The following is a 57,671-nucleotide window of genomic DNA, read 5'->3' as shown; positions in this document are numbered from 1 at the left end:
TTTCAGCCCGGACCGCCACACTGGTGTCACCCCACGGAGTAGTCACTATCTGCAACTTAATTATTACACAGAGTCATGTGACGATGAGGTGTCGGTAACTCCTCACCAAAGGAGCATCATGAACACCACGCGCACCATGCCGCACCTGTCCGCCCCGGTCGAGCGCACCATCACCGGAACCGCCGCAAGCGACACCGTCAGTGTTGTCCTGTCGGAGAAGCTCTATGGCTCAAACCCCCTCGGCCTCCCTTTCGCGGGTGACGACGACAACTGATCGTCTGCCGTGAAGTGGCCCCGTCGTTCTTCGGAGCGGTGGGGCCGTCGCATGCCATACATGAGGGCGGCGGCGCGTACCCCGGTGCGGCGGGCGGCGACGTGTGGACGACCGGGCGATCCTGGCCGTCGAACCGCTGGTGCGTGGCATCCCGCCGATCCGTTCCCGGTGCGGGCGGCGACGGCGCCGCCCGGCCAAGTCGCACAGTGACAAGGGCTATGACTCCCTCACGTGCGGTGTTTCCCGCGGTGGCGCGGCGTGGACTCCAGCCAGCGCCTGGGCCGTCATCGCCGGGTCATCGAACGAACGATCGCCTGGCTGAGCGGACGCCGTCGGCCGCGTCGCCGCTACGAGCGCCGTGCCGATCACTTCGCGGCCTTTGTCGCCCTGGTCACCGCCCTCATCTGCTACCGCCGACTGGCCACGTGAAAGCGGTCTTGGGCCCGCGGTCCACGGAAGGCTATGTGGGTTGCCTGGCACCGGCCAGGAAATGTCAGTTCATGATCGTAGGCTTGCCGCTCATGACGGATTCCCGCAGTGTGTCATTCGATCTGCACGTTTCCTACCGACAGGCGTACCTCGTCGATGAGACCGATGACGCCATGGGCCCGGGCGACCTACTTCGTGACCATCCCACGCATCCCGTCGGGATCATACGGGTGGCGGACGGCTGCGCCTTTCTGATCACAGGTCTGCACACGGGCACGGTCGGCTTCTCGGTGACCGTGGCCGACCACGACCCGGGAGCCGACACCGAGGGCTACGAGGACATCGTGGAGATCAGCTTCGAATCCGAGGCCGGGCAGGTCTCTCTGCACGAGTGCGGCGGCGAAAAATTCCATGAGCTGCCCGAGTTGCCCGCAGGACCAGGGTGGTACCGGTTGCGTTACCACGCCCAGGACATGGACAAGGCCGCGGAGATCGACACCTCCAGAGAGATCATCGACCGCTATCTGCTGCAGATCTGGCCTCAGAGCGAGTCCGTCCCACGCGTGGTCAAGAGCGCGAGCGGATCGCTCGCCTACTGGCGCCAGCCGCGCTGACACCCGAGAGGTCTCCACCGCCCGATGGCGACGGTCTCCGTCCGGATCAGCCGTAGAGATGATCTCTGCTGCCAAATGAGATGATCTCTTAGGGCGGGGAAGGTTGACGATCAGGCTCCATGAGCGCACGTCGTAGAAGTCACGCTCTCTCGTCAGGACGAAGAACCGCAGCCCTCCCAGGTAGCCGTACTCGACTTCCGTGGAGTTCGGAGACTTCCGCCATTCGACGGCCTGTGGGCCGAGCCTCTGGAAACCCGTAATCACGACGTCCCCTCGGGAGACCGGGACGGCTGGTTACGGAGGCGGGCGTAGTGAAGGGCGGTGCGCTCGATCTCGCTGACCTGCTGCGAGGCGTGCACCGCCCGTCGCCGCTGCGCGTCCCGGCTCGCGTATCACCGGAACCGCTCTCCGTCGGCGTCCTGTTCACGGGCCAGGCGGTCCATCCGCATCCAGCTGGCCGGCGTGCCCGCGTTCATCCCCGGGTCCTTGGCGACCGAGGCGATCGATGGAACGTCGCTACGCCGCTCTCCTAGCCGGATAGACGAGGATGAGATCCACGCCTGGACGCGTGTACAGGCGCAGCCGGTAGGTGCCGGGACCGCTGCGCGCGAGATTGGGGAAGCGCACCTTGCTCGCCGACAGCTTCTGCATCACCAGGTGTCCCGACTCGCTGACGACATCCGCCTCGACCACCTCGTCCCAGCCTTTGCGTCGCAGAGGTGGCGGGGCCGAGCGCAGCGCCTTCGCGGTGACGCAGGTCGCCCAGTCCTGGCTGGGGGTGAAGATCAGGGCCAGCTGACCGCTGGCTGCCAGGACGCCGGTCGACTCCGCATTCCAGATCGCCTCGGAGTCTTCCTCGGTGTCCGCTTCCGCGTCGTAGATGCCGTAGGGCAGGGTGTCCCAGTCGTAATAGGACGCGGTCGCCTGGAACCGGGTACGCAGCGCGGGCCACGGGTCGCGACACATGGCGTCCTCCTTGCGCGCCTCGCGCTCCCGCTGTTTGCGCTCGACGCTCTCCTTCTCCGCCTGCCGCCGGCCGATCTGCGCGGACGACAGCAACAGATCCGGATATCTCTGTCCGATCACCTCCGGGCAGAGCAGCGCGAGCAGCGCAGGCCGAGCCCTGACCGGCTCCCCGGCTGCGAACCTGGTGCACGCGGCCCGGCCCCTGCCGAGCAGTTCCTGGTCCGAGACACGCAGATCAGAGGGCTTGCTCACGCTGCACATGTAGGCCCGATCGCGCTCGTGGGCCGGGATGTCCGCGACACGTGGCGGTTCCGACGCCGCCCAGCATTCCATGAGCTCATCGCTCTGCCAGGTGTAGGTGAGATAGGGGCGGCCCTCGGGGCCGACGACCATCAACAGGAGGACCGCGGGCACGGCCGCGAGCGCTGCGGGCACTCGCAGAGGCGCCTTCTGCCTCGGCTCACGGTTCAGCTCATGCGCCGTGCGCGCCAGCCAGACGACGTAGAGCACATCCATCGCCTCAGCGATCGACTCGATCGTGCTGCCGCGCGTCAGGGTGTCTACGAGCTCCACCAGGAACGCGCTCGCGAACGTGCCCAGACCGATGAGGAGCGTCACTCGGCTCCAGCGTCCGTCGCGCCGCTGAGCGAGCAGGAGCATCACCATCATGACGAACGTGGCCACCGCCGCGGCCATGACAGTCGCTCGGTAGGCCGGACTCATGAAGAGCTGGGGCCTTGAGGCGTCCATCAGGCCGATCGCGAGCGATCCGGCCGGCTCCACCAGTCCGATCAGGAGCAGAGCGAGTCGGAAGGGCCGGCCTGACCCGGTGAGCACCACCGTGAGCAGCACGAGCGCAGGCACCCAGAGCGCCAGCCCGATGACCGTCTCGACCAGGTCGGGAAGCAATGAGGGGATCAGCAGCCACATCACGTCGGCGTACAGCAGCAGCCGTAGCCATGTGGCCGCCCCACGCGTCGGCACGGCCATAGGCGCGGGTCCCCGCAGAACCTGCCACAGCATCCACGAGTTCACCAGCCCGAGCAGCAGCAGTCCGCCCAGCACCGGCAGCAGAGGGGACTTCCCGACGATCTCGCCGGGCGGGTACCACATGGTGGCCAGCCATGCGGGTGTCGCCGTGCCGATCACCAGGCTGAGGACGATCGAACCGAGGGTGATGACTAAATAGGCAGAAGCCGCCAAACGGTATATGCGCACAGTGAGGCATGATCGTAGTACGACCGAGCAGTGCTCTCGTGGAGGACCAGGTGGGGTTCCCCGGAGCTGGTCGACCAACACGGTCCACGGCCGTTACACGCAGAACCTATGGAATGCACGTTCTGCCGGGTGAGCCGGTCACGCTGCGGAAGCCGTTGCCAGGATCAACACGATCGCGCGTGCCCGATGACACGACTCTTGACGACACCCCGATCAGCCTCGAAGTAGCTGATCGGAGTCGTCTCCCCAGGCGGGAGGAGATCGCCTGCTGGGCGGCGAAGCAATAAAAAAAGGCAAGGGGGATATCCGCTCCCTGCCACTACCAACGTATAGCGCATGGGGGGCCTTGCCACAAGGCCCCGGTCGTACCGCACAATCACCCTTCGACATCGGAACGTACGGAGATCGGGGGCCGCGGAATGCGCGTTGTGTTGGTGACCTACGGGTCGCGCGGGGACGTCGAGCCGATGACGGGGCTGGCGGTGCGGCTACGGGCGCTCGGCGCCGAGGTGCGGGTGTGCGCGCCGCCGGACTTCGCGGAGCTGCTGAACGATGTCGACGTGCCGCTGAGTCCCGTCGGCTGGCCGATCCGCGCGCTGGCGACGGGGGCGATCCCCGGCAAGGCGAAGGCGGGCCTTTCCGACATCGCCGCCGAGCTGACCGCCATGGCCTACGAGGCGGTCGCCGGGGTGGCCGAGGGCTGCGCCGCGGTGGTGGCCACCGGCTCGTTCCCGGCCCTGGCCGGTACGCGGACGGCGGCCGAGAAACTGGGCGTGCCCTATGTGTTCACCTCATTCTCCCCGTGTTACCTGCCGTCGCCGCACCACCCGCCTCTTCGCCGGCCGGGCCAGGTGATCCCCCCTGAGGTGACCGGCAACCGGGGGCTGTGGGACCTGCACGCCGAGCACATGGAAGCCCTGTTCGGCGACACGATCAACACCCACCGGGCCTCGATCGGCCTGCCGCCGGTGAGCGGCGTCCGCGACCACGTCTTCACCGGTCACCCGTTCCTGGCGGCCGACCCGGTCCTGGGCCCGTGGCAGGAGACGCCGGAGCTCGACGTGACGCAGACCGGCGCGTGGATCCGGCCGGACGAGCGCCCGCTCCCGGCCGGCCTGGAGGCGTTCCTGGCCGCCGGTGCGAAGCCGGTGTACGTGGGCTTCGGCAGCATGCCGATGCGGGGCGCGAACGCGCAGGAGGTCTCCCGGGCCGTCATCGAAGCGGTCCGGACGCAGAATCGCCGCGTCCTGCTCGGGAGCGGCTGGGCCGACCTGGCCCTGATCGACGACCGGGACGACTGCTTCGTCGTCGGTGAGGTCAACCAGCAGGCGCTGTTCCGCCGGGTGGCCGCGGTCGTGCACCACGGCGGCGCGGGCACCACGACGACGGCGGCCCGTGCCGGGGCGCCGCAGGTGATCGTGCCCCAGGTCGCGGACCAGCCGTACTGGGCGGGCCGGGTGACCGAGCTGGGCATCGGCGCGGGACACGACGGTCCGACGCCGACCGCCGAGTCCCTGCCGGCCGTCCTCGAGATCGCCCTGGCCCCCGAGACCGGTGCCCGCGCGGCCGTCGTGGCCGAGACGGTCCGCACCGACGGGGCGGAGCAGGCCGCGAAGCTTCTGCTCGACATGATCGGCCGGAGTGGGTCCGCGCTGTCGGCGGGCTGATCCCCCGGAGGTCACCCAGGCAGGCGGCCCGCCGGTCCGTGCGTGCCCGCGGTCCGGCCGTCGTTTCAGCCGTCGTTCCAGCGGTGGTTCCCCGCCATGTGCCTCGGCCCTTGGCCTGGGCGGATCGTCCCTCTGGGAGAGCCTGCGGAATCGGGACTCCGTATTTCACCACGAAAGGTCATCACAACCGCTACATCAGCAAGAAGTATGAATTGGAAATATTTTCATCAGAAATCATGATCGCTACGCTGATCGTCCATGACTCCCACACACCCCGCGCGATGGCTGGCTGCGATGACACTCGCCGTCGGGCTGTCCGTGGCCGCCCCGGCGCACGCCCACGAGGCGGCCACGCCACCTGCCGGCACCACCCTGCGCGGACTGGACCTCGACCGCGCGACCGTCCTCGACATGCAACGCGCCATGAACCGGGGACGCTTCGACTCGGCGACGCTCACCCGGTTCTATCTCGACCGCATCCGTACGGTGGACCCGTTGCTGCACGCGGTCATCGCGACCAACCCGGCGGCGCTGCGCGAGGCGGAACAGAGCGACCGGCGGCGGCGTCGCGGTGCGCGCGGCCCCCTGGAGGGCATCCCGGTCCTGCTCAAGGACAACATCGGCACCGCCGGGCAGCTCCGCACGACCGCCGGCTCCCTGGCGTTGCTCGGCTCCCGCCCGGCCCGTGACGCCTTCCTGGTCCAGCGGCTGCGCGCGGCGGGCGCGGTGATCCTCGGCAAGGCCAACCTGTCGGAATGGGCCAACTTCCGCTCCAGCCCCTCCTCCAGCGGTTGGAGCGCGGTCGGTGGCCAGGCCAACAACCCCTATGTCCTGGACCGCAACCCCTGCGGATCGAGCAGCGGCTCGGCGATCGCCGCCGCCGCGAGCCTGGCCGCGGTCACCATCGGCACCGAGACCGACGGCTCGATCGTCTGCCCGGCGGGGGTCAACGGCGTCGTCGGCGTCAAGCCCACCCTCGGCCTGGTCAGCCGCGCAGGAGTGGTCCCGATCTCCCTGGCGCAGGACACCGCGGGCCCCATCACCAGGAACGTCACCGACGCGGCCGCCGTGCTCTCGGTCATTCAGGGCGTGGACCCGCGTGACCCGGCCACCGTGCCGGGGGGTGATCGTGACTATCTCAAGGCGCTGAAGCCGGACGCGCTGGCCGGCGCACGCGTCGGCGTCTGGCGGTCGGCCGCGGGAGGCAACCGGGAGGTGCTCGCCACCCTGGACGCCGCCGTCGCCACGCTCAGGGCGAAGGGCGCGACCGTGGTCGACAATCTCGAGCTGGCGGGAATGGACCAGGTCGGCGAGGTGGAGTTCCCGGCCCTGATGACCGAGTTCAAGCACGACATGAACGCCTATCTGGCCGAGACTCCCGGGCGGCACCCGGCCGATCTGGCCGGCCTGATCGAGTTCAACAAGCGGCACGCCTCGAGCGAGCTCCGGCACTTCGGGCAGGAGCTGTTCGAACAGTCGCAGGCGACCACCGGCGACCTGAACGATCCCGAATACCGTGCGTTCAGGGAGAAGGCGACCTCGCTCGCCCGCAAGGCGATCGACTCCGTGGTGGCCGAGAACCGGCTCGACGCGGTGCTCGCGCCGACCAACAACGGAGCCTGGCTGACCAGCCTGACCAAGGGCGACGACTTCACCGACTTCGTCGCCTCCTCCACGCCCTCGGCCGTCTCCGGCTACCCCGCGATCACGGTCCCCGGCGGATACGCCAGGAACGTCCTGCCTCTGGGCGTCACCTTCTTCGGCGGACGCCTGTCCGAGCCGACCCTGATCGCCCTGGGGTACGCGTTCGAGCAGGCCGGCCAGGTGCGCAAGCCGCCGACCTACCTGCGGACGCTGCCCTGACAGGCCTCCTCACCGAGCGGCCGCACCGCCCCGCCCACGTCGGCGGGGCGGTGCTCAGGAAGCGCCGGACGCGGGCGTAGATCAGGTCATGACCTGATCTACGAGGCCGCGGGGATGCTGAAATTTTCGATTCACCTGGTGCGGCTCATCGGTACGGCACCCGGTTCCCGGGGTAAGGGCTGTGAGGCCGACGATGAGAGTTTCCCAGGCGAAGAACGAACTGGGCGCGCGCCACGGAGGACGTCGCTCCGGGAAAGCGCGCCCTGCCCGCATCGGCCGGCTCGCGTCCTGCGTCGCGCTCCTGATCGCGAGTTGCTCGCTCACTTCCGGGCCGACGACCACGGCACTGTCGGACACGTCGATCGGGCCGACCCGTTCACCGCAGCCCGGCGCGCCGACCGCGACCCGTCCGGCACCGAGGCGGCCGGCGCTGAAGCCCGTCGATCCGGCCGCGTTCCAGGCCGTCGTGGACGCCGCCGCCAAGAAGCTGCTGATCCCCGGGGCGGTGGTCCTGCTACGCACCCCGCGGGGGACCTTCGAAGCGAAGGTCGGCACCACAGAGCTGGGCACGCGAACGCCGCCGGACGCGGACACCCGGGTCCGGGTCGCCTCGAACACCAAGACCATGACGGCGGCGTTGATCGTGCTGCTCGCCCAGGACGGCAGGCTCCGGTTCGACGACCCGGTGTCCAAGTACGTCCTGGATGTGCCCAACGGCAAGAACATCACCGTCACAGAGCTGCTGAAGATGCGGAGCGGGCTTTACGACTACACGGACGCGCCCGAGGTAGCGGCGGCTCTGGACGCCGACCCGACGAGGATCTGGACCCCGCAGGAGGTGCTGGCCATCGCGTTCCGGCACCCGCCGCGGTTCCGGCCCGGCACGTCCTACGACTACAGCAACACCAACTACGCGTTGCTGGGCCTGATCGCCGAGAAGGCCGGGGGGCGCCCATTGGCCGGGCAACTCCAGGACCGACTGTTCGGCCCGCTCGGGCTGCGGCGGACCTCGCTTCCCGCCGCCGACGACAACTCCATCCCGGGTCGCCACTCGCACGGCTACATGTACGGCGGATCCTCCTACGCGCTGGTCGACAAGCCGTACCCCGCCGACATGCGGACCGCCGCCCGGAACGGAACGCTTCAGCCCGTCGACTACACCGACCAGAACCCCTCCTACGCCACGGCCGCCGGCGGCGCCATCTCCACGGCGGACGACCTGGCCACGTGGATCCGAGCGCTGGTCTCCGGCAAGGTCCTGAACGCCGAGTACCAGCGACAGTGGCTTCACAGCCTGCAACCCGAGGCCCCGAACAGGCCCGGCGGGCAGCGATACGGTTACGGCATCGCCTATCAACGTTTCGGGCCGAACGCCTCGATGTACTACCACGGCGGTGAACTTCCGGGCTTCAACTCGTTCATCGGCTACGACGCGGACAACGACGTGACGCTCGTGATATGGACGAACCTGACCCTGTCACCTGAGGGCAGGACCACGGCGAACGCCCTGCTGCCGACGGTTCTCGACGAGATCTACGCCGGGCTGTCGCTGTCGCCCGCACCGTCCCCCGCTGCCACCGGGTAACGCGGTCCGACATCTCGTCATCATCGCCGTGGTGCGCGGCAGCGGGATCAGGTCGGTCGCTCCCCACATGTCGAGGGCGGCCGGTGGTTCTGACGTCCGCCACGGCGTGGCCCGGTTGTGCCGGCAGTACGCCGGACGGTGAGAAGGGGGCCTACCGGGTGGTTATCCGGCTGTGCGGATTGACCACGAACGCCGTCCCGTCGGCCACGCATTCATTCGGCATGGTCAGGCCGGAGGGAGGCGGGACGTTCCAGTCGGCGTATCCACCGCCTGTCTTCAGCGTTTCGCCCTCCAGGACGAGGCCGGAGCCGGGAACGTCCACACCGCGTCTGTTCTCGTGAACGACGGGGCGGCTTCCCGCCGGCCAGACGGGGGCTGCTCCGGGTGCGCTTTCCGGCTGGTCCGCCTCGTGAAGACGAAGACATCTGTTCGAACGTGCTGCCTCCACCTTGACGTCGCTGTCCGTCGGCCGGCGCGGGAGAAGGGGAGACGGCCGCGGCGGGGGGTCTGCCGCGGCCGTCATGAAAGCGCTCGACGTCATGGAGCGTTGAGACGCTCGACGTCGTGAGCGCGCTTTGAGGGGGAAGGTCAGGGAGTCGGGGGCGTCGGAGCGGGGGGCGCCGTGTCCGTCGCCGTGGGAGTCGGTTCGGGGGCGGGCGTCGTCGGAGTGTCAGTGGGGGTGGTCGGAGTCGTCGTCGGGGTCTCGGGAGGAGTCGTCGGAAGGTCCGTGGGCGTCGGGGCGGGCGGGCTGGCGGGAGGAAGCGTGGGGGTCGCCGAGGGGGTGGGGCAGGGGGTGGGCGTGCGCCACTTGCCGCCGGTCCGCCACTGCTTGGGGAACCACCGGCCCTGGTTGCGCCAGAAGCTCCTGCTGGGGCGCGACAGGTCGAAGACGTAGGCGGCCGTCGCCGTCTCCTCCGCGGCCGCGGAGGTCACCGACACCCAGTCGCCCTGCCTGACCTCGTTGCCCCGCCGGCCCGAGAGGATCCGGGTGGAGTCGTCGACCGTGTACGTCCTCTCGAAGCCGTCCTGGCTTCTCACGGTGATCGAGTCCTCTGCCACAGCCGTCGCCTCACCGGTCTGGGTGAACACCGTGAAGCCGCAGCCGTCCTTCGCCGGTAGGACGAACTCGCCGTGCAGCGTGCCGGGGAACGCCACCGGGGGCACGCGAGGCGCCGTGGTGGCGGTGGGAGTCGGCGTGGGGGAGAGGGTCGGAGTGGGGGTGGGGGTCGGGACAGGGGTCTCCGTGGGGGTGCCGCTCACCGTCGCCGTGGGTGTCGGTGTCGGTGTCCCCGATTCTGTCGGCACGGGCGCCGGCGACGCCGCCGACGCCGCGGACACCCCCACTCCGCCCGACGCCACCAGCACTGCGGCGGCGGCGAGGGCCAGGGAGCGGGGGACGCGCCGACGCGGTCTGCCCAGACCGGTCGACGAGATCTCACCCTGCTTGTCAGAGTTCGTTGGCGTCATCATGTCCTCCATCGGGCTTTGTCCGGATTGACGGCAGCACTGAAGGAGTGCCTCTGCCTGCCCCGCCGGGAGCGAGGATCACCGGTCGAGCGTGATCCCCCGGCGGGGCGCGGGGAAGACTGCCCGCTTCCAAAAGACCCATGCGGGCAAAATTAGTGATCAACGTCTCGCATCACACCTTCCGCCAGCTCACCGCCATGTTTTGCGGATTTCGATTCGGCGAAAAACAGAGATCTCCGCCGGCCGGGCCCGCCCTCCCCCTTCGCCTCCAGCCTCGGGGGCGCTTTCAATCTCGGGGAGGACAGATCCATCGCACTCATAGCAAATGGGTTGATACCGGAAATTTCGCCATCGGATGTGATGTGAGGGTTTGTCGTCGGACGTTGGCGAGGAATCGCAGGAAAAGGCAGGGAACTGCAGGAGAGGCGTGCCGGTGGTCCTGCCGACCGCTCGCGTGACTCAGCGCCCGCACGGCTGGTCGGGGACGCGCGCCAGGTCCAGTACGGTGTACCGCTTCTCGTCCTGTTGCATCCAGAACAGGATCGGCTCACCGGGGACGGACGCTCCCTGAGTGATCTCATGGGAGCGATCCTTCTTCCCCTGCGCCCCCACGAGCGCCGACGTGCCGGCACACCGGTCGTACAGCACGGCGGCCGACTCCGGGCCGTCGGAGAAGATCTCGACCGGACCGGGTCCGTACACGTACGGCAGGCCGAAAAGGCCGAATCTGTCCCCGATCAGCGGGCCTCCCGACGAGGCGGGAACGGTGACCCGGCCTGAGCCGTCCCTGCGCCGCACGACCATCGTGGTCAGCTCGTAGGCGCGGGGAGGAACCCTTCCCACGCACCACTCGACTCCGCACACCTGGTCGTCCAGATCCGGATCAGGCTGAGGCGCGGGCGGCATGCCGGTGGTGAACGGAACCTCCATCGCCTTTCCTCCTGAGAGGGGGATCCGGTAAGCGCGGGCTTCGTCGCGCCAGAGGGCCTGGTCCTCGTCGACCGTCAGTTCGTCGTGGAAGGGGAGGTCGCCGTGGCCCGTCAGCCAGGTCACCAGGCGCATCCGTCCGCCGGAGCGAGGCATGGTCCACAGCTCGACGTGCCGCTTGCCCGCGTTCCAGGGCTCGGAACGGTAGATCCCGGCGGTCCAGGTGATCCGCGTCTCGCTCACAGCCACGCTTCTGATCTCGAAACACAGGTCGCAGTCGCTCCACTCGGGAGCCGTGGCCAGCACGCGGTGCCGTCCCGTCCTGAGGTCGTACGTCACGAACCGGGGGCGCGTGCTGAGCGGGGCGACCATGAGGACCTGATTCGCGCCAAGTATGGCGACCGGCTGAACGGTCGGCTCTCCTCCGAGGCTCGAGGGCACTGTGAACGTCGCCTCGGGCCACACCTCGGACGCGGCGTCCAGCTCGGGCGGCCGCGGCGGCCCGCCGGGCGGGGGAGAGGGGCGGTGGCCGGTGACGCCGACGGTGCAGGCGGAAGCCGTGCAAACCATGGCCGTGAACGCCACCACGGCCGCGAGAAGCCGGAAGAGCCACGCGCGGTTCGTCAGTCGCCGAAGGTCATGTCTCATTTCCCGGCTCCCGCCCCCGCTTTCGGCCATCCCGTCACGATCACCAGCTGCGGTCAGGCCACACCTTCGACCGGCCGTCCAGCCCCATGATTCTTGTGGGGGCAGATGCGGTGGGTCGGGTCTCCACACTGATCGCCTCCGGTGTGGAGAGCAGGACCCTCGCGAACGCGATCCTATGGGGTCCCGGGCATTCCGGGGCGGGGCCGAGACGGTCCGCCGGTTCCAGAGGGCGACCAGCAGGAAAGGAGGCCGGGACGTCTCCCGAGAGAGCGTGTTCCCACTCCGCCCCGGCCCGGCCGTTCGCATCGGGCGGGGAGGCGTCACTCGGACCGTTCGGAGCGTCCCATGCGCCAGTAGCCCATGAACGCCACCGCCCGCCGGTCCAGGCCGCGCTCGGCGACCAGGTGGCGGCGGAGCGTCTTGATGACGGCCGCCTCACCGGCCAGCCACGCGTAGAGCGGGTGAGTCGCCTGCCCTTCCTCAGGCACCTCCCACAGCAGCTCGACGTCGACGTCGACGTCCGCGAGCCGCTGGGGAGAGGACAGGGAGGGCAGCAGCCGGTCGGCGGCGGCCCGTACGGCGGGCACAAGCCTGCCGCCGTGCTCGGCGCCGTCGCGCGGCAGCCAGGTGACGACCAGGCCGTCGGGCGCGTCGAGCTCCAGGACGTCCGCTCCGTACGGCACCTCCAGCAGCGCCTCCCCCGAGCGGTCACGGGGCATGCGCTCCAGGATCGAGGCGATCGCGGGCACCGCGGTCTCGTCACCGGCCAGCAGCACGGGGCCGTCGCCCTCCGGCAGGTGGAACTCGATTCCCTGGGGTTCGCCGTCGTGGCGGGCGTCGGGGCCCAGCAGCGCGGCCTCGTCGCCGGGGCGAGCCGCGCGGGCCCAGCGCGCGACAGGACCGTGGTCGCCGTGTCCCTCGTGCATGACGATGTCGACGTCCACCTCGTGCAACTCGGCTCTGACCGCTCTGGCGGTGTAGGTGCGGAAGGGGTTGCGCAGCTCGCCGGGGAGCTCGCGCCAGCGGGTGTACCAGTCGGAGCCGGTCGGCAGGTGGGTCAGCCCGTGCTCCGGCAGCGGCAGGACGAGTTTGATGCGCTGGTCCAGGCCGTTGTCCGCGAACAGGTGGAGGTCGTCGCCGGTGAAGGTGACGCGCAGGAACGAAGGGCTGAGCCGCTTCAGGTCGCTCACCCGCACATGGAACATACGGAAGGGGTCAATCATGGTCTCGGCTTCCCTCTCTCTGCGCGCATCCCACCGATGGCAAAGATAAGGTAAGGCTAACCTAGGGTGCGTTTTGAGGGAAACGTCCGGGTTCTCCGTGTGCGCTTACGAGGTTCCGTCTGACGCCTCAGGTCGCCGTCGGCGTGCCGGTGCGACGGGGTGTCGGCCGGGCGCCGCGTTGATCGCCTCGCCCGGGCGCGGCACGGCGAACGAAACGTTCTTCTGGTCGGGTGCGGGATTAGAAGACGCCCTTTCGGACACGGGCTCTGGTGTAGACGGTGAGAAAGGTGAGCCCGATGAGTGAGCATGAGCGTTCCCGCAGGATCCCGGCGGCCCCTGAGCTGGTCTTCGACCAGGCGAGCGACCTGGACCGGATCGATCGCTGGCTTCCCCAGGACCTGCACGTGCGGCCGGACGATCCACCCGCGGTGACCGTGCACGAGGACGACACGGGGCGGGACGCCCGCGCCCTGTTCAGAGCGGAACGGGACCAGCTCCGGATGGAGTGGGGCACGCGTGACGACGACCGGTACGCGGGCTGGCTGCAGGTGGCGAGCATCTCCCCGCAGGAGAGCGAGGTGACCGTGCACCTGTCGTTCTTCGAGGAGGAGCACCCGCCCTCCGGCGACGACATCGCCCGCGCGCTCGACGAGAGCCTGGAACGGCTGGCCGAGCAGGTGCGGCAGGCCGCCTGAGCCGCCGCCGAGCTCTCCCGGGCCCCCGCCGGGTCCTTGGAGGGAGACGCGCGGTCCGTCCTCAGAGCGGCGACGGCCGCGTGGGGAGAAGCCGGAGCGGCCTGGTCGCGGTGTACCAGGCCACCCCGGCGAGGACGAGGAAGAGCAGGCCGAAAGGGGTGACGGTGAGGCTGGCCGGAATACCGTCCGCCCCGGTCATGGCCTGTCCTACGGCCGCCGCGAGGAAGACGGGGGCTCCCGCCGAGAGAACGTGCAGGGAACGCGAGCGCATGGCGAGCTCGGCGGCGACCGTCTCTGAGAACCTCTCGGAGACGGTCACGGTGGCGATCCTCCGCTGGAGCAGCCCGCTGAGCAGGGTCACGGCGGCGGCGAGCAGCATGCCGATCCGTGCGAGGCCGAACGTGCCGTCCGTACCGCCGCCGGAAGGCGCGACGGCGTAGAGCGGAACGAGCACCCCGAACGCCATGGCCGTGACGGACAGGAACCTCGCCAGGGGGGAGAGGGGCACGGAGAGCCGCCCGGCCGTGCGCGAAGACCTCGTCGCCGCGGTGAGCGGCCCGGCCGTGCGCGGAGGCCTGGGCGGCGCGGAGAGCGGTCCGGCGGGCCGAGGGGCGTCCTCGTTCCGGTGGGCAGGGCAGGAAATCCGTGTCTCGGCGACCATCGCGCCGACGTACCAGCCGATGAACGGACAGGCGAAACCGATTCCGACCCCCATTCCGCCCCGGAGAACATTCAGCGCCAGATATGCGATGAGGCCTGCGAGGAAACCGGCCGCTCGCCATCGTCGTGTGGTCCGCAGGTAACCGATGACCGGCGGCCCGTTCTCCACCGTGACGGTGAGATGCTGCAGGGCCGCGAATCTCTCCAGTCGAACGCGGCTCACCGGGCCGCACATCCTGACCGCGACGGCGGTTGCGACGGCACTTTCCAGGGCGGCGGCGAGTGCCGGCATCAACATGAATTCCCCGGGCCCATTCTTTGATGATTAGCATGGCTCGAATACGCGATGATAGGGGATGAATGTACGTCAGTGACGCAGTGTGGGCCGCGCTCGATCCAGCCGCCGGTGAAATCTCCGCACGCACGTCACGGCGAATACTCGCCGCGCTGGCCGTCGCCGCGGCGCTGGTGCTCGGCGCCGCGCAGGCCTGGGACGCGGGCCTGGTCCTCCCGCGGCTCGCTGATCCCGAAGACGGCCTGGTCGAGCCCGGCGGATGGGCGACGAAGCATGGCAAGCCACCTGAATTCGCCTATGAACTGAGGTTCACCAACCACGGTGTCCGCGAGGTCGTGCTGCTCGGGGCGGGCCGAAGCGGTCCAGGACTGGCTCTCAGGGCCGTGCAGGCGGGAAAGTCCATGATGTGGCCGGACGCCGACACCCTTGAGCGGTCGCACTCCACGGATTTTCCGTATGTCGTCGCCCCGGGCGCCTCCGCCGAACTGCGGCTTCTTTACGTGGTCACCGACTGCGCCGCCGTCCCCTTCGACTCGTGGCCGATTCCGGTGCGGGCCATGCAGTGGTGGGGCGAGACCGCCGTCGACCTGCGGCCGGCCCCGCAGGCTTTCGGCCCTTATCGTTCCCGGGAAGGTGAGAGCCCCCGTTCTCCTGAATGGCAGAAGTACATGGCGGACTACGTCTGCTCCCCGCCTGAGGGAAATCCGTGACCGGCCGGGTTCCTGGGCGCGCTGTTCCGCCGAGGCGCGCCGTCAGAGTCTCAGCGGCAGCCTGGCGAGCCGCCAGGAACCCGGCATCGGTTCGCGCTCCAGCTCGTCCGGCGCGACGGCGAGGCTGAGGGCGGGGAAACGGCGGAACAGCGCGCCCAGGGCCACCTCGCCCTCCTGCCGGGCCAGCGCGGCGCCCAGGCAGTAGTGCAGGCCGTACCCGAACCCGACATGGTTCTCCTTGCGCCCGTCCGGCTGGCGGGTGACGTCGAGACGCTCGGGCGCGTCGAACTCGCGGGGGTCGTAGTTGGCTCCGAAGCCGGATGTGGTCGGCGCCGTCGGCGTCGAGAACGCTGTCCGTCACGTACGGCGCGTACTCGGGGGGAACGCCGCGGGCCTCGAGGAGCTTCTCGCGGGCGTTGCGCAGGTCGAGCCCCCGCACGTTCGCCGGGTCGTTGACGAAGCGGGGGTCGCTCAGCACCTGTTTGACGTCTTCGTACCGGGTGACCAGCCAGATCGTCGTCGTGGCGTCGAACTCGCGTGTCCGCTCCAGCGTGCGCCCGCGATCGCCACTTGCCTATCACCCCCGGCCCGCCCTCGGCCTTCGTGTCGAATGCGCCGGGCCGGCCCTGACGGACCCTGCCCGGAGGAGCGCGGCGCCGCGCCGGTGACCGTTCTTCGCCCGTGTCCCGAGCGCCGTCCGATGACGGGGCCCCGCGTCGCCGGGCGGATGCCGGCGGCCTTCCACGCCTCTGCGGAGGCCGAGAACGTGAAACAAATTACGTGTGACAGAAATTTATTTTTATTTGCTAACTCGCGATAAATAGTTACTTTGGATGTCGGGGAGTTGCTGGAGGCGGAATCAGGGGAATGGGAAACATGGGTGAGTTCGGTGGCTGGAGAGATCCGGTTGACCTCGGCGTTCGGAACCCCGGGGGTTCCGTTCAGGCCGGAGACCAGGCCCGTCCGCTCGAACGCCCGTGCGACCGATGTCGCCCCGCGCGCCCTCCGGGGTGAACCGAGCCCACCCGGCGTCGACGACGGGCCGTCCCCCCGCCCGTTCAGTGACCTGCTGTGACGGCGCCGCCGTTCCGGGACGGGGCGGGCCGCGTCCGCCGTCTCGCGTCTCCGTGTGCCGGTAGCGCCGGATCCTGTGACTGCACGCCGGGCGCACCGGCCACCGGGGAAATCGCAGGGGAGAGGGGATCGCGGACGCTTTTCCCATGTGGGAGGGCAGCCCGGTCGAGGCCCGGGGTGAAGGCCCGAGGAGGTGCGGCCGGGGCGGGGCGGTCCCGGCCGCGGGGGCGAGTACCCGATTGTCGGTGCGGGGCGTTAGCGTTCCGCGCATCACCGTCACAGGCGCTGAAACACCTGCGGGCGTTGACGATCCGTGTGTGTCGAGAGGTGGGGACCGTTGGGTTGGCTGGCGGCGGGCGACGGGTACGAGGTCGCCCTTGTGGAGGGCCGGGTGGCGGCGAGGGCCACCGCGGGCCGGGCGGCTGGACGGCAGCTGAAGTCGCTGCCGAAACAGGTGCGGGAACATCCGGAGACGGAACGGCTGCGCCGCTTCGCCGAGTGGCTCGACCGGCACGCCGCCGCCTGCGTGGCACAGGTGGACACCTGGATGGTGTCGTCCCTGCCCGTCCCCACAGCCCTGGTGGCCGAGGTCTGGCCGGACGAGGCGTGGCAGTCGGTGCTGCGCGACCTCGTGGTGGTCGGCGACGACCCGGAGGAGGCGGGCTTCCTGCGCGACGTCACCGGCTCGGGCGAGCTGCGGGTGGTGAACCTGGACGGTGAGACCGTCAGGCTGTCCCCGGTGACGGTCACCCTGCCGCATCCGGTGCTGTTGCCCGACCTGGAGGACCTGCGGGAGTTCGCCGCGGAGCTGGGGGTCGTCCAGCGTGTCGAGCAGATCCACCGGGCCACCTGGACCAGGCCTGCCGGGCTCGCGGACAGGAGCGTCGAGGTGACGGAGTTCGCCCGGGGGAGGTTCGCCTCCAGGTTCGGCCTCGCAGCCAGGGCGACCTCGCTGGGCTACCGGGTCTCCGGAGGTTATGTCACCTGCGCGGTTCGCGACGCGGGACGGGCCGTGGGGGCGTCGGTGTGGATCGGGGAGCCCTACTGGGACGGGGAGACCGAGACGGGCGCCCTGACCTGGAACGACCGGGAGGGCAGACGGCTGCCGCTGCGGGAGGTCGGTCCCGTGGCCTGGTCGGAGGGGATGCGGATGGCCGCGGCACTGTACGCCGGGCGGGCGGTCGAGGAAGGAGAGGACGCATGAGCGGCGCCACGCCGTCAGCGGAGACGGGGGCTGAACGCCCGCTCGAGGCCGGAGCGGAGGCCCAGGTGCGGGAGCTGCTCGAGGCGGGCGCGGTGTTCCCTCCGGGGACGGAGGGCGGAGGCGAGCGGGCGGTGCCGCTCACCGCGCGCTCCTACCGGCACCCGGGCCTGGAAGGGCGGGTGGTGGTTCGCCTGGTCGCCGAGGAACTGGGGGCGGCGGAGGACGCGGCGGCGGGCTTCCTCGGCCTCGAACCCGCGGGTGACCCGGTCGTGGTCGGGCTGGGCCTGAGGCGCTCGCTGGGATTTCCCGAATGGGTCCTGGTGCACCACCCGCGCGACGGCCACCACGCGCTCTCCGTCGTGCCGGAGCTGGAACGCGCGGCACGGCAGGCGAAGTCGAAGCCGAAGGCCGCCCTGGACGCCTACCTGCGCCTGGCGGCGCAGCTGGCGGGGGCCGTCCCGCACTTCCTTCCGACGTTCTTCGAACAGGCGGGCCGCGCGTTCCTCGCGGTCGACAATCCCACCTACGCGGCGCAGATGTTCACCCAGGCGCGCAAGGCCGAGGCCGAGCACGGCCTGAAGGTCGACGAGGAGCGGCTCGACGCGGTGTTCCTCGAGTTCGCCCTCGCCGGGGCGCTGCCGGTGAAGGCACTGTCCGGATACGCCAGGGAACTGGCCGCCCGGGTGCCCGCCGACGAGGCTCTGCGCAGGTTCCGGGGGCTGTGCGCGCGCCGTACCGCGGGCGGCCTGTCACCGTCGGCGCAGACGGCGGGAGACCTCCGGCGGCTGGCCAGGGCGGCGGGCCGGGACGCCGACGTGGAGGAGCAGGACTACCTGGCCGAGCTGCTCGGCCTGCCCGCGACCGTCGGGGCGCCGCTCGGCTGGTGGAAGGCGCACCGCCCCGCCCTGGTGGCACTGGGCCTGCGGGATCCGGCGGTCCGGGGGACCCTGCTGAACCTGACGCCCCGCAACGGCGACAACGGGATGCCCGCCTTCTGGCTGGAGGTTCTCGAGGAGTCGGGGGCCGCCGCGGGGCTGGGCGAAGGCGAGGCGTCCGGCCTGGAGCGTCCGCAGGACGGCACGGCGGGCTGGCTCGGACGATTCCTGGAGATCTGGCGGCCCAGCTGGCAGGGGGAGCCGCGGCTTCCCGGCCTGTACTCCCTGGTGGAGCGGGTCGCCGGGCGGCTGCGCGCCGAGCTGGCGGAGACAGGGCGAAGCGTGGAGCCCAAGGCGGACGCCGACCTGATCGACCTGCTGCTGGCGCTGCGGGTGCCGGTCGCCGACCCCGACGACGGCATGCGGCTGCTCCTGGAGCCGTGGGCGCGCGGGGAGGGACAGCGCGACCTGCTCGCCCTGGCCGCCGACCCCCGGTTCGCGGCGGCCTTCGACCGCGCCGCCGACCGGTTCGACGACGACGAGGACGGCCGCAGGGCCGTACGCCGCCTCGCGGCCTCTCCAGGCGGCAGGCTGATGCTGGCCAGGTGGATGAAGGCGGTCGCGGGACGCTCGTTCACCGAGGGCCTGCCGCAGCTGCCCGACGCCCTCAGAAGGCTCACCTGGCTGCCCGCGGAGGCACTGGTCCTCGCCGAGGAGGAGGTCACCGCGGTCGCGCGAGGCGACCTCGCCTCCGAGCTCGCCAGGACACTGCGCGGCGGGATCGTCGACGAGCTGGGCTGGCCCGCCTGGGACGAGGCGGTCGCCTCGCTCGTCAGGCCGAAGGACCTCGACGAGATCGAGGTCGCCGACGCGTGGCCGCACCTGATCGTCTCCGGCCCCTCCCAGGCCAGGGTCATCGGTCTTGAGGGCACCGTGCTCGTCCACGACCTGCGCACGCCCCCGGGCGACGCCTACGGAGACCCCGGCTTCCACTACGTGGACGGCGAGCTGCTCGTCTACTGGAACACCTACGGCGCCGGCGACCAGCTCCGCGGTTACTGGCACTCCTCCGCGGGATCGTTCCGGCCGCTGCAGGCGCTGGCCAACGTGTGGGCGCTGCGCAGCGACACGGTGACCCTGCCGCTGCCCAGCGGCGGGCGCACCACCGGGGCGGGCGTTCTCCACCAGGGGGACACGACCGTGCCCGCCAGGGCCCAGCTGATCGGCGACGGAACCTCGTTCTGGGTGTGGGACCAGCAGGGCGACGGCTGGCGTGAGTACGACCCGGTCGGCATGGAGCACGGCAGGCCGAGCATGCCGGGCTTCCTCGCCGACGCGCTGCGCTCGGCGCCGGTCGGCGCGACCTTCCGCGGCGGCTGGCTGCTGCCCGTCTCCTCCGAGGAGGCCACCCCCGTGGCCGTCCCGGTGAACGGCCTGCTCGGCTGGCGCGTGATCCGGCTGCCCGACGGATCATGGCGCGGTGAGGACCTCGCAGGACGGGCCGTCACCCTGCGGGACGGCTCGGACGGGCCAGGCCTGCCCGCCGGAGTCGTGACCTTCCCCGGAGACGACCGTCCTCGCGCCCTCGCCGAGGACTACCCCCGGGTCAAGGTGATCGACCCCGAAGGCGTCGTCGTCGCGACGGTCGCGACGGGCAGGACACCGGGAGCGTTCGCCGCGGGAACCGCGATGCTGCCTCCGCTGCGTTACTGGAGGTGCCTGCGGCCCCGTGACCCTGAAGGCTCCCTAGCGTTGCGCCGGATCGACGACGAGACGGCGATCGCCCTGCTGAAGGCCGCTGTCTGCGCCGAGTCGGAACGGCGCGGACACTCGGCCGACTCCGGCCGGTTCAGCCGGCTGCGGCACTCGCCGCAGCCGGCGCACCAGGCGCAGGGCGCGCACCCTCCGCGGTCCGCGCAGGACGAGTTCGACTCGCTGATCCGCACGCTGCTGCCACAGGTGACGCACGAGGCGTTGATCGCCGGGATCGCCGGGATCGCCAGATTCGCCGCGACCCAGCAGATCGCCCTCGACGCCGTGGCGGCCAGGCTCGCCCGCGCCCTCGAGGGCGGCCAGGAGGAGCAACCCCTCTCCGGCCCCACCGACCAGCTGCTCGCCCGCGCGCTCAACGGTCTCCACGTCTCCGGCCCGTGGTGGTACGGCCAGGCCTGCCGCGACGCCTTCCAGCAGATACGGACGATCGGCCAGGCGCTGCGGGCCGCCTCCGAACCCACGACCCAGGAGTCCGAGATCCTGGACTCCTCCCTGTCGGTGACGACCGCCATGGGGGTCGCCCCCTCGGACACGACGATCCGCCTCCACTTCGACGGGCCGCAACTGCCGTACACCTCCCTGGACTGGGAGCCGCTGCTCGACCACGGCGCGGCGGTCGCCTACCGCGCCGCGTCGGTGGCGTTCGAGCCGGAGCACACGGAGGCGCTGCGGGAGCTGCTCCACGAGATCGACGAGCTCGGGCTGGCCTCGGCGGCCGAGTCCGGCCCGTGGCGGCGCTTCTCGCTGTGGCTCGACGACAGCTGGCTCGTCGAGCCGGGAGGAAACCGCCGAGAGGGGACCTGGCGCGGGTTGCTTCCCCTGCCCGACGGCGCCTTCATCGTCTTCCAGGACAGTTCCCCCGAAGACGGCGGCTGCGGGTTCACGGCGCTCTTCCACGACCCGGCGGGCCGCTTCGAGGTCCCGGCCCCCTACACCGTGCGGGCCCGTGGCCTGGTGGGTGAGGAGCGGCCGGCGGGCTGGCTCAAGGAGTTCCTCGCGCGGTGGTCCGAGAACGGTCCCGCGCCATGGAGGCCGGAGGCGGCGGAGGAGTTCGTACGGCTCACGGGGGTGACCCTGACGACGGCCAGGCTGGTCGTGGCCGGCCTGCCGTACGTGGACGGCCACGAACGCAGCTTCCTGCCCGCCGCCTCGCGGGCCGCGCTCGGCCTGAAGGCGATGGACGCCGCCGTCGCCAGAGACGAGCTGCGCGAGATGGACGCCGAGACCCGCAGGCGGGTCGTCGGGGCGCTGCTGCCCGCGAACCCGGCCGCGCTGTGGACGGACGGCCCCGACGTCGCCGCGGCGGCGGCGGTGTGGAACGCCAGGGTGGGCAGGCGGGCCGCCGTTCCCGAGTGGATCGTCGCCGAGGCGGCCAGGGCGGTGCGGACCGCGTGGGAGCCGGGCAGGGCGCTTCCCGCGCTCCTCGATCCCGCCTCCGCGCCTGAGCTGAGCGGGGACCTGCGCTGGAGGGTGCACCGCGACCGCGTCTCCCCGGTCGAGGAGGACGCCACGGGGTTCACCGAGTCCACACTGGTCAGCGCCGTCTCCCTGACCGCCTGGCTCGCCCACCGGCTTCCCGCGGGAGACCCGGTGCGGGCCGCCCTGCCCGCGGCGCTGGCGGCGGTCCGGGAGCGGCTCGCCAACCCCGACCTGATGCTCAGCCTGGGCCGCTACGTCAACCTCCCCGGGTTCCGCAAGGTCGCGGGAACGCCCAGTGAGGTCGCCGAGGGCTGGGAGCGCTACGGCGCCGTGATCATGGCCACTCACGACAACCAGCCCGCCCCGGGCATCCGCATGGCCCTCCTGGACGCCTCGGGAGAAGACCCCTACCTGCCCGCCCTGCGAGCCCTGGCGGGGGACGCGGGAGAGCCCTTTCCCGTGGAGCTCGCGCTGCGTGTCGCCCGTGATCCGCGTTTCGAGACGCTCCTGGCCGACCCCGGCGACCCGGTGGACGGGAAGCGGGCGGCCGACGGCACCTGGTGGCCGCAGGACCCGGGCCGTTCGGCGCCCGCGCTGGTCTCCCAGGCGGCGTCGGAGTACGGCCTCGGCCAGGACGCCGCCACGCTCTATCTGACCTTGCTGGCGATGCCGGACCCCACCGACAAGAACGTCACCCGGTGGACCGGATGGAAGCCCGCCCGGTTCAAGGCGGCCCGCGCCGAACTGGCCGCCACCGACCTGGTGGTCGAGGCCAGCCGCGCCAGGGCCGGACGGTCGCTGTTCCTGCCGGGCGCGTGGATCGACCCCAAGGCACCGCGCCTTCCGCTCGAACAGTGGAAGATCCCCCTCTACGACCTGATCAGCGGGGAGACCGCCCAGCTGGGAGTGATCGTGCCCGTCGAACCCGCCGTCGCCCTCTACGCCAGGGCGTGGCAGCGGGTCCGCGGCGGTGACGTCCCTCGCTTCGAGGAACTCCGGGTACGGCGCGGCAGGCGTCGCTGAGGGCCTGGGACGGGTGCGGTGTCACACATGCCGTCACCGCGCCCGTCCGCCTTCCCCGAGGCGACTCCTCTCCAGGTCTGTGCGACTTTCCGCTTTTCGTCGAGATTTATCTGGATCGATCCTTTTGTCTGTTTCATTGGGAAGTTTGGCTTTTGGAATCGCTTTCGCTGTTCCGCGGGCCTGCTCTCGATCCTCGGGGTCGCCCAGGTCCTTTCCGGCTCCGCCGTCCCCCAGCGCCTGGCTCCGCCTCCGGCGCCTTTCGGCCTCACTCCGGCTTCTTCGGCTTCACTCCCGCTTTCCGTGGGATCGTTTCCGTTCTTCCAGGCTTTTCCCGTTCCCCGCCTCACGGGCGGTCCCCGGCCATCCGCAGGCACGACCCGACCGGCACGCCCGCACCCGTCCCACGACGGGGCGGGGGCCCGAGACACGAAGGATTCCCCTCCATGCCCACGACGCGACAGGCGGAGCCCTCCGCCGTTCCCGCCAACCGGCAGGCGCTGCCCGCCGAGGAACGGCACGCCGGCGAGCTCGCCTTCCTCGCCGCCCACGACGACGGCCCTCGTCCTCCAGGGTGGGCGCTGACTCCGCGAGCGGTGGTCACGTTCATCTGCGGCAGCGGTGACGAGCCCCTGGAACTGCCCAAGGGCGGCCGGCCGACCGGCGCCGACGGTCTCGAGCCGCCGGCCAGGCTCGTGGTGGCTCCCAAGTTCGTCGGCGAGCGCGCCCTGGTGGAGCGCTGCGTGGTCACCCTCGCCGGTGAGCGCGGCCTGCTTCTGGTCGGAGAGCCCGGCACCGCCAAGTCGATGCTCTCCGAGCTGCTCGCCGCCGCCGTATGCGGCACGAGCGCGCTCACCGTACAGGGCACCGCGGGCACCACGGAGGACGCCTTCCGCTACGGCTGGAACTACGCCCTCCTGCTCGCGCAGGGACCGAGCCTTCAGGCGCTGGTCGACTCCCCGGTGCTGACCGCCATGCGCACGGGGCGCGTCGCCCGGGTCGAGGAGATCACCCGCTGCCTGCCCGAGGTGCAGGACGCCCTGGTGTCGATCCTGTCCGACCGGCGGGTCAGCGTGCCCGAGCTGGCGGGCAGCGCGGACGCCCTGGTGGCCGCCGTCCCCGGCTTCACGGTGATCGCCACGGCCAACCTGCGGGACAGGGGCGTCTCGGAGATGTCGGCCGCGCTCAAGCGCCGGTTCAACTTCGAGACCGTCAACCCCATCGCCGATCCCGCGGCCGAGACCGCTTTGGTGCGCGGCCAGGCCGCGGCCGTGGTGCAGCGGGCCGGCGCCGCCTTCGGCGTGGACGACGCCGTGCTGGACGCGCTGGTCACCGTCTTCCGGGATCTGCGCTCCGGACGCTCGGCCGAGGGCTGGGACGTCGAACGCCCGGGAACGGTGATGTCAACCGCGGAAGCGGTGCAGGTGGCCGCCTCCCTCGGCGTGGCGGCGGCCTACCTGCCGGGCGGGGACGTCCTCGATCTGATGCCCGGGCACCTGCTCGGTGTGGTCCGCAAGGACGACCCGGCCGACCACTCGCGGCTGCTCGGCTACTGGGACGGTCCCGTGCGCCGTCGCGCCGAGGACGGCTCAGCGATGTGGCGCAGGCTCTGGGACCTGCGGGAGAACCTGCGTTGAGCGGCGGCGGGGAGACGAGTGCCTCGTACGGGGGGACCCGGGACGCGGATCCCCCTGACGCCGGTTCTCAGCGGGCGGACAGACGAAGCGTGAACGCTCAGGACATGAGCCTTCGAAGTGCGGATATGCGAAATACGATTTTTCATGACATGGATACCCGGGGCGTGAATGCTCAGGAGATGAGCGTATGGGAGGCGGGTCATCCCGCCGATGCTGCTCGGAGCATGAGGAGCGACGCGGTCGCTCGGGAGACGGTCCTCGAGGGCGGCGTCGCCCGGGGCGTGGGCGCGGAGGGGACGGACGTCCGGGATGTGACCGCGTGGCGCGCCGCCGGCGGGCAGACGGGCGCAGGGGGGACGGCCGTCGGCGATCCGCAGCAGGCGGTGGACGCGCTCGCCGCTTCCGCCCGGCCGTACCTGCTGGGGGTGCGCCACCACAGCCCCGCGCTGGCGGCGGCCGTTCCCGCGTTGCTGGACGCCGCGGGGGCGGAGGTGGTCTGTGTGGAGCTGCCCGTCGACTTCCAACCCTGGCTCGTGCACCTGGCGGACCCCGCCACCGTCGCGCCGGTGGCCCTCGCCGGGACCGGAGCGGACGGCAGGCTCGGCTTCTATCCCTTCGCCGACTTCTCCCCGGAACTGGCGGCCATTCGCTGGGCGCGGGAACGCGGGGCCGAGGTGCTCTGCTGTGACCTGCCGCTGTCGGCCCCGGCCAGGTCCGAGGGCGGATCGGCGCGGACCTCCCCGCGGGCGCAGGAGGACCGGGAACCCGCTGAGAAGGCCGGGAAGGAGGCAGCGCGGAAAGGCGCGATTCAAGAAGACAGCGGGCTTCGACAAGACACGGCGCAGGCCGAGTGGGCCTCGGACGGCGCGGAGACGTCCGGGGACGTGATGCTCTCGACGGGGAGCGCCTTCGCTGACGGCCTGGCCGCCTCCTGCACCGGCAGGGACGGGGACGACATGTGGGATCGCGCCGTCGAGGTGCTCGCTCCCGGGTGCTCGCCTGAGGCGGTGCGCCGAGCCGCTCTGGGAGTGGGGTGGGCGTTGCGTCAGGACGCGGCGGCCTCCGGCGGCGTGCCCTCGGGAGATCTGGCCCGCGAGGCGCACATGCGCGAGGTGCTCGCCGGAGCCGTCTCCCGCGGTCTGCGAGTCGCCGCGGTGGTCGGAGCGTTCCACGCTCCCGCCCTGCTTCTCGCGCGGGAACCCGGCCTTCTCACGGGAGAACACGGCGCCGCCGAGCCCGCCGCGCCGTCTCGCGCGTCCTTCGCGCCGCCGCCCCTGTCCGCCGCGCCCTCTCCCGAGACGGTCACGCCGTCTCCCGCGACCTCCTCCGAGCCCGGCGTCGGTTCCGCGCCCGGCCAGGCCTCCGTCCCCGCGCCTGCCGCCCTGCCTGCCGCCCTGCCCGCCGCCCTGCCCGCCACGTCGCTCGTGCCGTACGCCTTCGACCTTCTCGACTCCCGGTCCGGCTATCCGGCGGGCATCCGGGACCCGCGCTGGCAGCAGGCGGTCTTCGCGGCGGGCGGCGATCCCGAGAAGGTCACGGACGCCGCCGCCCGCGCGATCACCGGCCTGTGCAGGGAACTGCGAGCGGCGGGGCACACCGCCGGCACCGGGGAGGCCGTGGAGACGCTGCGGCTCGCCTGCGATCTGGCCCGTCTGCGGGGACTGCCCGCGCCCGGCAGGGGCGAGCTGCTCGAGGCGGTGACCACGGTGCTCGGCCAGGGGGAGCCCCTTGGCCGGGGCCGGGCGCTCGCCCGCGCCCTCGAGGTGGTTCTCGTCGGCGCCGATCGCGGCAGAACCGCGCCCGGCACGCCCCGTTCGGGGCTCGGCCCCTCGGTGGAGGCCGACCTGGCGGCGTTGCGGCTGCCCTGCCCGGACAGTCCCGACCCCAGAGAGCTCCGTCTCGACCCGCTCCGCTCGGATCTGGACGGCCGCAGAGAGATCCTGCTGCAGCGTCTGTCGGTGTGCGGTGTCGGGTACGGCAGGCAGATCGAGGTGAGCGGGACGGGGGACGGGACCGCGCTCACCACGCGGTGGCGGCTCGCGTGGACCCCTTCCGTCGCCGCGCTCCTCGACCTGGCGGGCATCCGCGGCGTCACCGCAGGCCTGGCGGCCGCGGGAACACTGCGTGAGACCTTCCGCCGCGAATCCGCCGAGGGCGGCCCCACCTGTGAGCTGATCCTCGCGAGTCTGCGCGCCGCGGCTCTCTGCGACCTGCCCGACCTCGTCGCCGACCGGCTCGCGGACGCCGCCGCCGTGCTTCCCACGACCGCTGGACTCCCCGACCTGCTGCGGGCGCTCGACCTGTTGGAGGCGCTGCGGCGAGAGCATCTTCCCGGAACCACGCGGGAAAGCCGGGAGCAGGCGGCCGAGCTGGCCGCGACCCTGCTGGAGGCGGCCGTCCGCGCGCTGCCCGGCCTGGTCGGCAGCGACCGGCAGGAGGACGCCGCGGCCCTGGTCGCCCTTGTCACCCGGGCGGGCGAGCAACGCCTCGGCCTGCGCATGGACGACGCGCTCGACACCCTCGCGCACGCGGGGTCCCCGCTCATGCAGGGAGCGGCGCTCGCGGCGCGCGTCCTGCTGGACCTGGACGCGCCGCAGATCCTCGGCGCCCGCGCGGCCGGATGGGTGGACACCGCCACCGGCCCCGAGGGACGCCATCGCCTGTCCCGCCTGCTCACCGGCCTGCTCACCGCGGCGGGCCCGCTCCTGCAGTCGGCCACGGCGGCCCTGGAGCCGGTGCTGGACCGCATCGACGGGCTCACGGACCGGGACTTCCTGGACCGGCTGCCCGCACTGCGCGGCGGTTTCGACACCCTCGCTCCCGCGGCACGGGACCGGTTGCTCCGGACCGTGACCGACCGCCTCGGCGACCGGCTCGACCTGACCCTGGGAGCCCCGCCCGAGCTGCTGGCCCTGTGGACCGCCGCGGACGCCGCCGGGCTGGCCAGTCTGAACGCCCTGGGGCTTTCCGCGCCGGGGTTCTCCGGTTCTCTGCCCGAACGTCCGCAGCCGTCCGAGACCTCCGAGACGTCCGGACGGCTCGAACGATCCGGCACAGCCGACGTGTCCGGGGCCCTCGCGCGGGACCGTCGGCACATGAGACCCGGGACGGCGGAGACCACGCAGGACGGGGAGGGGGAAGAGGAGAGAGCCGTCGGCAGGAGGCTCGCCCCTGCCGACCGGTGGCGCCTGCTGCTGGGCAGGGAGACCGAGCGACTCCCCGCCGACGTCCGGCGTTACGCGCACGCCCTGGACGAGCTGTACGGGGCGGGGCGGGGCGAAGGCGCCGTCGACCTCGCGGACGGGCAGGGAATCCGGCCGGGTGACGGCGGAGGACAGGGGGCGTCGTTTCCCGGCGCCCGCGAATGGGCCGCCGAGCTCGAGGCCCTGTTCGGCACGGAGGTGCGTGAGGAGGTGCTGGCCGCGGCGGCGGGCGAAGGACGGACCGACGTGCTGGCCGTGCTCGATCCGGACGCGGTGCGCCCGTCGGTGGAGCTGCTGACCTCGGTCCTGTCCCTGGCGGGCGGTCTGCCGGAGCAGCAACTCTCCCGTCTGCGGCCACTCGTGCGACGCCTGGTCGCCGAGCTGACCCGCGAGCTCGCCACCCGGCTGCGTCCCGCGCTGACCGGGCTGAAGACGCCCCGCCCGACCCGTCGCCGCGGCGGGAGGCTCAACCTGCCCGCCACCCTCCGCGCCAACCTGGCGCACACCCGCAGGACCGACGACGGCAGGCTCCTCGTCGTTCCCGAACGGCCGGTCTTCGACACCCCGATCCGCAAGGAGGCCGACTGGCGGCTGATCTTCGTGGTCGACGTGTCCGGTTCGATGGAGGCCTCGGTGATCTGGTCCGCGCTGACCGCGGCCGTCCTGGGGGGAGTGCCGACGCTCTCGACGCACTTCCTCGCCTTCTCCACCCGGGTGATCGACCTGACGGACCAGGTCGTCGACCCGCTCTCCCTGCTGCTGGAGGTGCAGGTAGGGGGCGGCACCCACATCGCCGCCGGGCTCGCCCACGCGCGCTCCCTGGTCACCGTGCCCAGCCGTACGCTCGCCGTCGTGGTCAGCGACTTCGAGGAGGGCTACCCGATCGGAGGGTTGCTCGGCGAGGTCCGTTCCCTCGTCTCCTCCGGCGTCCATCTGCTGGGATGCGCCGCTCTGGACGACACGGGGACTCCGCGTTACTCGGTGCCCGTCGCCCAGCAGCTCGTGGCGGCCGGCATGCCGGTCGCCGCGCTCAGCCCGCTCGCCCTCGCCCGCTGGGTGGGCGACCGCCTCCGAGGAGAAGCCCGTTGAATCTCCCCGCATCCCCTCCCGCTTCCGCCACGCGGCTGCCTGCGGTGGAGCCGCACGTGGCCGCCGCGGCCGTGGAGGACCTCACGCCCCGGCTGCGCAAGAAACTGGACGCGGCGGTCGAGCGCTGCGTCGCTCTGCCCGTCGTCGCCGACGGGCGGACCGTCTCCGTCAACTGGGGCGAGGACGCGGTGGTCACACTCGTTCCCGGCAGGTCGGGTGTGGTCGTCGATCCCGGCGCGGCGCTGTGCAGCTGTCTGCTCGCGCCGCGCTGCCTGCACCGGGCGGCCGTTCTCACCGCCTGCCCCGTCGCGGACACCGACGCGGACACCGACGTGGAGAGCGGCGCGGAGAGCGCCGGCCGCGACGCCGACACGGCCGGCGACGCCGGCGCGGTCCTCGACGAGGACACGACCGCGCACGCGGCCACGACCGCGCGCGCCGGCGCCGGATCGGCGAGCCGGGCCGGTCGCGTCGAAGGCGGGGCGCAGGAAGCCGGCGGGGCGCCCGCTCCCGATCAGGAGAGCGGATCCCCGCGCGCGGACACGCCCACGGGACCCACCGCAGGGCAGGTGGCGGCGGCGGCCGAGGTACGGGAAGCCGCCGTCGCCGTGCTCGTGGCCGGGGTGCCCGGGGCGGGCGCGGTGCTCCAGGCCGAGCTGCTCCGCGCGGCGCACACGGCCAGACTTGCCGGCCTGCCCAGAGCCGAGGCGGCGGCCCTGCGGGTCGTCCGGGGACTGCGGGCCGCCCGCGAGCGCCACGACGGCCACCGTCTCACCGACCTGGCCTCCGCGCTTCGCGATCTCCTGCTGACCTCGGGCAGGATCGCGGCGGCCGACTCCGACCCGGCCCTGCTGGGGACCACCCGCCGTGCCTACAGGCAGGGGGAGGGGTTGCGCGTTCACGGGGTCTGCCGGGAACCGGTGATCAGCGCCACCGGTTACGGCGGGGTGGTCACCCACCTCGTCGCGGAGGACGGGCGCTGGTTCTCCGTGGCCGACGTCAGACCAGGCGGGGCCGCTCGTGCCAGGGGTGCGGGAACGGCCACGGTCACGCTCGGCGCGGCCACCGTGAACCACGCGCAGCTGGCCCGTGGAGGACTGTTGATCTCCGGGGCGACGATCTCCCCGGAGGGGCGTCTCGGGTCGGGGCGGGGGGTGCGGGCCACCCCTGTCGCGGGCCTGCCCTGGTCGCAGGGGCCGCTGGCGGCGCTGTTCGCCCGCACACTCGCCCAGGCGGCCGACGCGAGGCTGTCCAGTGACCTCTGGGGTGATCCGCAGGCGGCGGAGGAGGCGAACCGGCCGGTCGGCTGCGACCTGGTGATCGTCGGAGCCGAGGGTGACCGGCTGCTCGCCCGCGAGCTGCCACGCTCAGAGGGTCCCGCGCGAACGGAGTCGGGAACGGGGAACCCCGCGGACTCCGAGCCGGGGACGGGAGGGGGGGAGGTTCCGGGTGACGGCCCGTTCCCCCCGCGAGGACCGCTGATCCGGCTCGTGGCGGCGAACCCCCACCCCGACCTGGCCCATGTCGAGAACCTGAGGCAGCTCGCCTCCCGTCCAGGGCTGCGGGTGCGGGTCATCGGGAGGCTTGACCCCGACCGGGCGGCCACCATGCGCCCCCTGGCGGTCGGGCCGGTCCCCGGTCCAGGGCCGACGCTTCGCCTGCCCGCCGAGTGGCTCGGCCGCGCCGACCTCGGGTACGACCGCCTGCGGGGTTCTCATCTCCCGTCCCGCGACGACTGCCCGCCGAACCCGGGAACGGAGAGCGAAGGGGGCACGGCCGACGCCGACCCGGTGGCGGGTTCGCCGCTCTGGCGGGTGCGCAGGCTGGTCGAGCTGGCCGTCTCCGGCGGTCGTCGGGCGGTCGCCGAGTCCGCTCGCGGCGGCGACTCCCTCGCCCAGTCGGCCCCGCTCCGCAGGGCGGGATTCGAGACCGCGGCCGAGTTGTTCGTCGCGCTCACCGAGGAGGCGGACCGTCGCGCCCGCGACGTGTTCGGCCGCCTGGTGGACACGGAGGGAGACCGTTACGCCTGGTCCTGGCTTGCCGCCGCCGTCCACCTCACGGCCACGGAACGCGCCCTGGTCCGGGCCTCCTGGCACGGGCGTCCGACCGGCTGACAGGCGCGGGGCACGGCCGGCGGAGGCCGTCAGAAGACGAACGGACCCGCGCCCTGTGGGGCGCGGGTCCGTGGGTGAGGCTCGTCAGAAGAGGGTCACAGCTTCTGCCAGAGGCTCGGAACGTTCGGCGGCTCCCAGCCGGTCAGCGCGGTGTGCGCCTGGAGGCAGCGGTAGGAGGCGCTGCCGTAGGTGACCTGGTCGCCCGCGCGGTACGCGGTGCCCGCGCTCCAGGTTCCACCGGGGTTGTTGGTGGGGGTGGAGGTCGGGGTCACGGTGGGGGTGGAGGTGGGGGTCACGGTCGGCGTGACGGTGGGGGTGGGGCTGGGGTTGCCGCCGCCGCCCACCTGCAGGTCGACGCACGCGTAGAAGGCGTTGCCCGTGTCCGCGATGTTCCAGATGGCCAGAACCTTCTGACGTCCGGTCCTGCCGCCCATGCTCACGGAGTGGTTGACGGTGGCGCCGGGCTGCCTGCCGCCGTCGTTGAACGAGGCGATCTTGGTGCCGCCGATGTAGTACTCCCACGTGCTGGTGGCGTGGCGAGCGGTCAGCGACCAGGTGAAGTTGACCGTGTTGCCGACGCTCGTGACCGGCCAGTTCCTGCTGTCGTCGTCAAGCTCGGTGAAGCGTGAGCCTCCGCTGCAGGTCCGCCCACCCTTGGGGGCCTCCACGCTCTGCGGCTCGTACTTGACCTCACCACAGGCGATCTTGCCCTGGGCGCAGAAGGCCTGACGGCTCGGAGGGTTGGAGATGTACCCGTGCGCCTCCGCCGGAGTGGCCATGAACACCGTGGTCACCATGGCGAGCATCGACGCTGACAGCAGGGTTGTCGTTCTCCGCATGTACTGCTCCTTCGCTGGGGGGTGACTTTAAATATAAAGGAAAGTTTCCTAACAGTAAACGCTCGGGCGATGTGTCGCCCGAAGTTTCGTCAGGTGGCCGTCACCGGGCGAAGTTCTCGGGATCCGCCGAGAAAAGCGGTGGTGACATGGCCCTTCAACTGCGAAAACGGGGTGAGGGTCGCAGCGGGGGCCGTCGCTCGTTGAGAGCCTTTTGAAGGCCGGTTAAGGAGCGATTAAGGAAACGCGCGCCGCACCCGCCGGAAGCCTCCGACAGAAGGCTCTGACGGAAGGCTTTGACGGAAGGCTCTCGGCGGGGCCCTGCCGGGCGCCGCCCGCTACGGGCGGCGGGGGAACGTCAGGCGGGCGATCCTGCCCTGCTCGCCGGACGCCCAGCAGCTCAGGTCGGCGGTGCAGGCGACCGTGTCGAAGGAACCGGTGTCGAACCGCTGCCACTGCCTGCCCGAGGAGAGGGTCACGTCGCTTCCGGTGGGACCGACCGCGATCGCGCCGAACGGAAGGTGGGGCAGCCACGCCACGCCCGACCGGTAGGCCTGCGGTGGCGCGGACGCGAGCCGCCAGGTGGCGCCGCCGTCCCGGGTCAGGGCCGCGGCGTCGGGGGAGGGCAGGTCCGGCTGGTAGTCGCCGCCGACGGCGATGCCGTGGCGCGGGTCGCGGAACGCCAGGGCGAAGACGCCCCGCGCGGGGTCGGCGGCGGGTACGGGGGTTTCGGCCACCGTCCAGGTACGGCCTCGGTCGCGGGAGTGGAAGACGCGCGAGCGCGCGCCCCCGCCGGTGGCCAGCCAGACGTCACGCCCACCCGAGGTGGTGAGGCACTGGCCGCTGGCCGCGAATCCCGCCTCGCCGGGAAGGGCGTCGGGCATCCCCTTCGGGGGAAGGACCCGCCAGCTCCGTCCCCCGTCGTCGGTGGACAGGACGCGGAACCTGCCGTCGACCGGGTCGCTCACCGCCAGCCCGTGCCTGCGGTCGAAGAAGGCCATGCAGTCGTAGAAGGCCTTCTGATCGTCGTTGCGGAACGTCTGCGTCCAGGTCCGGCCCCCGTCCCCGGTGCGGTAGACGCGTGAGGACTCGCCCTCGCCGATCGACAGGATCACGGCGTTGCGGGCGTCGAAGGCCTCGACGTCCCTGAACTGCAGGTCGGCGCTGTCGGGTGGGGAGACGTTCTGCCAGCTCCGGCCGCCGTCGTGGGTGCGCAGCACGGTGCCGAGGCTTCCGGAGGCCCACGCGACGTCACGGTTCACCGGGGACAGGCCGCGCAGGCGGGCCGTGACCCCGGTGGGCTTGAGCTCCCAGGTGAGAGCGTGGCCGAGGGACGTCGGCGCGGACACGGGGCCGCCGGAGGACGCCGCCTCCGTGGACGCCGGGCCGTCGGGGGGCGTGGTCTCCGCGAACGCGGGAGCGGCGGCGACCAGCACACCCACCGCCGAGAGCACGCCCAGCGCGGATCTGAACCTCATTTCCGGGAAGCTAGCCAAAAAGATCAACGCCGTCCATGGACGCACCGGCCATCCCTTGTCCGTCCCCGCCGTCTCCCGGCTGCCCGCAGCCGGGGCGGGCCGGACGGCGGGTTCTCTCCGCACGACGGCTCAGCCGCAGGACGACGCGCCGTCCCTACGGGACACCGCGGATCCTGCGGACCTCCTCTCGCAGCTCCCGGTCGTCGATCTCCCCGTCTCCCGCCCGCGCTCGCATGAGGTGGCGGCGCAGGACGAGGCTGTAGTCGGGATACCAGGAGGTCAGGGGACGCGTCTCCGTCCTCGTCAGCGACAGGTGCACGTTCGCGGCGAACTCCTTCAGATCCGGGGTCCTCTCCTCCTCGGTTTCCGAGGCGACGGACGCGCCTTCGTCGATGCCCGGGCATTTCGGATCGCTGTAGGAAGAAGGGCGGGGCGAGGCGTAGCCGCCGCAGCCGAAGGTCCGCTGCACGGAACCGGGCGCGGTCATCTCGACGATGAAATCGGAGGCCTCCCTGCGCAGCGCGGAGGTCGTGGTGACGGCGAGGTTGTGCCCGCCGAGCACTCCCGGCCACGGCAGGGCGACCACGCCGAGCCGTTCGTTGTCGTCCTTGAACGGCGGGACGTCGACGAGCTGGTGGAAGGCGTAGGACCAGCTGCGCAGGAAGACGGCCCTGCCCTCCCGGAACAGCCGCAGGCTGTTCTTCTCCTCCTCGCCCACGACGGAGCGGTCCCTGAGACAGCCCACCAGGTGTCTCAGGGCCTCGACGGCGAGGCCGTCGAACTCCAGGTAGTCGCCCCCGTTGGACAGGATGATCTCCATCGCGTTGACGGTGAGACCCTCGTAGTCCATGAACTGGCCCGCGTAGGCGTAGACCTGCTCCTCCTCGCCGAGGTCCTTCTTGAGCCTCCGGCCCAGATCCACCGCGTCCATGAACGTCCTGGGCGGCTCCGAGGCGATCCGCTTGTCGTAGTACAGCAGGGGAGCGTCGGAGGCGAAGGGCACCCCGTAGCGTTTGCCGCCCGCGGAGACGGTCTTCAGGGCGCTTCCGTAGAAGTCTCTCGTGTCCAGTGAGGGGAACTCGGCGAGATAGCCGCGGTCGATCAGCTCGGCCATCCATGCGACGTCGACGTTGACCACGTCGTATCGGTGACCGCCCATCTGCGCCGCGGCGACGATCTCGCTGCGGCGCAGGTCGGTGCTCCCCTCCAGCTCGATCAGCGTCACATGGGGGTGTTTCTCGTCGCTGTTCCATTCGCCCACGAGCTTGCGGCGCTGTTCGCCCCGGCTCAGTTCCTCCCCGCTGAGCAGGACGAGGCCGTTGTGCGGGGGGAGCTCGCCGTAGCGTCGACGGTCCTGCCAGAGCCGGCCGCCGACTCCCAGCGCGGCGCCCGCCAGGACGCCCGCCCCGGCCAGCAGGCTCCTGCGGCTCAGTTCGCCGTTCACGCCGGCCTCCGGACACGGAGCTTGCCGATCAGTCGGGTGATCACCGTGGACGCGGCCTCGTCCTCGGCGGGCATGCAACCGGTGAGAGCGCTTCCGAGAAGCGACCTCAGGGCCTGACATCTGTCGGATTCGTCGGGCTCCACGGATTCGGCGGCCGTGATGTTGAGGACGTACAGGTGTACTTTCCGCTCCCTGAGTTTCTTCGACAGTTCTCCGGCGGCGACCGCGGACCTGATCGGCCGGCTCTTGAGCGGCCGGTCGTCGCCGTCGGTGATCACGATGAGTGTGGCCTCGGCGTCCAGGCCCTCCTCCTCGACGACCTCGGCCGCGGCGGTGAAGATCGGAGATCCGCCGTCGACCTGCTTCAGGCGGTCGAGCGCCCGGTAGAGGTTGTCGGGCGGGGAGTCGCCGACCGAGAAGATCCCCACCGCCTTGCCTGCCGCCTGCCGGGGGGAGCCGGGGAGGTGCCACAGTCCCATGGAGTCGTGATGGTTGAGTTGCTCGGCCAGGTGGCTGGTGAGCCGCCTGGCCCGCTCCATGCCGTCGCCGTCCCGCCCGACGTGGCGCACCACCGAGCCGGAGACGTCGATCATGACGGCCACCTTGATCGAGGTTCTGGCCGCCTCGTACTGTTCGACCTTCGTCGCGGGGGAGGGGTCGGAGGGGGCGTCCGTCGGGAAGGAGCCTCCCGAGACCTTCGCGGGAAGCCGCTTCCTGAGCCAGTCGCGGAACTCGTCGACGGCGGCGTCCCGGTTCCGGTCGGTCTCTCCCGGCCATCGCACCCTGATCAGAGGATGGTCGAGCGGCGGGACGTCGGAGAGCGGCAGCGGGTCGAAGGCCCTTTCCCGCGGCTGGGAGGGGCAGGGGTCGTGCCGCTTTCCGGCCGTGCCGGTGATGACACGGACCGCGTACAGCGGCGCGATCACGGCCAGGTCCTTCCCTCTGTCCCTGTCCCCGTGGCCGAGGGCGGCGCAGAGCAGCTCGAACGACGACCCCAGCGGCACGTCGCCGAGGCTGGGGGTGAGGTCGTCCTCGACCTCCTCGCGCTCCTTGTCGTCCGTTCCCCGGTAGAGGGCGAAGGTCGCCAGCCTCGCCGCGTCCGAGCGCTCGGGAAAGGGGCGGACGACGGTGTAGTCGCGTTTGACGCGCCTGACCTGTTCCGTGATGCCCGGCGCCTTCGCCGCGCCCGCGCCGACGTCCTTCTCCGACCCCCCGTTGTGCACGGCCAGCACCACCGGGGACCTGCCCAGCGAGCCCTCGTCGGCAGGAAGCGCCCTCGGTGGATCCGCGTTCAGGATGGCCGGGTCCTCGAGGATGGCCCGGGCGTGTTCGGACGAGCCAAGGATGATCATGTCGGGGCGCGGTGAGAGGACGATCGGGCGTCTGGGGTAGACGGCTCCGGGGTCGGCGGGAGACCAGCCGTTCTCCAGGGCCCTCTGGATCTCGTCCTGCCCGATGGCGGCGCTGACCGTGACGGTGATCGGGCACACGACGCGGGGGTCGTTCGTGAACTCCTCGGCCAGGATCCGCAGCAGGGGTTCCTCGTCCTGTGTCGTGGTCACGTTGAGGTTCTGCCGGATCCCGCACGGGTTCTCCGGCAGGCTGTCGTCGGTCGCCCACCAGCCCGCGCCGAGACTGACGGCCAGCAGGCCGAGATACGGAACCGTCCGGCGCAGCGGGACCGCCAGCGCGGCCCAAGCCGCCCGGAGCACTTTGGAGGCGACCCTGAAGAGGAACACGAGCACGTAGCCCGCCATGACCACGACGAACAGCAGGACCTGCAGCCAGTCGGGCAGTTTCTCCAGGGCGTCGACGAACGCCTGACGATCCTGGCGGGCTGTTTCGCTTATCTGGTCCCTGAGGCGGCGGGGCTGCGAATCGGTGGGCTCTGGCATGCAGAAGGCCTTTGGAGGACGACGAATTTCCCGTGAACGGCGGTTCCGCAGATACTACGCGGCGTAGCCGGTTGATTTCCGGGAAATTGCCGATCTCTCGCCGAATGACGATATCAATCCTTTGTTGATAAAGGAGGGGTTTGGTGGTGATGGTATGAAATTCTATATATTAAGGGGGTTGAGTGGCCAAAAATAATTGGATAAATCACTCAAAAGGGATTCGGGCGTGTGGGGAGGGCGACGGGGTCAGGAAAAAGGGAGGGCCGCCTGCCGTACGAGACGTTCGGCCTGGAGCCTGGCGGCGGCGCGCGCGCCGAGGTCGTCGGCCAGCGCGCTCTGCTTCAGCCAGTTGAACGGGCTGCACGGCCTGACGTTGATCCGCTCGCTCACCAGGACCCGGGCCTCACGCCGCCCCGACCTGATCGCCGCCTCGACGAGCGTCTTCTGGACGACGTCGCGCTGGGCGTGGCTGCCGCCGAACTCGTTGATCCGGTGCCTGATCGGGTACAGCAGGTCGACGACCCCGTGGTAGTCCCGCCGCCCGAACGCCACGAGGGCCCGGCAGACGGGCAGGCCGACCCGCGCGGTCATCGCGACGTTCGTCACGCCGCCGCCGCGGCCGTCCGCCACGTAGCGCTCACGGCTCGCGATCAGCCTCTCCGCCTCGGCGATCCGGTCAGCGCCCACATAGGACATGACGGCGTGCATGTCGTTGAACGCGTAGAACGGCTCCTCCATCTTGGGCGCCCAGGCGTCGGCGAGAGCCTTCCACCGCTCGGTCTGGTCGGAGTCCTCCAGGAGCAGACGCCACAGCAGGGCGGCGGCGTCGAGTATCTCCATCGCCGTCTCCCCGCCCGCCAGTACGGCGTCGTAGACGCCGAGCACCTTGCCGGTCGCGCCCGCCTCCAGGGCGAACAGGCAGTAGTGCCACCAGGTGTGGACGTTGAGGAAGGTGCCCGCGGACCAGTCGTCCAGCCTGTCGTCGAGGTAACGCACGCCGTCGCCGAAGCGGCCCTGCATCTCGTAGGTGTGCGCGACGGCGTGGATGCCCCACACGTCCTCGGGGTCGAGCTCGACCGCGCGCAGGCCGACCTCCTCCGACCGGTCGTAGTGGCCCGCCTCCTCGAGCCCGAAGGCGTACATCCCGAGCAGGAGCCCGTAGTGCCTGTCGTCCTCGTGCCAGGCCGACAGTGCGCCCCCGACGCGGTCCCGCAGCGCTCTGGCGTCGCCGGTGAAGAAGTCGATCTGGTGTCCGACGGCCAGCGCGAGCGCGTCCCTGGGGTGTTCCTCGGTGATCTGTCCCAGCAGTGTCCCGCACGTCAGGAAGTCGCCGTCCAGGAGCGCCCGTACGGCCCGCAGGTGCGCCCGCTCCCTGGGGGGCAGCGCCCGCCCGGAGACTCTGGAGCGGAAGGCCGCGAACCTCTCCCGCGCCTCGCGCGCGTCGGCGGGCTCGGTGGTCAGCAGGCCGAGGTAGGCGGCCAGGACGTTGCCCATCGGGAAGTCGGGATCCTCGGCCAGCGCGGCCCTCGCCTCCCCGTCCACCTCGGCGCGGAAGCGCAGCAGCTCGTGCACGGCCCGGTCGTAACGGCGCACGGCGGCGTCGCTCGCCGAGCTCAGCGTCAGCCCGTGCTCGTCCTGGCGCATCGGCCCTCCCGGATCGGCATGCGGCGGCATAGTATCACACTAAAAAAGTAGGAAATATGCTAATTGTCGGGAAGGGAAGAGGTTGGCGCTCTCGTCGTGTCGGGCCCGCGCGAACCTGCTTTTTGGGCGTCAGATCTCGGCGGACGGAGAAGCCCCGCCCTCTGGGGAACGGTCGCCGCCCGTCGCGTCTCGGGGGTGACCGCGAATCCCTGACCAGTGGCGATCGGCCGTCCGGCCCGCGGGGCCGCCGGTTCTCCCGGCCCGCTCCGAGGCGAGGCGTCGCGTTCCCGTCCGGTGACCGAGCGTCAAGGGGCTGTCAGAGAGGGCCCTATGTACGTCAGAATCCCATCTGGATCACTTTTTCCGCTCGCCGGCCGCCATAGCGTCCCTTCTGCGCGGCCACCGCGCCTCGCTATGTGAAGCAGGAGGAATCCATGGAGATCTCGCACAGGAACGACTCCCCGTTGCTGGTACCCGTCCGCCCTGGGGGCGGGACCCTGGCGCTGCGCCTGTTCCGGACACGAGCGGGTGAGCGGACGGCGGTCGCGTTCACCTCGCGGGACAGGCTCGTCGAAGCCCTCGGCGACGGCCACGCGTGGATGTGGCTCGACGAGCGCGCGCTGCGGGGGATGGTCAAGGATCTCGGCGTCGTCGGCATCGTCGTCGACCCCACGGGGACCGTCGGAGGTCCGCATCCGAGCCTGTGGGCGGCGTGACGCGCCGCAGGGCGGGTTTCGCCGGCTGACGGCCCGCGCCCGGCGCGACGCCTCCGCGGGTCCCGGGGGAGAACCCGGCTCCCCGCCGGGGGATCCCCGGTCGCGCGCCGGCTGGCGGGCGGGAGCGGCCCAGCGAGGGCAGGGCACTTCGGTGCTGACGGCACAGAGCGCCGCCTTCGACGCGGTCGTGCCGGTGCTCGTGCTCCTGGCCGCGCTGCTCATGGCGGTCCAGCCGCGGCTGGCGGGGCGGGCGGCGGCCGTACGGTCAGGTGCCCTGGCGAGGGGCCTGCAGGCGCTGGTCGACGTCGTCGCGGTGGGCGCCGTCGTCGGCGTCGTCCTCGCCCTCACCTGAGCGGGCGTCCGCCCGGCCGTGACCGCCGCCCTCCGGCGCAGGCCGGTCCCGGAAAGTCCGGTGTCGGGTCCCTGCGACCAGAACCGAAACGAGCGTGACCATTCCCACGATTCCGTAAACCGTCCGGGGCGCGACGAACACGGAGACGACGCCGCCGACCAGAAGCGCGACCGTGGTCGCGGTGTTGAGCAATGCCGTATGCGCGGCGAAGGCACTGCCCCGGCCTGCCGGGTCCACCGACCTCGCCAGCAGGGTCTGACGGGCCACGTTGAAACCGCCCAAGGCGAGTCCGCCGAGCAGCAGGAGGACGAAGAACGGCGGGATATCGCTGATCACGACGGTCGATAACGTGACAACGGCCACTGTGAATGTCGTGAAAAAGGCCGTCGGCACCGGATTTCTTTCCATCAGGAAGTCGCCGGCCAACCAGGCGCCGACTATCTGACCGGCTGACCAGACCATGGTGAGAAGACCGAAAATCCCGGCGCCTCCGCCGAGATCGTCGCGGACGAAGAAAATCTCCACGACGTTCACGGCCTGAAGGCCGACGGTGAGAACGATCCCGAGGCCGACCGTCCGCAGCAGGGCAGGATGGGCGGCGATCGCGCGCAGCCCTGGCAGAAGCCCGGACGCGGAGGGGGCGCCGCCCGGACCGGCGGACGACGTGCCCGCCGGGTCCTCACCTCCTCTCGGCAGGAGCAGGGCCGCCAGCGGCAGTGCGGCGAAGCTCGCCGCGTCCATGAGCAGGATCGGCCGCAGTCCCACGGTCTCCATCAGAACGCCGCCCGCCGCAGGCCCGAGCAGGAAGCCCAGGCTTCCCATCATGGACATCCGTGCCTGGCCGCGGCTCAGGAGATCGCCGGGGGAGGCGTCAGTCACGGCCTTCGCCATCGTGGGCATGACGAGCGCCATGATCCCGGCCAGCACCGACAGCAGGCTCAGAATGAGGACGATCGACGTGACGTACGCCATCGTCGCGCAGACGAGCACCAGCACGACGCCCGCCAGGACGACAACCCTGCGCACCGCCACCCTGTCCGCCACCCGTCCCGCGAGACCGGCGAGGAGCACGCCGGGGACCGAAAGGGCCATGAACAGCGCGGCCATCGCCGCTCCGCCCCCGTGCCGGTCGTGAAACTCGAGCATCAAAGCGGTGATGGCGAGACCGTCGCCGAAATTGGACAGGCCTATGACGGGTGCCAGAACCCGAACGGTCCGGGGCAGCGGGCGGCGTTCCAACCGGGGACGATCGAGTGAGGTTTTCATGCCGAATCCAGGTCGTCGAGGAGTGGTGGGCCAAGTGTTGATGGCCCGATCCGGCGGCGCTAGCCTTTCGGCGTGGCCCGAAACGTCATTCGAGTTGACACGACTCCAAGGGATCTGGCGCAGAGCAGATTCGGTATATCTCCTCTTCTGGAGACGGTGCACTCGCTGTGGATAGTTTCGGGCCGCCGCCCCGCCGGGCCGCACGGCGCCTGGAAACGCCGGCACGAACGCGAATACCTGGCCCTGCTCGCAGAAAAGCCGGCGCTCTTCGCGATTACGTCGCTCATGCGATTCGGCTACAACATCGATTTCATCGTCCCACCACCCAGGCGAACCGGGATTTCGATAGAGGACGAGCTGGAGGTGGTCCGCTCCACGCCCCTGGACCGGGCCCGCCTGGAGATCGGCAGGAACCTGGACGGCCTTGGCCGCCCGTCGCCCGAGGTCCTCGCGATCCTGGAGGCGCCTGACGTGACACACCGCCTGGCCGAGGCGCTGGCGCTCGCGTGGGAAGTGCTCGTGGCTCCACACTGGGACCGCGTCAACGCGGTCCTCGAACAGGAGATCCTGCGACGGGGAAACCGGTTGGCCATGGCGGGCTGGGCCCAGGCGGTCGAGGAGGTCATGCCGGACGTCAGGTGGTGTGCCGACGACACCTGCGGCTATCTCGAGATCCTCGACCAGGGCGAGAACAGCCGTTACCGTCTCGGCGGGCAGGGGCTCCTGCTGGTACCGAGCGTCTTCGCCCCCTTCGCCCTCCAGCTCGAGGCCCCCTGGCCGTACACGCTGGTCTATCCCTCTCCCGGCGTCGCCGGTGTGTGGGAGGCGGAGGCCGGTCGTTCGCCCGGGGCGCTCGAACGTCTCCTGGGCCGTTCCAGGGCCGCCGTCCTGCACGCCCTCTCCACGCCGGGAACGACGACCCAGCTCGTCGCCAGACTCGACATGAGCCTGGGCAACGTCGGTGATCACCTCGCGGTCCTGCGCGACACGGGCCTGGTCGGCCGGACGCGCTCGGGGCGAAGCGTGATCTATCGCAGGACCCCGGTCGGCGACGCGCTGGTGCGGGGCGACGGCCTCGAACCTGACCCGGAGGGCTGAGGCCGGTCGTCGCGGTCTCGGTCGGCCGAGGGCTGCCCGCCCACATCAGTCGTCGCAGGCGGGGCGGGTGCCACACGTCCGGCGGTGCCTCGGGGCGAAAACCCGTTGGAGGGCCGCCCCCGTACAAGGGATGCTGTCCGCATGCTGATCAGGGAAGCCAGTACGGATGACTGGCCCGCCATCTGGCCTTTCTTCCATGCGATCGTCGCCGCGGGGGAGACCTTCACCTATCCGACGGATCTCAGTGAGGAGCAGGGGCGTGACTGGTGGCTCCTACCGGCTCCCGACCGTACGGTCGTCGCGGTAGACGACTCGGGCGTGGTCCTCGGCACGGCGAAGATGAACCGTAACCACATGGGCAACGCATCGCATATCGCGAGCGCCAGCTACATGGTCGATCCGGCGCACGGCGGGCGGGGCGTGGGACGCGCGCTGTGTGAGCACACGATGGAGTGGGCGCGTGCGGCAGGCTACCGTGCGATGCAGTTCAACGCGGTCGTGGAGACGAATGTCAACGCGGTGAAGCTGTACCGGTCACTCGGCTTCGAAGTGCTGGGCACATTGCCGGAGGGCTTCCGGCATCCGGCAAAGGGCTATGTCGGGCTGCACATCATGCACTGCGCGCTCTGAGCAGGGCTGACGTGGCACTGGAACGACCGGCCCCGTCAAAAGGCCGCCCGGGGAGGAACCGGTCAGGGCCGCGGTGCCGTGGAGAGTGTGGCTGTCGTGCGCGGTCACCGCGGCCCCGCCGGAGGCCGGTGGATCGGTCGGCGAGCTCTTGACCTCCTGACCGGCTTCTCGGCAACGACGGACGGGGGTCACCACAGGGCGGCGTGGGCCAGGAGGGCGTCGAGGTCGTGGCCGGTGGCGGTGCTGTCGGCTCGGCCGGAAAGGTCCGCCGTGGCAGTATCGGAGCATGCAGGAGCAGCGCTACACCATCGAAAGTCGGTCAGGTGGGCGGGGACGCCTGTTCGTCCCGGTACCGTTCGATCCGGATGCGGTCTGGGCGCCCAAGCCCGTGCACCATGTGACGGGAACGCTCAACGGGACGGGCATCCGTGCGGTGATCGCCGAACACGAAGGACAACGCGGTTTTCTGCTCGGCCCCGCCTGGCTGCGGTGCGGGCTGAAGCCAGGCGCGCGGGTGAGCGTGGTGCTGGCACCGGAGGGCCCGCAGCGAGCGGAGCTCGCCGAGGATGTCGCGGCGGCGCTGGAGGCCACTCCGGCGGCGGGTGCGTTCTTCGACTCCCTGGCCCAGTTCTATCGGCGGGCCTACCTGCGCTGGATCGACGCCACCAAACGCCGCCCCGAGGTGCGAGCGCAGCGCATCGCCGAAATGGTCAGCCTGCTGGAGGCCGGGATGAAGCAGCGCCCCGGGAACTGAGAGGGATACGAGGGCGCACGGTCACGGCAGGTGGTCGTGCCACCGAAGCACCTGCTCCACGGGTGGGCCGGAAGTGGCCCACCCGGTGCGGCTCACCGTCGGCTCAGCGGCGGCGGAGGGCGGGGTCGGTCAGGGGTGCGGGGACGTGGCCGACGTCGTCGGGGCTGACGTTCACGCCCGGCGGGACCAGGGCGTCGATCGCGTCCAGGACGTCCGGCGGCAGCCGTACGGCCTCCGCCCCCAGCTGGCCCTTCAGTTGCTCCAGCGTGCGCGGGCCGATCACGGCGGCGGTGACGGCGCGGTGGGAGAGCACGAAGCCCAGCGCCAGGTGGATCAACGACAGGCCCGCCTCGGCGGCCAGCGCCTCCAGCTTCTCGACCAGGTCGAGCTTGCGGGCCCGGACGTCCTCGGCGCGGAAGTCGAAGTGGTCGGCGTTGCGGGTCGCGCGGGAGTCGGCCGGCGGCACGGCGTCGCGGCGGTACTTGCCGGTCAGCCAGCCGCCGTTCAGCGGGCTCCAGACCAGCACGCCCAGGTCGTACCGCTCGGCCACCGGCAGGACCGCGGCCTCGGCGTGCCGGGCCAGGATCGAGTAGGACAGCTGCTCGGTGGCGAACCGCTCCCGGTGACGGCGCTCGGCGATCCACTGGGCCTCGACGACCTCCTCGGCGGGGAAGGAGGAGGTGCCGATCGCCCGCACCTTGCCCTGCCGTACGAGGTCGGTCAGGGCGCTGAGGGTCTCGTCGACGTCGGTGAGCGGGTCGGGCCGGTGGACCTGGTAAAGGTCGATGTGGTCGGTGCCCAGGCGGCGCAGGCTGTCCTCGACGGCCCGCATGATCCAGCGCCGGGAGTTGCCCCGGCGGCCGGGTGAGTCGTCCATCGGGCCGCCGAACTTCGTGGCGAGCACGACCTCGTCCCTGCGGCTCCTGATGGCCCGGCCGACGATCTCCTCGCTCTCGCCGAACGCGTAGACGTCGGCGGTGTCGATCATGTTGATGCCCGCGTCGAGCGCGGTGGCGACGATGCGCCCGCACTCGCCGGGGTCGGTGTTCCCCCAGGCCCCGAGCATCATCGTGCCGAGACAGAGTGGGCTGACCTGGATGCCGGTACGGCCGAGCGTGCGATGGTTCACCTCACCGACCCTGCCATGCCCGTCCGGCGGGCACCGAAGTCGCCCGGGGGTAGCGCGAACCCCGGTTCTTTGTGCGGCGGGCACATGGAGCCGCCCGGCGGGCGGGACATAGCGTCCGGACATCGGCGTCACCCCCCTTGAGCAGGACAGGAGGCAGCTCGTGCTCGTAGATCGAACCGCGGAGCAGGCCTTGCACGAACGGGTCAGGCGGAGGCAGGGCGAGTGGGAGGCCGAATCCCGCGGACTGGTGGACCCTCCGCTGCCCAGCGACATGTTGCAACCGTGGGAGGTCTGGGACAGGGATCTGTTCGACCTGGAGATGATCCGTGTCTTCGGCCGATCGTGGGTCTGGCTCGGCGACGTCGAGGACCTGGAGAAGCCGGGGCGACTACACCACCGGCCAGATCGGCGTCCAGCCCGTCGTCGTGATCGAGCAGGAGGACGGCTCGGTCAAGGGCTTCCGCAGCTACGCGGAGTTCGTCTACCCGAATCTCACTCCGCTGCCATACGCCTCCCAGTTCATCATGGTCAGAGTGGATCCGATCGCGCCGGACCGCTCGCGGTTGTTCTCCCGGATCTACGGGCTCAGTGACGACCTCGACCTGCAGAACCGGGAGCTGGACGGTCTCGCGCAGACCAACAAGGAAGACACCGACATGGTGACGCAGCCCATGGAGAACCCGCGCTCTCCCTTCTACCGGGTGGGTCCGCCCAGCCTCTGGGAGGGAAGGGCCCAGCACATGATGCGGGCCATCCGCCGGGACGTGGCCACGCCACTCGACCCGGACGAGTTCGACGGGCCAGTGGACAAGGACCAGAAGGAGAACGGACGTGCTGGAGAAGAAGCTCACCGAGGCGCGCTGGACGCACATCGCGCTGCCCAGCTGCGACCTGGACAAGGCGATCGAGTTCTACACCACCATGACCCCGCTGGTGGTCGTCTCCCGTCACGAGGACAAGGACGGGCGCAACGCCTGGCTGTCCAACGACAATCAGGTGGAGACCCCGTTCGTGCTGGTGCTGGTGGAGTTCGCCAAGGACAAGGGGAAGCAGCAGCCGCAGCTGTCGCCGTTCGCGCACCTCGGCATGGAGGTGCCCAACCGCGAGGACGTGGACCGGATCGCCGCGGAGGCGCGGGAGATGGGCTGCCTGCACTGGGAGCCCTTGGAGCTGCCCGCGCCGGTCGGATACATCTGCGCGCTGAAGGACCCCGACGGCAACGTCGTGGAGATCTCGCACAACCAGCAGGTCTTCGAGGAGGTCCGCACCCTGTGGGGGAGCTGACCCGGCAGGCGGTCGAGCGTTACCTCGGGGCGCTCAACCGGCACGACCCCGACGAGATCGCCGCCCGCGTCACCCCGGACTTCCACAACGAGCACACCTCGGCGGCCGGGGTGGACCTGCGCGGCAGGGACGCCTACCGGGAACGCCTGAGGGGGTTCCTGGCGGAGTTCGCCGGCCTGCGCTACGAGATCGAGGACCTGATCGTCGACGGAGCCAGGGCGGCGGTGCCGTACCGGATGACCTTCACCTACCGGGGGCGGCCCGTCGTCATCCGGGGGATGTTCCGCTTCGAGGTCGCCGACGGTCTCATCGCCCACCGGGTCGACTACTGGGACGGCGAGGAGTTCGCCCGCCAGGTCTCCGGCTGAGGGCCGCGCCGCGGCCCGGCCGGGACCTCCCACAGGGTCCCCTTCCGCGGATCGCCGTGTCCCGCACGGCCCCGCCACACTCCCGAGAACCCCGCAGACCTTCACAGCAGCACCCACAGACCTGTCAGGAAAGGAAAAGCAGCCTTACTGAACACCTCCGCCGTCGGGGCGGGCAAGCTCCGTCGCCGGGTCCCCGAGCGGCTGACCGGGCCTTGCGCTCCTCCCGGCCGGGTCCGCGGCCGGATCCGGTCACGGGCCCGGCCCGAAGCCGGGGCCGGACCGGGTTACTCTTCCGGGATGGCGGACCACGGCTCACGGCTCGGACCTGACGAACTCCACGGCTGGCGCAACTTCGTGGAGGGCGGGCGGCTGGTCACCGCGCTGCTGGACCGGCGCCTCAAGGACGGCTTCGGGCTCAACCACTCCGACTACGGGGTGCTGCGCCAGATCGCCGACTCGGGCCGGGTCCGCATGACGGAGCTGGCCCAGCGGGTGTGGTTCTCCCGCAGCCGCCTGGCCCACCAGATCGACCGGCTGGTACGGCTCGGCCTCGTCGAACGCGAGGAGGACCTCGTCCGGGGCAAGACCACCTACGCCCTGCTCACCCCCGAGGGGGAACGGGTGATCGTCCAGGCCAGGGCCGAGGTCAGCCGGGCGCTTCACGAGCACCTGTTCGCCTTCCTGCCCCCGGAGACGGTCAACGCCCTGGGCCCAGGCCTGGACGCCGCCCTGCTCCACCTGCGGGATCTGCCGGAGTGCCGTCTCTGAGCACCGGCATTCCGCGACCCGCCGGAACCGGGTGTCAGCGGTAGTACCCCTCGACGGGCACGCGTGCCTCGTCGAAGAGGGCCGGGCCCTCGGAGGGGACGTCGGGGAAGCCGCTGCCGGGCGGTTTGAGGGTGTCGAGCTGTTCGCCGGACAGGGCGTAGACGACACGGCCCAGGCCCGAGCGCGCGATGGCCCCGGCGCACATGCCGCACGGCTGGCAGCTGGTGTACATGGTGGTGGCGGCCGCGGTCGCGGGATCGAGTTCGCGGGCCGCCCACCGGGCCAGTTTGAGCTCCGGGTGGGCGGTGATGTCGTGGTCGGTGAGCGAGGTGTTGCGCTCCTCGGCCAGGACGGCGCCGTCCGGGCCCGCCAGCAGCGAGCCGAACGGCGGATTGCCGTCGGCCCGGGCCGACGCGGCCAGTTCGACGGCCCGGCGCAGGAGTCTCTCGTCGTCGTGTGTCATCGTCGCTCCTTCGGGATCCCCTGCGGGCTGTGGCCACCGGTCAGGTCCTCCAGGGCGGCCACGGTCGCCAGCGCCCGCCAGGCCCGCCGCGGGTGGAGGGTCTCGGCCGGGTCGCCGTCGAACGGGTCGAGCACGACGGTCTCGGCGCCGAGCGCGCGCAGCTCCCGCAGGTCGTCGTGGATCTGGTCGGCCGTGCCCTCGCCCGCGAGACGTCCGGGGCCGGTGACCGGCGTGTCGGTGAGCCGCAGGGCGATGCGGGGTGCCAGGGCGGGCACGGGGAGTCCCTGTTCGCCGGCGAGGTGTTTCACGCGCGCCAGCGCCCCGCGCAGCCACGGCAGGGTGAAGCGCAGCGGGTGCCACGCCTCGCCCAGCCGTACCGCCCTGCGCAGGGCTGCGTCGCTGTTGCCGCCGACCCAGATCGGGACGTGCCCGGAGCGGTAGTCCCGTTCGTCCTCCCAGGCGGCGCGCACCGCGCGCAGGTGCTCGTCGGTCAGCGCGCCGCGCCGTTCGAACGGCACCCCCAGGGCGTCGAACTCCTGCCGCGCCCAGCCCACGCCCACCCCCAGGACCAGCCGCCCCCCGCTGATCCGGTTGAGGTTGGCGGCCATCCGGGCGACGAGCAGGGGGTGCCGGTAGGGGACGACGAGCACCGAGGTGCCCAGCCGGATCCGGTGGGTGAGACCGGCCAGCCACGCCAGGGTGGTGAAGGGCTCGTAGAACGGCGCCGGGTACTGCTCGGCGACGTCGGGCGTCACCGCGACGTGGTCGGAGATCATGAGCAGGTCGAAGCCGAGGCCCTCGACCGTCTGCGCCCACCGCTGCAGCACGTCGGGGTCGGTGCCCGGACCGAAGTTGGGGACGTTCACGCCTATCCGCACTGGTTCAGGCTATCCACCGGCACGGGAGGGGTGAAGGGACTTCTCACGGCGTACGGCGGGCCGCCCCGGGAATCTGCCGGTAAAATAGGCGAGTGGCCGTGAATCTCGACACGACCGACTGGTCCATCCTGACCGAGCTGCAACGGGACGGCCGGATCGCGCTCACCGAGCTGGGGCGGCGGGTGAACCTGAGCGCCTCGGCGGTGACCGAGCGGGTCAGGCGGCTGGAGGCCGAGGGGGTCATCACCGGCTACCGGGCCGACGTGGACCTGATGAAGGTCGGTCTCGCGGTGCTCGCCGTGGTGCGCCTGAAATATCCGGGAAGCCGGCACGAGCCGCTCCACCGGCTCCTGGAGGAGCGCCCGGAGATCCTGGAGTGCCTGCGCACCACGGGTGACGACTGCTACACGCTGAAGGTCGCGGCGACCTCCATGCCGCACCTGGAGCGGCTCGTCGACGAGCTGGCCGGGCTCGGCAGCACCACCACCAACATCGTCTACAGCCAGACGCTTTCCTACCGCGGCCCGCAGGCCCCGTGACGCCCGCCTCCCGGGCGTGACCGGGAGTGACCGGGCCTTTCCGAGGCCTTCCGGAGAACGCCCCCGGGCACTGCGGAGAGCAGAAGCGGTTCCTCCGGGCGGAACCGGGCGTTGACCACCCTTCGGTCCGGTTCCGTGGATCACCGGCGTCCTGCGCGAGGAGGCCGCGGAGCTGTACCGCGCGGCCCCCGCGGCCGAGGTCACCGGTCGGTGAACGGGGCAGGCCTGGCATCCTGTCATCGGACGATTCCGGCGAACCGGTGGAGGACATGGTGGACGAACCGGTGGTAGGGCAGGCGGCGGGAGCGCCGGACGAGCCGATTCCAGGCGCGGGGCGGGGAGGGAGGGGGGCCGTGGCGCAGGACGTGGAGGAACTCGCGGTCCGGAACGGGGCGGGGCCCGTGGTCCGGGACGCGAAGGAGTCCGCGCTTCAGGAGGGGAGAGGGGCCGCGGTCCGGGGTGTGAGGGGACTCGCGGCTCGGAACGGGGGAGCGCCCGCGGTTCGGGACGCGAGGGGATCCGCGGTTCACGACGGGAGAGCGGCGGGGGCGGCGGCGCTCGCGGTGGTGGCGGTCGTCGCCCTTGCCCTGAACCTGCGTCCCGCGCTGGCCGGTTTCTCCCCGCTCGCCGGAGAGGCCGGGGCGGAACTGGGGCTGGGTGCGGGGGCGCTCTCGCTGGTGACCACGCTGCCGCTGCTCTGTTTCGGAGTCTTCGCCCTGCTGGCTCCGGCGCTCGGCCGCAGATTCGGTACGGAGCGCACACTCGCGGCGAGCATGCTCCTTCTCGCGGCCGGGATCCTGCTGCGCGGCGCGGCGGGGACCGTCGCCCTCATCTGCGGCACAGTCCTGGTGGGAGTGGCCATCGCGATCGGCAACGTGCTGCTGCCGGGCATGGTGAAGCGGCGCTTCTCCGGCAGGACCGGAGTGATGACCGGCGTCTACGCCGCCGCGATCGGCGGCGGCGCGATGTTCGCCGCGGCCCTGGCCAAGCCGCTGGACGGCCTGACGCACGGCTGGCGCACCTCCCTGGCGGTGTGGGCGCTGCCGGCTCTCGCCGCCGCCGTGCCCCTGGCGCTCCTGGGCCGGAGCGCGACCGGCTCCGGCGTGACGTCCGGAGCGCCGGCGGACGGGAGCACGGCGGACAGGGGCGGGGCGATCGGGTGGCGGACGGCGGGCACCCTCGCGGCCTACTTCGGACTGCAGTCGATCGTCTTCTACGTCGTGCTGGCCTGGCTGCCGCGCGTCCTCACCGAGGCCGGGACGGCTCCCGCGGAGGCCGGGCTGCCGCTGTCGCTCGTCCAGCTCGTCGGCCTGCCCGTGGGCCTGGCGGTGCCGGTCCTGGCGCGCACGTCCCGCAGCCAGGCGTGGTACGCCGTGGCCTGCGGGGCGGCCAGCGCGTTGGGGTTCACGGGGCTGCTGGTCGCGCCGGGGGCGGCGCCGTACGCGTGGGCGTTCCTGCTGGGACTCGGCATCGCCGCGTTTCCGCTGGCGCTGGCCATGGTCACGGCCAGGGCGGGAGGGCCGGCCCAGGCCGACCGGCTGTCGAGCGTGGTGCAGAGCTGCGGTTACCTCATGTCCGCCGCCGGTCCGCTGGCCGCGGGGCTGCTGCGGGACGTCACCGGGACCTGGACCGCCTCGCTGGCGGTCATGGTCGTCGTGGCCGCGCTCATGGCGCTCCTGGGATGGCTGGCCGCGAGGCTCTGACCTCCCGGCCGGAGGGGCTCCCCGGCCAGGCGGGGCCCCGGCGGCCCCGAGGGGACGCCTCCGCCCGCGGGACCGCGTGGTTTCCCGCGCGGGCCTGGCACAGGCGGGGTCAGAGGGTGACGAGCTGGAGGATCAGCGCCAGCCGTACCTCCGCCGATCCCAGGTCGCACGGCGCCGTAGCTCGGCGGCCTGCGCGCGGCTCCGGGCCGCCGTCCGGCCGCCAGGGCGCCTCGGCCCGGTCGCTACGCCGGTATGTCCTGGCGCTTCTCGTAGGCCTCGCGGGACTCGACGAGTTCGTCCATGTGCGCGCGGATCCACTCGCAGCCGACGGCCATGGGGCCCAGCAGGCTGCGGCCGAGCGGGGTCAGCTCGTACTCGACCCGGGGCGGTGTCTCGGGATAGGCGGTCCGGGTGACCATCCCGTCGCGTTCCATCGCCCGCAGCGACTCGGTGAGGACCTTGGGGGTGATGCCGCGCAGGGGCGCCTGCAACTCGGAGAAGCGCCGGGGGCCCGCCTCCAGGCAGGTGATTATCTTCGCCGTCCACTTGTCGCCGAACCGGATCGGCGCGGACACGGACGGGCAGGAGTCGAACATGGCGGGATCGAGGGGCTCGCTCATCGCGGACATAGTACGTAACTATCGTTGCGGAAACTGACACCCCGCGGCATACCGTCTCGACAGCGACCGGCGATCTTCCGCCGGTCCTGTCGAACGGAGCGTCATGATGAGTGAGATCGTCGTCTTCGGTGCCGGTGGACGGGCGGGACGCCGAGTGATCGCCGAGGCCGTCGGCCGGGGGCACCGGGTCACGGCCGTGGTCCGTGAGCCCGCCAGGCACTCGGGCCTGGCCGGCGACCGGGTGACCCTGGTGCGGGGCGACGTCACGCGGGCCGACGACGTCGCGGAGGCCGCGGCGGGGCACGACGTGGCGATCGGCTCCGTCTACCGGGCCGACGTCCCCTCGGCGGAGTTCTACGTGGCCGCGGCGCACGCCCTGCTCGAAGGCCTGGAGCGGGCCGGCGTCGGCCGGTTGCTGACCGTCGGCGTCGGCACCACCCTGGAGACGGCGCCGGGCGTGCCGGTTCACGACACGCCCGGTTTCCCCGCGGAGTTCCGCGCGTTCTCCCTCGGCCACGCGGCGGGACTGGAGGTGTTCCGCGCGGCGGAGACCCCCGTCGACTGGCTGGTGGTCACACCGCCGCCGACCCTCCTCGACGACGAGGCCCCGCGCACCGGCGGGTACCGGGTGGGCGGCAACCAGGTGCTGCCCGGCGACGAGGGGGTCCTGCTCTCCTACGCCGACCTCGCGGTCGCGTTGGTGGACGAGATCGAGAACCCCAGGCACCACAGAACGCAGATCGCCGTGGCTCCCTGACCGGGTGGCCCGCGCGGCGGGCTACTCCTGCCCGCTCGCCGTCCCGGGGCCCGCGCCGGGCGACCAGACGAGAAGCCCCAGGCACATCTCGTCGCTGGTGCCCTCGCCCCAGACGACGTAACGCGGCGGCTGGTCGCGCAGCGCGGGCAGCAGCCTGCGAAGGCCCGCGTCGTGGGTGCAGGTCACCCGGAGGGTGTCGTCCGCCTTGAGGGCGACGGGCTTGGCCAGCGGCCGGATGGCCTGCTCGTCGAAGTTGTACGACGGGATGTCGAGCAGGGTCTGCGCGTCCGGTGTGCCGGGATTGAGCTCCATTTTGATGGAGCGCCCGAGCAGGTGCATGTGGCCCGCGACGGCGTAGGCGACGCCGCTTTCCTCGACCCGCTGGTCACAGTGCCGGGTGGGGCCGGCTACCGGGGGCCTGTCCTGGTTGCAGCGCTGGTTGAGCATGTGCACGCTCTGCCGCGCCTGCTCCCCGAACCGGTGGACGACGTCGCTGATCGCGGCCTCGCGGTCGCACAGCGGGCCGGACTCCTCGGCCGTGCAGGGCAGTTCGACGGGCCCGGCGATTCGCTCGGTCTCGAGGGCTTCGAGGCCTGTCCCGCCGTCGGCGAGCCGCAGCCGGACCCCTGACTGGTCGGTGCCGCCCGGCCTGCCTCCCGTGGCGAGCAGGTTGTAGTGCACCTGAATGATCAGCTGGCTGCCCCGGGGCATCGGGTAGCCGACCTTCTGGGTGAGCAGCGTCTCGTTGGCCCCCGGCGCCCAGTGGCCGACCCAGGAGCCCTCGATGCCCGCGTCGCCGAAGCAGGTCCACCCCTCGCCCGGCGTCCGGGCGTCGAGGTCGTGGGCGGCCTTCGCCTCCCCGGGGCCGACCCGGTAGAGGATCGCGTGGTGCACGAGGTCGGTGTTCTGGGGCAGGAACTGGTTCCCGGTGAGGAAGGCCTGTTCCGTCAGGCCGGGGTCCACCAGGAAGCAGCGGTACTCGTCCGTCGCTCCCGAGGGGGCCACCGGCTTGTACGGCTGCGGCAGCGTCAGGCTGACGAACCGCTCCGAGGCGCGCAGCGGCGCGGCGGGAGGCGGCGCGGCGGCCTTGCCGTGCAGCCCGTGTCCGCCGGACGCCGACGCGCTCGGGCTGCTCGAGGCCGCGCCCTGAGGCTGTGAGGCGTCAGGACGGTCCCGGGCGGCGCACGAGGTGACGAGGAGGACGACGGCGAGTGCGATGATCGCCCCACCCGGCCTTCGTGCCGCTCTGAGCGCGTGATTCATGACCACCTTCTGATGTCCGAGCGGTCCCCGCGGGCTCGGGCGCGCCGGGGGACGGGACTCCCGTCGAGTCACCCGGTTCCAGGGTCCCCGGCCCGTGTCCGTTCCACATCGGCCCGGAGATTGAAAGCGCTCGTACCATCGGGCGAGGCCGCTCATACCCCGTGAGGAGAACGCGCGGCCCGCGGGGCATACGACCACGGTGTGATCCACATCCCCCGAAGGTCTTCCGCGCGGCGCTCCTCGTGTTCCCTCCCGTACGGTCCCGCGCGCTCCTCGCCGTCATCCGTCCGCGTCCGCCTTCCTCAGCAGGGACAGGTTGAGCTCGACCTCCTCGCGCATGATCCTGGTCGCCTCCGGCGCGTCGCCTCGCCGTACGGCCTCGACCAGTGCCGCGTGCGCGTCGTCGCCGGGGTCGGGACGGTCGTCGCGGAGCGGGAGCAGCCTCACCAGGTCCACGAGCCCGCGCCGCAGCGCGGGCTCGAAGGCGGCGAACAGGTCGGTCAGCACCGGGTTGTGCGCGGCGGCGACCACCGCGGCGTGCAGGGCGACGTCGGCCGCGACGAACGCCTCGTCGTCGCCGAGGGCCGCGTCGCGCCGCCCCGCGAGCGCGAGATCCAGGGCGGCGAGGTCGTCGTCGTCCCTGCGCAGCGCGGCCAGTCCCGCGGCCTCGACCTCCAGCAGCCCGCGGACCTCGAAGAGGTGGAGCACGGAGGCGCGGCGCAGCCTGGTCTGCCAGTCCTCGACGGGGTGCGTGGCGACGACGAACACCCCCGCGCCCTGCCGGGTCTGCAGCATCCCGGCCCCGGCCAGCGCGCGGATGGCCTCGCGCACGGTGGACCGGCCCACGCCCAGTTGCCTGGCCAGTGCGTTCTCGCCGGGAAGCCTGGCTCCGACCGGCCACTGGCCCGACGTCACCTGCTCGCGCAGCCTCTCGGCGGCCTGGTCGGCCAGCGGGCTGCGGGTCAGCGGGTTCAGTGTCACTCCCAAAACCTCTCAGGTTGTCTGAGGAGTTAATTCGGGGTTAGTGTACCCGCCATGACACCGCGTGGTCTCCTTCTCGGCCGCCGCGGCGGGGCCTGACCTGACCGGCACCCCGTCGCGGTGTGCCGCACGTCGCCGGTCGCCTCGACGACTGGAGAAGGATCCCCCGATGACCGACGCCCCCGCCTGGAACCCGCAGCGTCCCAGCGCGATGCCCCACTTCCGCTACCGCCCCGCGCACGAGCGGGTCCAGCTGCCGCTCACCGAGCGCGCCTGGCCCCTGCGGCGTGTCGAGCAGGCCCCGCTCTGGGTGCCGGTCGACCTGCGCGACGGCAACCAGGCGCTCGCCGAGCCGATGGACCCGGCCCGCAAGCGGCGCATGTTCGACCTGTTCCTCACCATGGGGTTCAAGGAGATCGAGGTCGGCTACCCGTCCGCCAGCCAGACCGACTTCGACTTCGTCCGCGACCTGGTCGAGCACGACCTGGTGCCCGACGACGTCACCGTGGTCGTCTTCACCGCCGCCCGCCGCGACCTGATCCGGCGGACCTTCGAGTCCATCGCGGGTCTGCCCCGCGCGGTGGTGCACATGTACACCGCGACCGCGCCCACCTGGCGTCAGGTCGTCCTGGGCCGGGAACGCGACGAACTGCGCGACCTGATCCTCGAGGCGGGGCGGGACGTCGCCGAGGGTGCGGACGCGACGCCCGGGACGGCGGTGCGCTTCGAGTTCTCGCCCGAGGTCTTCAACCTCACCGAGCCCGACTACGTGCTGGAGGTCTGCAACGCCGTGTCGGCGCTGTGGGACGCCTGCCCCGCGCGCCCGGTGATCCACAACCTCCCGGCCACGGTGGAGATCGCCACCCCCAACGTCTACGCCGACCAGATCGAGTACATGGACCGTCACCTGGAGCGCCGTGACGGGGTCATCCTGTCGGTCCACCCCCACAACGACAGGGGCACCGGCGTCGCGTGCGCGGAGCTGGCCCTGCTCGCGGGGGCCCAGCGCGTCGAGGGGTGCCTGTTCGGCAACGGCGAGCGCACCGGAAACGTCGACCTGGTCACCCTGGCGCTCAACCTGTACTCCCAGGGCGTCGACCCGATGCTCGACCTGTCCGACATCGACGAGATCCGCCGCACCGTCGAGCACTGCAACCGCATCCGGGTGCACGAGCGCCACCCGTACGGCGGCGACCTCGTCTACACCGCCTTCTCCGGCACCCACCAGGACGCCATCAAGAAGGGCTTCGCGCACCACGCGCACCGGGCCGCCGAACTGGGCGTCCCCGTGGAGCGGGCGCCCTGGGACGTGCCGTACCTGCCGATCGACCCCGCCGACGTCGGTCGCGACTACGAGGCGGTCATCCGGGTCAACAGCCAGTCGGGCAAGGGGGGCGTCGCCTACATGCTGCAGACGGCCCACGGCCTCGACCTGCCGAGACGCCTGCAGATGGAGTTCTCCAGGGCGGTGCAGCGGGCGACCGAGCACAGTGGGGGCGAGATCGACGCCAAGGAGCTGTGGGACCTCTTCCGCGCCGAGTACCTCGACAGGCGGGGCCCCGTGACGCTCGGCCCCTGGCACGCGGACGAGCCCGAGGCGGGGCTGCACCGCTTCACCGGTGAACTCCTGGTGGGGCAGGAGCGGGCCGAGCGCACGGGCACGGGAGCGGGGCCGCTGTCGGCCCTCACCCGCGCCCTGGCCGCCGCCGGGATCGAGGTGGACGTCCTCGACTTCGCCGAGCACGCGCTGGGCAACGGCCGTGACAGCCTCGCCGCCGCCTACGCGGAGTGCCGGGTCGACGGGGTCGTCCGCTGGGGTGCCGGTCTCGACGCCTCCGTGCTCACCGCGTCCGTGCTGGCCGTGCTCTCCTCGGTCAACGCCGTGCTCTCCTCGGGCGGCGCTTGAGAGGGCGTGCCGGGTCAGCCGAAGTCGGCGACCCTGCGCTCCTCGGGGGACAGCAGGAGCACCTCGAGCGCCCGCGCGCAGGCCCGCGCGTGCATGGCGAACCAGCCGATCCGCGCGTCGGTGACGACCTCGGGGGTCGACCGGACGGCCAGGGCGTAGCGGACCTGCTCCGCCCGGTCGAGGACCGGGACCGCGAGGGTCCGGATGCCGTGGGAGGACTCGCCGTCGTTGAGGGCGTAGCCGATCTTGCGAACCCGCTCTATCTCCGCCCGCAGATCGGCCGGATCGACGATGGTGCGTTCCGTCTGCGCCCGCAGGGGGCCGAGGGCGGCGAGGTCGTCCTCGCCGGGAGGGGCCCACGCGAGCAGAACCTTCCCGAGGGCGGTGGAGTGCAGGGGCCTGCGCAGGCCGGTTCCGCTCTCGGGGTCGACCGAGCCGCCGATCAGGATCACCGCGTACCGGCCGTTGCGGATCGCCAGGTCCACGGTCGCGGAGGTGACGCGGGCGAGCTGGCCCAGCTCGGGCGCGACCCGGTGCAGACCCCGCTGGTGGAAGGAGAGCTGGCCCAGTTCCGTCATCGAGGGGCCGAGGCGGTATCTCGCGGTCCGCGCGTCCTGCTCGAGGAACCCCGCGGAGACCAGGGCGCGGGCCAGCCGGTGCGCCGTCGACGTGGACAGCTCCGCCCTGCGGGCGAGGTCTGAGGCGCTCAGCGTGGGCCCGCCGTCCCTGAAGCAGGCGAGCACGCTCATGGCCCGCTGCACGGCCTGCGTGCCGGCCGGGATGCCGTTGTTCTCCATGCTTCCCACCTTATAGAAAACCCTTTATTTCCAGTCGGGATTTATGGAGTGGTCGGCGGGCGTCCACCGGCCGAGAGGTTCTCATATCGTGAGACGTACTTGGCATTCCCTGCCAACTTTGCGGGAAAATGTGGGCGAGGGTCGCCCTCTCTCCGCCCCGCGGGCGTCGACGCCGCCGTGTTCGCCCGGTGCTCACCCGGTGTTCGCCCGATGTTCGCCGGGTGTCCGGCGCAGGCCGTGGCCCGGGTCCCGCCGGGTCTTCAGAAGGGCGGGGGAGTAGCGTTTCCGCCCCCATAGTGGCCCATATCGCAAAGTTATGGAATTTCGTGGGGTACTCCGCCATGCCCCCTCGATGTCAGCTTTGGTCCAGCCCAACTGTCAGGGCTCCTTGCATCCCTCTAACCCCCCAAGGGACACCGAGAGGAGTCACCCCGCGTGAATCCCAAGGTCAAGCTGGGCGCGATAGCCATGCTGGCGGTCGCAGCCATGACCACTACCTCGATCGTGAGCGCCACGAGCGCCACCGCGGCACCGGTCAACACCGGCGCCCGCGCCATAACGTCGGACCCGCTCGCCTTCGCGCCGCCGAGCCCGGAGGCCCGCAAGCGCGCCGCCACCCTCGCCGAGAAGGCTCTGGCCGTCGAGGCCGTCAACCTGGCCAAGGGCGAGGACGACAGTTTCGCCCTGAGGAAGAGCACCTCGGTCGGCAACATGCAGTTCCTCACCTACGGTCGTACCTACCGCGGGGTTCCCGTCTACGGCGGCGACGTCATCGTCTCCACCGACAGCGCGGGCCTGAAGGCCGTGACCGTCGACACCGCCCAGAAGACCGAGCTGAAGCTGGACACCAGGACCACGGTGTCGGCCTCCAAGGCCGCGGCCAAGGCGCGCACCCTGCTCACCAAGGTCGAGAGCGTGAGCACGCCCAAGCTGGTCGTGCACGCCGAGTCCGCCACGCCGCGCATGGCGTGGGAGGTCGTCGTCGCCGGGCAGAACAAGAACACCCCGAGCAACCTGCACGTCTACGTCGACGCGCTGAACGGCTCGGTCCTGAGCAAGTGGGACGCGGTCCGCATGGGAACCGGAAACGGCCACCACAACGGCCAGGTGACCATCCAGACCTCCGGCTCGTACACGATGCGGGACACCACCCGCAACGGCATCGCGTGTGGCGGCCAGAACGGCTCGCCGTACACCAAGACGACCGACTCCTGGGGCAACGGCTCCGGCACCAACCTTGAGACCGCCTGTGTCGACGCGTACTACGCGGCACAGAAGGAATGGGACATGCTCAAGGAGTGGTTCAACTACAACGGCTTCACCGGTGAGGGCGGCGGCTTCCCGGCGCGCGTGGGCCTGAACGAGGTCAACGCCTACTGGAACGGCTCCTACACCAACTTCGGCCACAACCAGGCCAACACCAAGCAGGCCACCCCGATGGACGTCGTGGGCC

General features: G+C 71.5%; 43 protein-coding genes and 3 pseudogenes. 26 read left to right on the top strand and 20 right to left on the bottom strand.

Translation table 11 applies throughout. From position 1 onward, the window contains the following. Positions 1–118 precede the first annotated feature (118 nt). The 3 genes and pseudogenes from PKF00_RS40730 to PKF00_RS40720 all read left to right on the top strand — a co-directional run bounded on the left by PKF00_RS40730 (position 119) and on the right by PKF00_RS40720 (position 1,317). Positions 119–274, top strand: coding sequence for a hypothetical protein (locus PKF00_RS40730; RefSeq protein ID WP_271223117.1), 156 nt, complete (start codon positions 119–121; stop codon positions 272–274). A 124-nt stretch (positions 275–398) separates the two neighbouring features. Further along, positions 399–703, top strand: a pseudogene (locus PKF00_RS40725) (IS5/IS1182 family transposase); the annotation flags it as partial. A gap of 110 nt (positions 704–813) precedes the next feature. Next, a complete protein-coding gene (locus PKF00_RS40720) occupies positions 814–1,317 on the top strand; it encodes a hypothetical protein (protein ID WP_271223116.1) in 504 nt (167 codons plus the stop codon). A gap of 516 nt (positions 1,318–1,833) precedes the next feature. Here the strand turns inward: PKF00_RS40720 and PKF00_RS40715 are convergent. Continuing rightward, positions 1,834–3,501: a hypothetical protein gene (locus tag PKF00_RS40715; RefSeq protein WP_271223115.1), complete on the bottom strand. Its 1,668-nt coding sequence runs from the start codon at positions 3,499–3,501 to the stop codon at positions 1,834–1,836. 419 nt (positions 3,502–3,920) lie between these two features. Here PKF00_RS40715 and PKF00_RS40710 point away from each other — a divergent pair, with 419 nt between their 5' ends. The 3 genes from PKF00_RS40710 (at position 3,921) to PKF00_RS40700 (ending at position 8,616) form a co-directional block, all read left to right on the top strand. Then, positions 3,921–5,168 carry a glycosyltransferase gene (locus PKF00_RS40710; RefSeq protein ID WP_271223114.1) on the top strand — a complete coding sequence of 416 codons (1,248 nt, stop codon included), beginning with the start codon at positions 3,921–3,923 and terminating at the stop codon, positions 5,166–5,168. A 258-nt stretch (positions 5,169–5,426) separates the two neighbouring features. Continuing rightward, positions 5,427–7,031, top strand: coding sequence for an amidase (locus tag PKF00_RS40705; RefSeq protein WP_271223113.1), 1,605 nt, complete (start codon positions 5,427–5,429; stop codon positions 7,029–7,031). Between the two features lie 193 nt (positions 7,032–7,224). Further along, on the top strand, positions 7,225–8,616 hold the full coding sequence (locus PKF00_RS40700; RefSeq protein WP_271223112.1) for a serine hydrolase domain-containing protein: 1,392 nt from the start codon (positions 7,225–7,227) through the stop codon (positions 8,614–8,616). Positions 8,617–8,767: 151 nt separating this feature from the next. Here PKF00_RS40700 and PKF00_RS40695 read toward each other — a convergent pair whose 3' ends face one another. The 4 genes from PKF00_RS40695 to PKF00_RS40680 all read right to left on the bottom strand — a co-directional run bounded on the left by PKF00_RS40695 (position 8,768) and on the right by PKF00_RS40680 (position 12,848). Further along, positions 8,768–8,938 carry a hypothetical protein gene (locus PKF00_RS40695; RefSeq protein WP_271223111.1) on the bottom strand — a complete coding sequence of 57 codons (171 nt, stop codon included), beginning with the start codon at positions 8,936–8,938 and terminating at the stop codon, positions 8,768–8,770. A 266-nt stretch (positions 8,939–9,204) separates the two neighbouring features. After that, positions 9,205–10,086 carry a hypothetical protein gene (locus tag PKF00_RS40690; RefSeq protein ID WP_271223110.1) on the bottom strand — a complete coding sequence of 294 codons (882 nt, stop codon included), beginning with the start codon at positions 10,084–10,086 and terminating at the stop codon, positions 9,205–9,207. 456 nt (positions 10,087–10,542) lie between these two features. Beyond that, the gene (locus PKF00_RS40685) at positions 10,543–11,658 is read right to left on the bottom strand and encodes a hypothetical protein (RefSeq protein ID WP_271223109.1); all 1,116 of its coding nucleotides are present in this window, start codon (positions 11,656–11,658) and stop codon (positions 10,543–10,545) included. 320 nt (positions 11,659–11,978) lie between these two features. Further along, the gene (locus PKF00_RS40680; RefSeq protein ID WP_271223108.1) at positions 11,979–12,848 is read right to left on the bottom strand and encodes a siderophore-interacting protein; all 870 of its coding nucleotides are present in this window, start codon (positions 12,846–12,848) and stop codon (positions 11,979–11,981) included. A gap of 329 nt (positions 12,849–13,177) precedes the next feature. On the opposite strand from PKF00_RS40680, the gene PKF00_RS40675 reads away from it, so the two are divergent. Beyond that, positions 13,178–13,576 (top strand): SRPBCC family protein, encoded by a 399-nt coding sequence (locus PKF00_RS40675; RefSeq protein WP_271223107.1) that lies wholly within the window; start codon positions 13,178–13,180, stop codon positions 13,574–13,576. A 61-nt stretch (positions 13,577–13,637) separates the two neighbouring features. Here PKF00_RS40675 and PKF00_RS40670 read toward each other — a convergent pair whose 3' ends face one another. After that, entirely contained in the window at positions 13,638–14,459 is an 822-nt protein-coding gene (locus PKF00_RS40670) for a hypothetical protein (RefSeq protein ID WP_271223106.1), read from the bottom strand. Positions 14,460–14,596: 137 nt separating this feature from the next. On the opposite strand from PKF00_RS40670, the gene PKF00_RS40665 reads away from it, so the two are divergent. Further along, the gene (locus tag PKF00_RS40665) at positions 14,597–15,241 is read left to right on the top strand and encodes a hypothetical protein (protein WP_271223105.1); all 645 of its coding nucleotides are present in this window, start codon (positions 14,597–14,599) and stop codon (positions 15,239–15,241) included. 42 nt (positions 15,242–15,283) lie between these two features. Here the strand turns inward: PKF00_RS40665 and PKF00_RS45285 are convergent. Further along, a pseudogene (locus PKF00_RS45285) lies at positions 15,284–15,550 on the bottom strand (cytochrome P450); the annotation flags it as partial. Between the two features lie 1,102 nt (positions 15,551–16,652). Here PKF00_RS45285 and PKF00_RS40655 point away from each other — a divergent pair. From PKF00_RS40655 to PKF00_RS40635, 5 genes are all read left to right on the top strand, one after another. Continuing rightward, positions 16,653–17,519: a DUF4132 domain-containing protein gene (locus tag PKF00_RS40655; protein WP_271223104.1), complete on the top strand. Its 867-nt coding sequence runs from the start codon at positions 16,653–16,655 to the stop codon at positions 17,517–17,519. Further along, positions 17,516–22,609, top strand: coding sequence for a DNA-binding protein (locus PKF00_RS40650; protein WP_271223103.1), 5,094 nt, complete (start codon positions 17,516–17,518; stop codon positions 22,607–22,609). Before PKF00_RS40655 ends, PKF00_RS40650 begins: the two co-directional genes overlap by 4 nt. Before the next feature lie 443 nt (positions 22,610–23,052). Continuing rightward, a complete protein-coding gene (locus PKF00_RS40645; RefSeq protein WP_271223102.1) occupies positions 23,053–24,243 on the top strand; it encodes an ATP-binding protein in 1,191 nt (396 codons plus the stop codon). A 224-nt stretch (positions 24,244–24,467) separates the two neighbouring features. Then, positions 24,468–28,535, top strand: a complete 4,068-nt coding sequence (locus PKF00_RS40640; RefSeq protein WP_271223101.1) for a DUF5682 family protein — start codon at positions 24,468–24,470, stop codon at positions 28,533–28,535. Continuing rightward, the gene (locus PKF00_RS40635) at positions 28,532–30,649 is read left to right on the top strand and encodes an SWIM zinc finger family protein (protein ID WP_271223100.1); all 2,118 of its coding nucleotides are present in this window, start codon (positions 28,532–28,534) and stop codon (positions 30,647–30,649) included. The genes PKF00_RS40640 and PKF00_RS40635 overlap by 4 nt, the downstream gene beginning before the upstream one ends. A 95-nt stretch (positions 30,650–30,744) precedes the next feature. On the opposite strand, the gene PKF00_RS40630 is transcribed toward PKF00_RS40635, so the two are convergent. The 5 genes from PKF00_RS40630 to PKF00_RS40610 form a co-directional block, all read right to left on the bottom strand. After that, entirely contained in the window at positions 30,745–31,488 is a 744-nt protein-coding gene (locus tag PKF00_RS40630; protein WP_271223099.1) for a lytic polysaccharide monooxygenase, read from the bottom strand. A gap of 335 nt (positions 31,489–31,823) precedes the next feature. Next, complete coding sequence (locus PKF00_RS40625) at positions 31,824–32,963, bottom strand: WD40/YVTN/BNR-like repeat-containing protein (RefSeq protein ID WP_271223098.1); 1,140 nt, start codon at positions 32,961–32,963, stop codon at positions 31,824–31,826. Positions 32,964–33,117: 154 nt separating this feature from the next. Continuing rightward, the gene (locus PKF00_RS40620; RefSeq protein WP_271223097.1) at positions 33,118–34,407 is read right to left on the bottom strand and encodes an extracellular solute-binding protein; all 1,290 of its coding nucleotides are present in this window, start codon (positions 34,405–34,407) and stop codon (positions 33,118–33,120) included. After that, positions 34,404–36,302, bottom strand: coding sequence for a vWA domain-containing protein (locus tag PKF00_RS40615; protein WP_271223096.1), 1,899 nt, complete (start codon positions 36,300–36,302; stop codon positions 34,404–34,406). Before PKF00_RS40615 ends, PKF00_RS40620 begins: the two co-directional genes overlap by 4 nt. A 246-nt stretch (positions 36,303–36,548) precedes the next feature. Continuing rightward, a complete protein-coding gene (locus PKF00_RS40610; protein WP_271223095.1) occupies positions 36,549–37,976 on the bottom strand; it encodes a tetratricopeptide repeat protein in 1,428 nt (475 codons plus the stop codon). Between the two features lie 404 nt (positions 37,977–38,380). On the opposite strand from PKF00_RS40610, the gene PKF00_RS40605 reads away from it, so the two are divergent. Together PKF00_RS40605 and PKF00_RS40600 are read left to right on the top strand one after the other, a co-directional pair. Beyond that, on the top strand, positions 38,381–38,662 hold the full coding sequence (locus PKF00_RS40605) for an SAV_915 family protein (protein ID WP_271223094.1): 282 nt from the start codon (positions 38,381–38,383) through the stop codon (positions 38,660–38,662). A gap of 151 nt (positions 38,663–38,813) precedes the next feature. Further along, positions 38,814–39,014: a hypothetical protein gene (locus PKF00_RS40600; protein ID WP_271223093.1), complete on the top strand. Its 201-nt coding sequence runs from the start codon at positions 38,814–38,816 to the stop codon at positions 39,012–39,014. On the opposite strand, the gene PKF00_RS40595 is transcribed toward PKF00_RS40600, so the two are convergent. Then, complete coding sequence (locus tag PKF00_RS40595; protein WP_271223092.1) at positions 38,928–40,442, bottom strand: MFS transporter; 1,515 nt, start codon at positions 40,440–40,442, stop codon at positions 38,928–38,930. The genes PKF00_RS40600 and PKF00_RS40595 overlap by 87 nt on opposite strands. A gap of 123 nt (positions 40,443–40,565) precedes the next feature. On the opposite strand from PKF00_RS40595, the gene PKF00_RS40590 reads away from it, so the two are divergent. The 3 genes from PKF00_RS40590 (at position 40,566) to PKF00_RS40580 (ending at position 42,762) form a co-directional block, all read left to right on the top strand. After that, positions 40,566–41,378: an ArsR/SmtB family transcription factor gene (locus tag PKF00_RS40590; protein WP_271223091.1), complete on the top strand. Its 813-nt coding sequence runs from the start codon at positions 40,566–40,568 to the stop codon at positions 41,376–41,378. Between the two features lie 141 nt (positions 41,379–41,519). Then, positions 41,520–42,008, top strand: coding sequence for a GNAT family N-acetyltransferase (locus PKF00_RS40585; protein ID WP_271223090.1), 489 nt, complete (start codon positions 41,520–41,522; stop codon positions 42,006–42,008). 286 nt (positions 42,009–42,294) lie between these two features. Then, positions 42,295–42,762, top strand: a complete 468-nt coding sequence (locus PKF00_RS40580; protein WP_271223089.1) for a YdeI/OmpD-associated family protein — start codon at positions 42,295–42,297, stop codon at positions 42,760–42,762. Between the two features lie 103 nt (positions 42,763–42,865). Here PKF00_RS40580 and PKF00_RS40575 read toward each other — a convergent pair whose 3' ends face one another. Beyond that, positions 42,866–43,891 carry an aldo/keto reductase gene (locus tag PKF00_RS40575; protein WP_271223088.1) on the bottom strand — a complete coding sequence of 342 codons (1,026 nt, stop codon included), beginning with the start codon at positions 43,889–43,891 and terminating at the stop codon, positions 42,866–42,868. A gap of 831 nt (positions 43,892–44,722) precedes the next feature. Between PKF00_RS40575 and PKF00_RS40570 the strand changes: the two genes are divergently transcribed. From PKF00_RS40570 to PKF00_RS40560, 3 genes are all read left to right on the top strand, one after another. Then, positions 44,723–45,175 carry a VOC family protein gene (locus PKF00_RS40570; protein WP_271223087.1) on the top strand — a complete coding sequence of 151 codons (453 nt, stop codon included), beginning with the start codon at positions 44,723–44,725 and terminating at the stop codon, positions 45,173–45,175. Further along, positions 45,163–45,543 carry a nuclear transport factor 2 family protein gene (locus tag PKF00_RS40565; RefSeq protein WP_271223086.1) on the top strand — a complete coding sequence of 127 codons (381 nt, stop codon included), beginning with the start codon at positions 45,163–45,165 and terminating at the stop codon, positions 45,541–45,543. Before PKF00_RS40570 ends, PKF00_RS40565 begins: the two co-directional genes overlap by 13 nt. A 297-nt stretch (positions 45,544–45,840) precedes the next feature. After that, the gene (locus tag PKF00_RS40560) at positions 45,841–46,311 is read left to right on the top strand and encodes a MarR family winged helix-turn-helix transcriptional regulator (RefSeq protein ID WP_271223085.1); all 471 of its coding nucleotides are present in this window, start codon (positions 45,841–45,843) and stop codon (positions 46,309–46,311) included. A 34-nt stretch (positions 46,312–46,345) separates the two neighbouring features. Here the strand turns inward: PKF00_RS40560 and PKF00_RS40555 are convergent, their stop codons facing one another. Both PKF00_RS40555 and PKF00_RS40550 read right to left on the bottom strand, forming a co-directional pair. After that, positions 46,346–46,774, bottom strand: coding sequence for a nucleoside deaminase (locus PKF00_RS40555; RefSeq protein ID WP_271223084.1), 429 nt, complete (start codon positions 46,772–46,774; stop codon positions 46,346–46,348). Further along, entirely contained in the window at positions 46,771–47,652 is an 882-nt protein-coding gene (locus PKF00_RS40550; protein WP_271223083.1) for an LLM class flavin-dependent oxidoreductase, read from the bottom strand. Before PKF00_RS40550 ends, PKF00_RS40555 begins: the two co-directional genes overlap by 4 nt. A gap of 92 nt (positions 47,653–47,744) precedes the next feature. On the opposite strand from PKF00_RS40550, the gene PKF00_RS40545 reads away from it, so the two are divergent. Both PKF00_RS40545 and PKF00_RS40540 read left to right on the top strand, forming a co-directional pair. Next, entirely contained in the window at positions 47,745–48,191 is a 447-nt protein-coding gene (locus PKF00_RS40545; RefSeq protein ID WP_271223082.1) for an Lrp/AsnC family transcriptional regulator, read from the top strand. 353 nt (positions 48,192–48,544) lie between these two features. Further along, the gene (locus PKF00_RS40540) at positions 48,545–49,894 is read left to right on the top strand and encodes an MFS transporter (RefSeq protein ID WP_271223081.1); all 1,350 of its coding nucleotides are present in this window, start codon (positions 48,545–48,547) and stop codon (positions 49,892–49,894) included. A 242-nt stretch (positions 49,895–50,136) separates the two neighbouring features. Here PKF00_RS40540 and PKF00_RS40535 read toward each other — a convergent pair whose 3' ends face one another. Then, complete coding sequence (locus tag PKF00_RS40535) at positions 50,137–50,514, bottom strand: winged helix-turn-helix transcriptional regulator (RefSeq protein WP_271223080.1); 378 nt, start codon at positions 50,512–50,514, stop codon at positions 50,137–50,139. Positions 50,515–50,620: 106 nt separating this feature from the next. Between PKF00_RS40535 and PKF00_RS40530 the strand changes: the two genes are divergently transcribed. After that, on the top strand, positions 50,621–51,271 hold the full coding sequence (locus tag PKF00_RS40530; RefSeq protein ID WP_271223079.1) for an NAD(P)-dependent oxidoreductase: 651 nt from the start codon (positions 50,621–50,623) through the stop codon (positions 51,269–51,271). A 21-nt stretch (positions 51,272–51,292) separates the two neighbouring features. Here PKF00_RS40530 and PKF00_RS40525 read toward each other — a convergent pair whose 3' ends face one another. Continuing rightward, positions 51,293–52,534, bottom strand: coding sequence for a monooxygenase (locus PKF00_RS40525; RefSeq protein ID WP_271223078.1), 1,242 nt, complete (start codon positions 52,532–52,534; stop codon positions 51,293–51,295). Between the two features lie 279 nt (positions 52,535–52,813). After that, on the bottom strand, positions 52,814–53,515 hold the full coding sequence (locus PKF00_RS40520; protein ID WP_271223077.1) for a FadR/GntR family transcriptional regulator: 702 nt from the start codon (positions 53,513–53,515) through the stop codon (positions 52,814–52,816). Positions 53,516–53,684: 169 nt separating this feature from the next. Between PKF00_RS40520 and leuA the strand changes: the two genes are divergently transcribed. Then, positions 53,685–55,421, top strand: coding sequence for a 2-isopropylmalate synthase (leuA, locus tag PKF00_RS40515; protein ID WP_271223076.1), 1,737 nt, complete (start codon positions 53,685–53,687; stop codon positions 55,419–55,421). A gap of 14 nt (positions 55,422–55,435) precedes the next feature. Here leuA and PKF00_RS40510 read toward each other — a convergent pair whose 3' ends face one another. Further along, positions 55,436–56,218 (bottom strand): IclR family transcriptional regulator, encoded by a 783-nt coding sequence (locus PKF00_RS40510; RefSeq protein WP_271223075.1) that lies wholly within the window; start codon positions 56,216–56,218, stop codon positions 55,436–55,438. A gap of 435 nt (positions 56,219–56,653) precedes the next feature. Here PKF00_RS40510 and PKF00_RS40505 point away from each other — a divergent pair. Then, positions 56,654–57,671: pseudogene (locus PKF00_RS40505) on the top strand (peptidase M28); the annotation flags it as partial.

The sequence above is a fragment of the Streptosporangium carneum genome, assembly GCF_027922005.1.
GTDB classification, from domain to species: Bacteria; Actinomycetota; Actinomycetes; order Streptosporangiales; family Streptosporangiaceae; genus Streptosporangium; species Streptosporangium carneum.
Note: the sequence above shows the minus strand (reverse complement) of the source record. Positions and strands in the feature narration are given on the sequence as shown.

Excerpts from the sequence above, each read along its gene's own strand:
- PKF00_RS40730 (WP_271223117.1), top strand. The coding sequence starts at position 119 with ATGAACACCACGCGCACCATGCCGCACCTGTCCGCCCCGGTCGAGCGC.
- PKF00_RS40710 (WP_271223114.1), top strand. The coding sequence starts at position 3,921 with ATGCGCGTTGTGTTGGTGACCTACGGGTCGCGCGGGGACGTCGAGCCG.
- PKF00_RS40705 (WP_271223113.1), top strand. The coding sequence starts at position 5,427 with ATGACTCCCACACACCCCGCGCGATGGCTGGCTGCGATGACACTCGCC.
- PKF00_RS40700 (WP_271223112.1), top strand. The coding sequence starts at position 7,225 with ATGAGAGTTTCCCAGGCGAAGAACGAACTGGGCGCGCGCCACGGAGGA.
- PKF00_RS40690 (WP_271223110.1), bottom strand. The coding sequence starts at position 10,086 with ATGATGACGCCAACGAACTCTGACAAGCAGGGTGAGATCTCGTCGACC.
- PKF00_RS40685 (WP_271223109.1), bottom strand. The coding sequence starts at position 11,658 with ATGAGACATGACCTTCGGCGACTGACGAACCGCGCGTGGCTCTTCCGG.
- PKF00_RS40675 (WP_271223107.1), top strand. The coding sequence starts at position 13,178 with ATGAGTGAGCATGAGCGTTCCCGCAGGATCCCGGCGGCCCCTGAGCTG.
- PKF00_RS40665 (WP_271223105.1), top strand. The coding sequence starts at position 14,597 with ATGTACGTCAGTGACGCAGTGTGGGCCGCGCTCGATCCAGCCGCCGGT.
- PKF00_RS40650 (WP_271223103.1), top strand. The coding sequence starts at position 17,516 with ATGAGCGGCGCCACGCCGTCAGCGGAGACGGGGGCTGAACGCCCGCTC.
- PKF00_RS40645 (WP_271223102.1), top strand. The coding sequence starts at position 23,053 with ATGCCCACGACGCGACAGGCGGAGCCCTCCGCCGTTCCCGCCAACCGG.
- PKF00_RS40640 (WP_271223101.1), top strand. The coding sequence starts at position 24,468 with ATGAGGAGCGACGCGGTCGCTCGGGAGACGGTCCTCGAGGGCGGCGTC.
- PKF00_RS40630 (WP_271223099.1), bottom strand. The coding sequence starts at position 31,488 with ATGCGGAGAACGACAACCCTGCTGTCAGCGTCGATGCTCGCCATGGTG.
- PKF00_RS40625 (WP_271223098.1), bottom strand. The coding sequence starts at position 32,963 with ATGAGGTTCAGATCCGCGCTGGGCGTGCTCTCGGCGGTGGGTGTGCTG.
- PKF00_RS40615 (WP_271223096.1), bottom strand. The coding sequence starts at position 36,302 with ATGCCAGAGCCCACCGATTCGCAGCCCCGCCGCCTCAGGGACCAGATA.
- PKF00_RS40610 (WP_271223095.1), bottom strand. The coding sequence starts at position 37,976 with ATGCCGCCGCATGCCGATCCGGGAGGGCCGATGCGCCAGGACGAGCAC.
- PKF00_RS40605 (WP_271223094.1), top strand. The coding sequence starts at position 38,381 with ATGGAGATCTCGCACAGGAACGACTCCCCGTTGCTGGTACCCGTCCGC.
- PKF00_RS40590 (WP_271223091.1), top strand. The coding sequence starts at position 40,566 with ATGCGATTCGGCTACAACATCGATTTCATCGTCCCACCACCCAGGCGA.
- PKF00_RS40585 (WP_271223090.1), top strand. The coding sequence starts at position 41,520 with ATGCTGATCAGGGAAGCCAGTACGGATGACTGGCCCGCCATCTGGCCT.
- PKF00_RS40580 (WP_271223089.1), top strand. The coding sequence starts at position 42,295 with ATGCAGGAGCAGCGCTACACCATCGAAAGTCGGTCAGGTGGGCGGGGA.
- PKF00_RS40560 (WP_271223085.1), top strand. The coding sequence starts at position 45,841 with ATGGCGGACCACGGCTCACGGCTCGGACCTGACGAACTCCACGGCTGG.
- PKF00_RS40555 (WP_271223084.1), bottom strand. The coding sequence starts at position 46,774 with ATGACACACGACGACGAGAGACTCCTGCGCCGGGCCGTCGAACTGGCC.
- PKF00_RS40535 (WP_271223080.1), bottom strand. The coding sequence starts at position 50,514 with ATGAGCGAGCCCCTCGATCCCGCCATGTTCGACTCCTGCCCGTCCGTG.
- PKF00_RS40530 (WP_271223079.1), top strand. The coding sequence starts at position 50,621 with ATGAGTGAGATCGTCGTCTTCGGTGCCGGTGGACGGGCGGGACGCCGA.
- PKF00_RS40525 (WP_271223078.1), bottom strand. The coding sequence starts at position 52,534 with ATGAATCACGCGCTCAGAGCGGCACGAAGGCCGGGTGGGGCGATCATC.
- leuA (WP_271223076.1), top strand. The coding sequence starts at position 53,685 with ATGACCGACGCCCCCGCCTGGAACCCGCAGCGTCCCAGCGCGATGCCC.
- PKF00_RS40510 (WP_271223075.1), bottom strand. The coding sequence starts at position 56,218 with ATGGAGAACAACGGCATCCCGGCCGGCACGCAGGCCGTGCAGCGGGCC.